General features: G+C 66.9%; 57 protein-coding genes and 1 pseudogene (1 of these 58 running past the window's edge). 22 read left to right on the top strand and 36 right to left on the bottom strand.

Features of this window, described 5'->3' with window-relative positions; genetic code table 11:
- From ACG97_RS10375 to ACG97_RS10345, 7 genes are all read right to left on the bottom strand, one after another.
- Positions 1-1,085 carry the 5' portion of a cystathionine beta-synthase gene (locus ACG97_RS10375; protein WP_238377311.1) on the bottom strand. Its footprint begins 358 nt before the window's first position, so only the first 1,085 of its 1,443 coding nucleotides appear in the window; its start codon is at positions 1,083-1,085; the stop codon falls past the left edge of the window.
- Between the two features lie 133 nt (positions 1,086-1,218).
- Entirely contained in the window at positions 1,219-2,010 is a 792-nt protein-coding gene (locus tag ACG97_RS10370) for a MetQ/NlpA family ABC transporter substrate-binding protein (RefSeq protein WP_047967278.1), read from the bottom strand.
- A gap of 115 nt (positions 2,011-2,125) precedes the next feature.
- The gene (locus ACG97_RS10365; RefSeq protein ID WP_047967277.1) at positions 2,126-2,803 is read right to left on the bottom strand and encodes a methionine ABC transporter permease; all 678 of its coding nucleotides are present in this window, start codon (positions 2,801-2,803) and stop codon (positions 2,126-2,128) included.
- Entirely contained in the window at positions 2,803-3,813 is a 1,011-nt protein-coding gene (locus ACG97_RS10360) for a methionine ABC transporter ATP-binding protein (RefSeq protein ID WP_047967276.1), read from the bottom strand. Before ACG97_RS10360 ends, ACG97_RS10365 begins: the two co-directional genes overlap by 1 nt.
- Positions 3,814-4,028: 215 nt before the next feature.
- A complete protein-coding gene (locus ACG97_RS10355) occupies positions 4,029-4,811 on the bottom strand; it encodes a MetQ/NlpA family ABC transporter substrate-binding protein (protein WP_047967275.1) in 783 nt (260 codons plus the stop codon).
- A gap of 32 nt (positions 4,812-4,843) precedes the next feature.
- A complete protein-coding gene (locus ACG97_RS10350; RefSeq protein WP_047967274.1) occupies positions 4,844-5,866 on the bottom strand; it encodes an isopenicillin N synthase family oxygenase in 1,023 nt (340 codons plus the stop codon).
- Between the two features lie 186 nt (positions 5,867-6,052).
- The gene (locus ACG97_RS10345; RefSeq protein WP_047967273.1) at positions 6,053-6,946 is read right to left on the bottom strand and encodes a homocysteine S-methyltransferase family protein; all 894 of its coding nucleotides are present in this window, start codon (positions 6,944-6,946) and stop codon (positions 6,053-6,055) included.
- Positions 6,947-7,096: 150 nt separating this feature from the next.
- Between ACG97_RS10345 and ACG97_RS10340 the strand changes: the two genes are divergently transcribed.
- The 9 genes and pseudogenes from ACG97_RS10340 (at position 7,097) to ACG97_RS10300 (ending at position 16,051) form a co-directional block, all read left to right on the top strand.
- The gene (locus ACG97_RS10340; protein WP_202902747.1) at positions 7,097-7,921 is read left to right on the top strand and encodes a transporter substrate-binding domain-containing protein; all 825 of its coding nucleotides are present in this window, start codon (positions 7,097-7,099) and stop codon (positions 7,919-7,921) included.
- A 57-nt stretch (positions 7,922-7,978) separates the two neighbouring features.
- Entirely contained in the window at positions 7,979-8,755 is a 777-nt protein-coding gene (locus tag ACG97_RS10335) for an amino acid ABC transporter permease (RefSeq protein WP_047967272.1), read from the top strand.
- Between the two features lie 39 nt (positions 8,756-8,794).
- Complete coding sequence (locus tag ACG97_RS10330) at positions 8,795-9,805, top strand: isopenicillin N synthase family oxygenase (RefSeq protein WP_047967271.1); 1,011 nt, start codon at positions 8,795-8,797, stop codon at positions 9,803-9,805.
- 232 nt (positions 9,806-10,037) lie between these two features.
- The gene (locus ACG97_RS10325; RefSeq protein ID WP_047967270.1) at positions 10,038-10,532 is read left to right on the top strand and encodes a rhodanese-like domain-containing protein; all 495 of its coding nucleotides are present in this window, start codon (positions 10,038-10,040) and stop codon (positions 10,530-10,532) included.
- 57 nt (positions 10,533-10,589) lie between these two features.
- Positions 10,590-11,522 carry a serine O-acetyltransferase EpsC gene (gene epsC / locus ACG97_RS10320; RefSeq protein ID WP_369793039.1) on the top strand — a complete coding sequence of 311 codons (933 nt, stop codon included), beginning with the start codon at positions 10,590-10,592 and terminating at the stop codon, positions 11,520-11,522.
- A 45-nt stretch (positions 11,523-11,567) separates the two neighbouring features.
- The gene (locus ACG97_RS10315; RefSeq protein ID WP_047967268.1) at positions 11,568-12,500 is read left to right on the top strand and encodes a family 2A encapsulin nanocompartment shell protein; all 933 of its coding nucleotides are present in this window, start codon (positions 11,568-11,570) and stop codon (positions 12,498-12,500) included.
- Complete coding sequence (locus ACG97_RS10310) at positions 12,475-14,277, top strand: family 2A encapsulin nanocompartment cargo protein cysteine desulfurase (protein WP_047967267.1); 1,803 nt, start codon at positions 12,475-12,477, stop codon at positions 14,275-14,277. Before ACG97_RS10315 ends, ACG97_RS10310 begins: the two co-directional genes overlap by 26 nt.
- A 244-nt stretch (positions 14,278-14,521) precedes the next feature.
- Positions 14,522-14,818, top strand: a pseudogene (locus ACG97_RS10305) (transposase); the annotation flags it as partial.
- Positions 14,819-14,998: 180 nt separating this feature from the next.
- Complete coding sequence (locus ACG97_RS10300) at positions 14,999-16,051, top strand: NADP(H)-dependent aldo-keto reductase (protein ID WP_047967266.1); 1,053 nt, start codon at positions 14,999-15,001, stop codon at positions 16,049-16,051.
- 74 nt (positions 16,052-16,125) lie between these two features.
- Here the strand turns inward: ACG97_RS10300 and ycaC are convergent, their stop codons facing one another.
- On the bottom strand, positions 16,126-16,752 hold the full coding sequence (ycaC, locus tag ACG97_RS10295) for an isochorismate family cysteine hydrolase YcaC (RefSeq protein ID WP_047967265.1): 627 nt from the start codon (positions 16,750-16,752) through the stop codon (positions 16,126-16,128).
- Positions 16,753-17,081: 329 nt separating this feature from the next.
- Between ycaC and ACG97_RS10290 the strand changes: the two genes are divergently transcribed.
- On the top strand, positions 17,082-18,221 hold the full coding sequence (locus ACG97_RS10290) for an HD domain-containing phosphohydrolase (protein WP_202902746.1): 1,140 nt from the start codon (positions 17,082-17,084) through the stop codon (positions 18,219-18,221).
- A 131-nt stretch (positions 18,222-18,352) separates the two neighbouring features.
- On the opposite strand, the gene ACG97_RS10285 is transcribed toward ACG97_RS10290, so the two are convergent.
- Together ACG97_RS10285 and ACG97_RS10280 are read right to left on the bottom strand one after the other, a co-directional pair.
- Entirely contained in the window at positions 18,353-18,988 is a 636-nt protein-coding gene (locus tag ACG97_RS10285) for a peroxiredoxin (protein WP_047967264.1), read from the bottom strand.
- A gap of 122 nt (positions 18,989-19,110) precedes the next feature.
- Positions 19,111-19,947 (bottom strand): EAL domain-containing protein, encoded by an 837-nt coding sequence (locus ACG97_RS10280; RefSeq protein ID WP_082133721.1) that lies wholly within the window; start codon positions 19,945-19,947, stop codon positions 19,111-19,113.
- Positions 19,948-20,309: 362 nt separating this feature from the next.
- On the opposite strand from ACG97_RS10280, the gene tauA reads away from it, so the two are divergent.
- The 5 genes from tauA (at position 20,310) to ACG97_RS10255 (ending at position 24,986) form a co-directional block, all read left to right on the top strand.
- Positions 20,310-21,293 carry a taurine ABC transporter substrate-binding protein gene (gene tauA / locus ACG97_RS10275; RefSeq protein WP_047967262.1) on the top strand — a complete coding sequence of 328 codons (984 nt, stop codon included), beginning with the start codon at positions 20,310-20,312 and terminating at the stop codon, positions 21,291-21,293.
- A gap of 12 nt (positions 21,294-21,305) precedes the next feature.
- A complete protein-coding gene (tauB, locus tag ACG97_RS10270) occupies positions 21,306-22,088 on the top strand; it encodes a taurine ABC transporter ATP-binding subunit (protein ID WP_047967261.1) in 783 nt (260 codons plus the stop codon).
- Positions 22,088-22,948 (top strand): taurine ABC transporter permease TauC, encoded by an 861-nt coding sequence (tauC, locus tag ACG97_RS10265; RefSeq protein ID WP_082133720.1) that lies wholly within the window; start codon positions 22,088-22,090, stop codon positions 22,946-22,948. The genes tauB and tauC overlap by 1 nt, the downstream gene beginning before the upstream one ends.
- Positions 22,949-22,961: 13 nt before the next feature.
- Positions 22,962-23,795 (top strand): taurine dioxygenase, encoded by an 834-nt coding sequence (gene tauD / locus ACG97_RS10260; protein ID WP_047967260.1) that lies wholly within the window; start codon positions 22,962-22,964, stop codon positions 23,793-23,795.
- A 192-nt stretch (positions 23,796-23,987) separates the two neighbouring features.
- Positions 23,988-24,986 carry a sulfate ABC transporter substrate-binding protein gene (locus ACG97_RS10255; RefSeq protein WP_047967259.1) on the top strand — a complete coding sequence of 333 codons (999 nt, stop codon included), beginning with the start codon at positions 23,988-23,990 and terminating at the stop codon, positions 24,984-24,986.
- Between the two features lie 230 nt (positions 24,987-25,216).
- Here the strand turns inward: ACG97_RS10255 and ACG97_RS10250 are convergent, their stop codons facing one another.
- Entirely contained in the window at positions 25,217-26,110 is an 894-nt protein-coding gene (locus ACG97_RS10250; RefSeq protein ID WP_047967258.1) for a LysR family transcriptional regulator, read from the bottom strand.
- Positions 26,111-26,207: 97 nt separating this feature from the next.
- Between ACG97_RS10250 and ACG97_RS10245 the strand changes: the two genes are divergently transcribed.
- Positions 26,208-27,410: an MFS transporter gene (locus ACG97_RS10245; RefSeq protein ID WP_047967257.1), complete on the top strand. Its 1,203-nt coding sequence runs from the start codon at positions 26,208-26,210 to the stop codon at positions 27,408-27,410.
- 106 nt (positions 27,411-27,516) lie between these two features.
- On the opposite strand, the gene ACG97_RS10240 is transcribed toward ACG97_RS10245, so the two are convergent.
- From ACG97_RS10240 to ACG97_RS10225, 4 genes are all read right to left on the bottom strand, one after another.
- On the bottom strand, positions 27,517-28,197 hold the full coding sequence (locus ACG97_RS10240; protein WP_047967256.1) for a Crp/Fnr family transcriptional regulator: 681 nt from the start codon (positions 28,195-28,197) through the stop codon (positions 27,517-27,519).
- A gap of 200 nt (positions 28,198-28,397) precedes the next feature.
- Entirely contained in the window at positions 28,398-29,945 is a 1,548-nt protein-coding gene (locus ACG97_RS10235; protein WP_047967255.1) for a nitrite reductase, read from the bottom strand.
- Entirely contained in the window at positions 29,942-31,153 is a 1,212-nt protein-coding gene (gene nirJ, locus ACG97_RS10230) for a heme d1 biosynthesis radical SAM protein NirJ (RefSeq protein ID WP_047967254.1), read from the bottom strand. The genes ACG97_RS10235 and nirJ overlap by 4 nt, the downstream gene beginning before the upstream one ends.
- 98 nt (positions 31,154-31,251) lie before the next feature.
- The gene (locus ACG97_RS10225; protein WP_047967253.1) at positions 31,252-31,470 is read right to left on the bottom strand and encodes a hypothetical protein; all 219 of its coding nucleotides are present in this window, start codon (positions 31,468-31,470) and stop codon (positions 31,252-31,254) included.
- 337 nt (positions 31,471-31,807) lie between these two features.
- On the opposite strand from ACG97_RS10225, the gene ACG97_RS10220 reads away from it, so the two are divergent.
- Complete coding sequence (locus ACG97_RS10220; protein WP_047967252.1) at positions 31,808-32,680, top strand: EamA family transporter; 873 nt, start codon at positions 31,808-31,810, stop codon at positions 32,678-32,680.
- Positions 32,681-32,897: 217 nt separating this feature from the next.
- On the opposite strand, the gene ACG97_RS10215 is transcribed toward ACG97_RS10220, so the two are convergent.
- From ACG97_RS10215 to ACG97_RS10185, 7 genes are all read right to left on the bottom strand, one after another.
- Positions 32,898-34,295 carry a GGDEF domain-containing protein gene (locus ACG97_RS10215; RefSeq protein ID WP_047967304.1) on the bottom strand — a complete coding sequence of 466 codons (1,398 nt, stop codon included), beginning with the start codon at positions 34,293-34,295 and terminating at the stop codon, positions 32,898-32,900.
- Positions 34,296-34,453: 158 nt separating this feature from the next.
- Entirely contained in the window at positions 34,454-35,494 is a 1,041-nt protein-coding gene (locus tag ACG97_RS10210) for an Lrp/AsnC family transcriptional regulator (protein WP_162199007.1), read from the bottom strand.
- Positions 35,495-35,507: 13 nt separating this feature from the next.
- Positions 35,508-36,491 carry an Lrp/AsnC family transcriptional regulator gene (locus ACG97_RS10205; protein ID WP_047967251.1) on the bottom strand — a complete coding sequence of 328 codons (984 nt, stop codon included), beginning with the start codon at positions 36,489-36,491 and terminating at the stop codon, positions 35,508-35,510.
- On the bottom strand, positions 36,491-37,669 hold the full coding sequence (locus tag ACG97_RS10200; protein ID WP_047967250.1) for a cytochrome D1 domain-containing protein: 1,179 nt from the start codon (positions 37,667-37,669) through the stop codon (positions 36,491-36,493). Before ACG97_RS10200 ends, ACG97_RS10205 begins: the two co-directional genes overlap by 1 nt.
- Positions 37,666-38,031 carry a cytochrome c gene (locus ACG97_RS10195; protein ID WP_082133719.1) on the bottom strand — a complete coding sequence of 122 codons (366 nt, stop codon included), beginning with the start codon at positions 38,029-38,031 and terminating at the stop codon, positions 37,666-37,668. The genes ACG97_RS10200 and ACG97_RS10195 overlap by 4 nt, the downstream gene beginning before the upstream one ends.
- Positions 38,032-38,139: 108 nt before the next feature.
- Complete coding sequence (locus tag ACG97_RS10190) at positions 38,140-38,448, bottom strand: c-type cytochrome (protein WP_047967249.1); 309 nt, start codon at positions 38,446-38,448, stop codon at positions 38,140-38,142.
- A 42-nt stretch (positions 38,449-38,490) separates the two neighbouring features.
- Entirely contained in the window at positions 38,491-40,185 is a 1,695-nt protein-coding gene (locus ACG97_RS10185) for a nitrite reductase (RefSeq protein WP_047967248.1), read from the bottom strand.
- A gap of 242 nt (positions 40,186-40,427) precedes the next feature.
- On the opposite strand from ACG97_RS10185, the gene ACG97_RS10180 reads away from it, so the two are divergent.
- On the top strand, positions 40,428-41,345 hold the full coding sequence (locus ACG97_RS10180) for a bestrophin family protein (protein WP_047967301.1): 918 nt from the start codon (positions 40,428-40,430) through the stop codon (positions 41,343-41,345).
- A 75-nt stretch (positions 41,346-41,420) separates the two neighbouring features.
- Here the strand turns inward: ACG97_RS10180 and ACG97_RS10175 are convergent, their stop codons facing one another.
- The 5 genes from ACG97_RS10175 to ACG97_RS10155 all read right to left on the bottom strand — a co-directional run bounded on the left by ACG97_RS10175 (position 41,421) and on the right by ACG97_RS10155 (position 45,778).
- Positions 41,421-43,247, bottom strand: a complete 1,827-nt coding sequence (locus ACG97_RS10175) for a nitric oxide reductase activation protein NorD (protein WP_047967247.1) — start codon at positions 43,245-43,247, stop codon at positions 41,421-41,423.
- A gap of 17 nt (positions 43,248-43,264) precedes the next feature.
- Complete coding sequence (locus ACG97_RS10170; protein ID WP_047967246.1) at positions 43,265-43,654, bottom strand: hypothetical protein; 390 nt, start codon at positions 43,652-43,654, stop codon at positions 43,265-43,267.
- Positions 43,644-44,453 (bottom strand): CbbQ/NirQ/NorQ/GpvN family protein, encoded by an 810-nt coding sequence (locus ACG97_RS10165; RefSeq protein WP_047967245.1) that lies wholly within the window; start codon positions 44,451-44,453, stop codon positions 43,644-43,646. The genes ACG97_RS10170 and ACG97_RS10165 overlap by 11 nt, the downstream gene beginning before the upstream one ends.
- 12 nt (positions 44,454-44,465) lie before the next feature.
- Positions 44,466-44,723, bottom strand: coding sequence for a hypothetical protein (locus ACG97_RS10160; RefSeq protein ID WP_047967244.1), 258 nt, complete (start codon positions 44,721-44,723; stop codon positions 44,466-44,468).
- 86 nt (positions 44,724-44,809) lie between these two features.
- Positions 44,810-45,778: a DMT family transporter gene (locus ACG97_RS10155; RefSeq protein ID WP_047967243.1), complete on the bottom strand. Its 969-nt coding sequence runs from the start codon at positions 45,776-45,778 to the stop codon at positions 44,810-44,812.
- Between the two features lie 261 nt (positions 45,779-46,039).
- Here ACG97_RS10155 and ACG97_RS16940 point away from each other — a divergent pair, with 261 nt between their 5' ends.
- Positions 46,040-46,423: a hypothetical protein gene (locus tag ACG97_RS16940; RefSeq protein ID WP_053068135.1), complete on the top strand. Its 384-nt coding sequence runs from the start codon at positions 46,040-46,042 to the stop codon at positions 46,421-46,423.
- Position 46,424: 1 nt separating this feature from the next.
- Here the strand turns inward: ACG97_RS16940 and ACG97_RS18165 are convergent, their stop codons facing one another.
- The 6 genes from ACG97_RS18165 to ACG97_RS10130 form a co-directional block, all read right to left on the bottom strand.
- The gene (locus tag ACG97_RS18165; RefSeq protein WP_255348032.1) at positions 46,425-46,547 is read right to left on the bottom strand and encodes a hypothetical protein; all 123 of its coding nucleotides are present in this window, start codon (positions 46,545-46,547) and stop codon (positions 46,425-46,427) included.
- Between the two features lie 84 nt (positions 46,548-46,631).
- Positions 46,632-46,787 (bottom strand): hypothetical protein, encoded by a 156-nt coding sequence (locus ACG97_RS17615; RefSeq protein WP_156168011.1) that lies wholly within the window; start codon positions 46,785-46,787, stop codon positions 46,632-46,634.
- Between the two features lie 207 nt (positions 46,788-46,994).
- A complete protein-coding gene (locus ACG97_RS10145; protein WP_082133718.1) occupies positions 46,995-47,861 on the bottom strand; it encodes an AraC family transcriptional regulator in 867 nt (288 codons plus the stop codon).
- Between the two features lie 87 nt (positions 47,862-47,948).
- Positions 47,949-48,533, bottom strand: coding sequence for a cytochrome c oxidase subunit 3 (locus ACG97_RS10140; RefSeq protein ID WP_047967242.1), 585 nt, complete (start codon positions 48,531-48,533; stop codon positions 47,949-47,951).
- A gap of 62 nt (positions 48,534-48,595) precedes the next feature.
- Positions 48,596-50,050, bottom strand: a complete 1,455-nt coding sequence (locus ACG97_RS10135) for a cbb3-type cytochrome c oxidase subunit I (RefSeq protein ID WP_156168010.1) — start codon at positions 50,048-50,050, stop codon at positions 48,596-48,598.
- 41 nt (positions 50,051-50,091) lie between these two features.
- On the bottom strand, positions 50,092-50,517 hold the full coding sequence (locus ACG97_RS10130) for a cytochrome c (protein ID WP_047967298.1): 426 nt from the start codon (positions 50,515-50,517) through the stop codon (positions 50,092-50,094).
- A gap of 162 nt (positions 50,518-50,679) precedes the next feature.
- Here ACG97_RS10130 and cobA point away from each other — a divergent pair, with 162 nt between their 5' ends.
- Entirely contained in the window at positions 50,680-51,474 is a 795-nt protein-coding gene (gene cobA / locus ACG97_RS10125) for a uroporphyrinogen-III C-methyltransferase (protein ID WP_047967240.1), read from the top strand.
- A gap of 162 nt (positions 51,475-51,636) precedes the next feature.
- On the opposite strand, the gene ACG97_RS10120 is transcribed toward cobA, so the two are convergent.
- The 3 genes from ACG97_RS10120 to ACG97_RS10110 are packed head-to-tail and all read right to left on the bottom strand — an operon-like array spanning position 51,637 to position 53,520.
- A complete protein-coding gene (locus ACG97_RS10120; protein ID WP_156168009.1) occupies positions 51,637-52,872 on the bottom strand; it encodes a hypothetical protein in 1,236 nt (411 codons plus the stop codon).
- An 8-nt stretch (positions 52,873-52,880) separates the two neighbouring features.
- A complete protein-coding gene (locus ACG97_RS10115; protein ID WP_047967238.1) occupies positions 52,881-53,096 on the bottom strand; it encodes a DUF2249 domain-containing protein in 216 nt (71 codons plus the stop codon).
- Positions 53,083-53,520 (bottom strand): hemerythrin domain-containing protein, encoded by a 438-nt coding sequence (locus ACG97_RS10110; RefSeq protein WP_047967237.1) that lies wholly within the window; start codon positions 53,518-53,520, stop codon positions 53,083-53,085. Before ACG97_RS10110 ends, ACG97_RS10115 begins: the two co-directional genes overlap by 14 nt.
- Positions 53,521-53,647: 127 nt before the next feature.
- Here ACG97_RS10110 and ACG97_RS10105 point away from each other — a divergent pair, with 127 nt between their 5' ends.
- Together ACG97_RS10105 and ACG97_RS10100 are read left to right on the top strand one after the other, a co-directional pair.
- Positions 53,648-54,157: a MarR family transcriptional regulator gene (locus ACG97_RS10105; protein ID WP_053068133.1), complete on the top strand. Its 510-nt coding sequence runs from the start codon at positions 53,648-53,650 to the stop codon at positions 54,155-54,157.
- Between the two features lie 122 nt (positions 54,158-54,279).
- Positions 54,280-55,037 (top strand): TolC family protein (locus tag ACG97_RS10100; RefSeq protein ID WP_047967236.1); only part of this gene is annotated, 758 nt, incomplete at its 3' end.

Below are 55,037 nucleotides of genomic sequence, written 5' to 3'. Positions count from 1 at the left end.
TCGTGGCGGCGCGCGATCAGGTCGGTAATGTTGCCCACCTGCGGCGGCTGGTGCAGGCCCTGGTCGAACAGCCAGAAGTCGTTGTACATCTTGGACAGGTACTTGTTGCCGCTGTCGCAGACGAAGGTCACCACCCGCTTCGGCGTGGTCTGCGCGCGGCAGTACTGCAGCGCGGCGGCCAGCAGCGTGCCGGTGGACGAGCCGCCGAGAATGCCCTCGTGGCGCAAGAGCTCGCGCGCGGTATCGAAGCTTTCCCGGTCGCTGATGCGGTAGCTGTGGCCAACCTTGCCGAAGTCGGCCAGCGGCGGGATGAAGTCCTCGCCGATGCCCTCCACCAGCCAGCTGCCGGCAGCGCCGTGATGGCCGTGTTCGATGTGGTCGGCCAGGATCGAGCCTTGCGGATCGGCGAGCACGAACTCGGTGTGCGGCGACACCCGGCCGAAAAAGCGCGTCAGCCCGCTGAGCGTGCCGCTGGAGCCGACACCGACCACCACCGCGTCCACCTTGCCGTCCAGCTGCGCCCAGATTTCCGGCCCGGTGCCGGTTTCGTGCGCCAGCGGGTTGGCCGCGTTGTTGAACTGGTCGATGTAGAAGGCGCCGGGGATGGTGGCGGCCAGCTTTGCTGCGCGGTCCTGGTAGTAGTCCGGATCGCCCTTGCCGACATCGGAGCGGGTCAGGATCACCTGCGCACCCAGCGCCTGCAGGTGCAGCACCTTTTCGCGGCTCATCTTGTCCGGCACCACCAGGATCAGGCGGTAGCCCTTCTGCGAGGCGACCAGCGCCAGGCCGAGGCCGGTATTGCCGGCGGTGGCTTCGATAATGGTGCCGCCGGGCGCCAGCTTGCCGTCGCGTTCGGCGGCTTCGATCATCGACAGCGCGACACGATCCTTGATCGAGCCGGCCGGGTTCTGGTTTTCCAGCTTCAGGTACAGTTCGCAGGGGCCGGTATCGAGATGGCGCACCCGCAGCAGCGGGGTGTTGCCGATCATCTCCAGCACGCCACGGCTGCGCGGTGGCAGGATGCTGCGCGGCGGCGGCGCCACGGACGGTGCGGCGGGAGCCAGCACCGGGGAAGAGACAGTCATGGTATTTCCTTGGGTTACATTCCGGCATTCAATGGTGCCGCCGCGCCTCATTGGCGGGCGCGGTCGGCATGGGACAACGGGAGTCGTGGCGCCGGCAAACCGCGGCGCCACGGGGTCAGGCCACCGGCCCGGCTCAGAACGCCGGTACCACCGCGCCCTGGTACTTGCTTTCAATGAAGCGCTTCGCTTCCGGGCTGTTCAGCGCGGCCGCCAGCTTCTTCACCGCGGCGCTGTCCTTGTTGTCCGGACGCGCCACCAGCAGGTTGGCGTACGGCGAGGTGGTCTCGGTGAACAGGCCGTCCTTCTTCGGATTGAGCTTGGCTTCCAGCGCGTAATTGGCGTTGATCAGCGCCAGGTCCACCTGGTTCAGCACCCGCGGCAGGGTGGCGGCTTCCAGTTCCTTGATCTTCAGATGCTTGGGGTTGGCCGCAATGTCCTTGGTGGTCGGGTAGATGTTGCTGCGGTTTTTCAGCTTGATCACGCCGCCCTGGTCCAGCAGCAGCAAGGCGCGGCCGGCGTTGGTCGGGTCATTGGGAATCGCCACCGTGGCGCCGTCCTTCAGCTCGGCCACCCGTTTCACCTTCAGCGAGTAGGCGGCAAACGGCTCGATGTGCACCGGCTTGCTGGCCACCACCAGATTGGTGCCGCGGTCCTTGTTGAACTTGTCCAGATACGGGATGTGCTGGAAGAAGTTGGCGTCCAGCTGCTTTTCCTGCACCTGGGTGTTGGGCAGCACGTAGTCGTTGAACACCTTCACGTCCAGATCCACGCCCTGTTTGGCGAGGGTCGGTTTCAGCGCCTCCAGCAGCTCGGCGTGCGGCACCGGCGAGGCGGCCACGGTCAGCTTCACGTTCTGCGCCTGGGCGGCAAAGGTGAAACCGGCAAGGCTGAAAGCAAGGGCAAGTTTGGTCAGGCGAGTCATCATGGTTTCCTTTTCGAGAGTAAGGCTTCCCCCTGCCCGGGCCGGACGGGCCAGGGCATGCAGGGGCACAGCATGGGAAAGGGTTGCGGCGCCAGGGCCGCGGAGAAATCAGAAAGCGTCAGTCAAAGCGACAACGGCGCACCAGGCGGTCACCGGCGGATTGCAGCAGCTGTACCAGCACCAGCAGCAGCGCCACGGTGACGACCATCACCTCGGTCTGGAAGCGCTGGTAGCCGTAGCGCACCGCGAGGTCGCCCAGCCCGCCGCCGCCAATGACGCCGGACATCGCGGTGTAGCCGACCAGCGCCACCGCGGTCACCGTCGCCGCGCCGATCAGGCCGGGCAGCGCCTCCGGCAGCAGCACCTTGAGCACGATCTGCGGCAGGCGCGCGCCCATCGCCTGGCTGGCCTCGATCACGCCGCGATCGACCTCGCGCAGCACGTTTTCCACCAGCCGGCCGAAGAACGGCACCGCGCCCACCACCAGCGGCACGATGGCACCGGCGACGCCGATGGAGGTGCCGACCAGCAGCAGCGTCAGCGGAATCAGCACGATCAGCAGGATCACGAACGGCAGCGAGCGCAGCACGTTCACCAGGAAGGACAGCACCGCGTACAGCCGCGGCCGCGCGCGCAGCTGGCCGGGGGCGGTGACGTACAGCAGCACGCCCAGCGGCAGCCCCAGCGCCACCGTCGCCAGCAGCGACACCCCCAGCATGGTCAGCGTATCCAGCGTGGCGGCGCCGATCTCCGGCCAGTCCACGCTCAGCAACAGGTTCCAGTCAAAATCCGTCATCACAGCACCTCGCAACGCACACCCTCGCGGGCAAAAATGTCCGGCAATGCCGAGACCGCGACATCGCTGGCCACCACCCCGGCCAGCAGCTGGCCAAACGGCGTGGCCTTGATTTCCGACAGCGTGCCGGCCAGCAGGTTGACGCGCAGGCCGGTCTCGCGGCCAACCTTGTCCAGCACCGGCTGCAGCGCCGGCTCGCCGACAAAGGTCAGCTTCAGCACCGGCGTGCTGATGCGCTCGCGCCACTGCCCCTGCAGCGCGCCCTGGCCGAAACCGGTCTCCGCCAGCAGGCTCTGCGTCACCGCGTGCTGCGGCTGCAGCAACACGTCGATCACCCGCCCCTGCTCCACCACGCGGCCGTGATCGAGCACTGCCACCTCGTCGCACAGCTGGCGGATCACGCGCATGTCGTGGGTGATCAGCACGATGGTCAGCCGCAGCTGGCGGTTGATGTCGGCCAGCAGCGCCAGTATCGAATCGGTGGTTTCCGGGTCCAGCGCCGAGGTCGCCTCGTCGCACAGCAGCACGTCGGGATGGTTAGCCAGCGCGCGAGCAATGCCGACACGCTGCTTCTGGCCGCCGGACAGCTGCGCCGGGCGCTTGTGCTGGTGATCCTGCAGCCCGACCAGCGCCAGCAGCTCGTCCACCCGGGCGTCCATCTGCGCGGCGTCCAGCTCGCCGGCCAGCTCCAGCGGGAAGCGGACGTTGGCCGCCACCGTGCGCGAACGCAACAGGTTGAAGTGCTGGAACACCATGCCGATGCGCTGGCGGCGCTGTTGCAGCTGGCGTTCGCTGTAGGCGGTCAGCGCGTCGTCGCCGATGCGCACCTCGCCGCTGTCGGGGCGCTCCAGCAGGTTGAGGCAGCGGATCAGCGTGCTCTTGCCGGCACCGGAACGGCCGATGATGCCGAAGATGCGGCCTGCGTCGATGCGCAGGCTGACCCGTTGCAGGGCGGCAACGCGGCGGCCGTGGTGGCTGTAGTGTTTGGTCAGGTCTCGTACTTGAATCATGGTGGCTTTCTCGCAGACCCGGCGTGGGTGTTTCAGTGTTCGGCCGCGCCTTTTGCGCTGGCAGGAGGCCAGTGTAGTGCGCCCGCTTAAAAACCAAAAACGATATAAATTGATTTTTTCATTACTTTTTGTGATATCAAAACCGCGACCGCCAAGGCAAAAAAACAGGCGCTGCCATGCGGCAGCGCCCGGGGTGATGCCCGCCGCGCTGCGGCTCAGAACACCGGCACCACCGCACCCTGGTATTTCTGCTCGATAAACTGGCGCACCTCCGGCGTGGTCAGCGCGGCAACCAGTTTCTTCAGTGCCGGGCTTTGCCGGTTGTCGGCGCGCGACACCAGGATGTTGGCGTACGGCGAGCGCTTGTCCTCGATGAACAGCGCGTCTTGTGTCGGCTTCAGCCCGGCCTGCAGCGCGTAGTTGGTATTGATCAGCGCCAGATCCAGCTGCGTCAGCAGCCGCGGCAGCGTCGCCGCCTCCAGCTCCTTCAGCTGCAGCTTTTTCGGGTTGGCAATCACGTCGCGGGCGGTGGCCAGGATATTGCCCGGGTCCTTCAGCGTGATCAGGCCCTGCTTCTGCAGCAGCAACAGGGCGCGCGCGGCATTGGACGGATCATTGGGGATGCCGACCACCGCGCCATCCGGCAGCTCGGCCAGCTTGCGGTACTTGCGCGAGTAGGCACCGAACGGCTCGACATGGATCGCCGCCACCGTCACCAGCGAGGTGCCCTTGCTCTTGTTGAAGCCGTCAAGGAAGGGCTGGTGCTGGAAGTAGTTGGCGTCGATTTCCTTGCTGGCGACGGCGAAGTTTTCCTGCAGGCCGTTGGTGAACACGCGGACTTTCAGCTCCACGCCGTCCTTGGCCAGCCGGGCCTTGACCTGGTCGAGAATCTCGGCGTGCGGCACCGCCTCGGCACCGATGGTGAGGACCTCGGCGTGGGCCGACACGGCAAACAGCAGCGCCACGGCGGTGGCGGACAACAGCGAACGGTGTTTCATGGTGTTTCCTTCGGGTAGTGGCACAGAGAGGTTCAGGCGCTGGCGGCCAGCACGTCGGCGTAGTGGCGGCGCGCCACCTCCGGGTGCGAGCGCAGGCGGCCCTTGAGCATGTTGAAACCGGTTTCGTAGAACAGCGGGTTGGCCGGATCGGTCGCCGGGCCGGGCGCCTCGCGCGCCAGCTCCGGTGTCAGCGGCAGCAGCGGCACCGTGGCATCCAGCCGCGGGCCGAGGAAAAACGCCACCGACAGCCGCTCGCGCCCCGCCGCCGGGCTGAGCACGCGGTGCACGGTGGCGCGCAGATAGCCGTTGGAAGCCAGCTCCAGCGCTTCGCCGATATTGACGATGAAGGTGCCGGCCACCGGCGGCGCATCGACCCAGCCGCTGGCGGTCTCCACCTGCAGCCCGGCTTCGCGGTCCTGCAGCAGCAGGGTCAGGAAACCGCTGTCCTTGTGCGCGCCGACTCCCTGATCACTCGGCACCTGCTCCTGGCCGGGGTAGCGGATGATTTTCAGGTGCTGGATCGGCGCGGCGAGAAAGGCGTCGTCAAAGCTGTCGGCCGGCTGCTGCAGCGCCTCGGCAAAGGCCCGCAGCAGGCGGATCGACACCGCGGTCAATTCCGCCTGCCACGCCAGCAAGGCCGGGCGCAGCGCCGGCAGCGCCGCCGGCCACTGGTTCGGCCCCTGCAAGCGCGCCCACACCGGCACCACCTTGGCCGCGGCCAGCGGCGGGCGTTCGGCACCGATGTCGAACTGCTCGCGCCAGTCCGGCTGCTGGCGGGTGATCTCGTGGCCGGCGGCGGTGTAACCGCGAAAATGCGGCGACTGCACCATGTCCACCGCGCGCTTGTCCGCCTGCGGCAGGGCAAAGAAATCACGCGCTGCGGCCAGCACCCGCGCCGCCTGCGCCTCGGCAATGCCGTGACCGTTCAGGTAGAAGAAACCGACATCGCGCGCCACGGCACGCAAGTCGCGCAGGAAGGCGGCGCGCTGGGCAGGACTACCGTCCAGATCGCTCAGCGTGAGCAAGGGCAGATTGAGTGACAGGGGTTGCGACATGGGAGGCTCCTGACGGGTAACGGGCAGTGCTGCTTGCCACAGCGCAGGCAAACGGCCTGCGAACCACCCCAATCTAGCCAAGTCCGCAAAAAACCAAAAACGATTAAAAATGGTTTTGTTATTACCCCATGGAATTTCAGCGCCACGATCACGCCGCCGCCCCGGCGGCCGTGGCGCCCCCGCCGCTTACGGCAAGGCCTGCGCCAGCGCGGCGATGTGTTGTGGGGTAATGCCGCAGCAACCGCCGACCACGCTGGCGCCACGCTCCACCCACAACGCCGCCCACTGCGCATAGTTGCGCGGGGTCAGGTCGGCACGGATGTCGTCGAGCGTGGCATTGGCCTTGGCATCTTTCGGCGTCGGCGGGAAGGCATTGGCATACACGCCGAGCTGCAGGCTGGCCTGCTCGCGGGCGATCACCACGTTGGCCGCATCCAGCGCCGCCGCCATTACCTCCGGCTGGCTGCAATTGAACAGCACCGCCGCCGCGCCCAGCCGGATGGCTTCGGCCACCGCCGCCGCCACTGTTTCCCCGGAACGCAGACGGGCAACGCCATCGCCGTCCTCGTCCTGCAGCGTGAATGACAGCCACAGCGGCTGCGGCTGGCCGGCCAGTGCCTGCTTCACCGCGCGCACCTCGGCCAGCGAGCTTTGTGTCTCGGCCAGCCAGAGGTCGACATGCGGCGCCAGCGCGGTAACCAGCACCCGCAGGATGGCCAGCGCCTGCGCCTCGTCGAACAGGTCCGGCCGGTAGGAGCCCAGTGCCGGCGGCAGCGAGCCGGCCACCCGCACCGGCTGCGCCGCCTTGGCCGCCGCCTTGCGTGCCAGTTCGCCGGATAGTGCGGCCAACCTTGCGCCGTCAGTGGCAAAGCGCTGCTCGCCGATATGGAACGGCACCACCGCGTAGCTGTTGCTGGTGATCACCTGCGCCCCTGCCTGCACGAACGCGTCGTGCGCCTGCTCGACGAAATGCGGCGCCTCCCACAGCGCCAGCGCCGACCATTCCGGCTGGCGGAAAGGCGCGCCGATGCGCTTCAGTTCGCGGCCCATGCCGCCGTCCAGAATCACGGTTTTGCTCATGTTGTTTCCTTTTTTGCTGCCTGCCCGGTCGGGCCGGCGGTTCGTTGATTCTGCAATTTATATAACCAAAATGTCGTATTTTGCAATTGATTAATTTCCAAACGATATATAAGATTTGCTTCACCCGAACAACGACAAAGAGATACCACCGTGAACAAACAAGGACTTATCAACACCGCCGCGGCTCTGCTGCCGCTGCTGCTGGCCGTACCCGCCCATGCTGGCACCACCCTGGACCGCGTCAGCAACAGCGGCGAGCTGCGTGGCGTGCTACTGGAAAGCTACCCGCCGTTTTCCTTCCTCAACAGCAAGAACCAGCTGGATGGTTTTGACGTGGACGTGGTGAAGGCGGTCGCGAAAAAGCTGAACGTGAAGCTGAAACTGGATACGCCGTCGTGGGAGGTGATCGCCGCCGGCAAGTGGGGCAAGCGCTGGGATATCTGCATCTGCTCGATGACGCCGACCAGGGAAGCCGCCCAGGTGCTGGATTTCCCGGTGATCTACTACAAATCGCCGGCGGTGCTGGTGGTCAACGCCAGCGACAAGCACACCAGCAGCATCAAGACGCTGGACGGCAAGAAGATCGGCGTGCAGCAAGGCGCCTCCTATGAGCGCTACCTGCAGAAGACGCTGAAGATCGAGGCGCCGGGAGCGGTCCAGCCTAGCTTCCCGTTCAGCAAGGTCAACATCGCCACCTACGACAATGAAGAAATCATCTTCCAGGACCTGGCACTGGGCACCGGCAAACGGCTGGATGCGCTGGTTTCCAACCTGAACACCGCCAATGAGCGCATCGCCAGGGGCGGCAAGTTCCGCGTCGCCGCCACCCTGTACGCCGAGCCAAACTGGGTCGCGGTCGACAAGGGCGATGCCCAGTGGCAGGCACGGGTGAAACAGGTGGTCACCGAGCTGAAGCAGGACGGCACGCTGGCCGCCATTTCCAGAAAATGGATCGGCAGCGACATCACCCAGTAACCCCTTGGTGCTGATCGCCACCGCGGTCAGCACCGGCCTTACCCGTCGTGCCTACTCATGAACATGGAAAACCGCTTCCGGCTGCAAGTCAGTCTGGTGATCTTGCTGCTGCTGGGCCTGCTGGCCTGGTTTGCCGCCGCCTTCGGGCTGGACTACCGCTTCGCGCTGGAAAAACTGCCGCTGCTGCTGGGCCTGCAACTGAATCCGGAGGGGCTGCTGCAAGGCGTACCGCTCACCGTGCTGCTGTGCCTGGTGTCCACCTTGCTGGCGCTGGTAATCGGCCTGGCGTCGGCCCTTGGACGGCTGTCGCGCAACCCCTTGCTGTACGGACTGGCGACCTTCTACAACTCGTTTTTCAAGGGAACGCCGCTGCTGGTGCAGATCCTGCTGATCTATCTGGGGCTGCCGCAGCTGGGCATCGTGCCGGACGCCATTCCGGCCGGGATTACCGCGCTGACGCTGTGCTACGGCGCCTATCTCAGCGAGGTGCTGCGCGCCGCCATCCTGTCCATTCCGCGCGGACAGTGGGAAGCGGGCAAGGCGCTGGGCATGTCATCGCGCGCCATCCTGCGCTTTGTCGTGCTGCCGCAGGCAATGCGGGTAGCGGTGCCGCCGGCGTTTTCCCTGTTCATTTCCATGTTGAAGGATTCGTCATTGGTGTCGGTGATGGGGCTGTGGGAAATCATGTTCCTGTCCCAGAGCTATGGCCGCTCGTCGTACCGCTACATGGAAATGCTGCTCTCGGCGGCACTGATCTACTGGCTGCTGTCGGTAGTGCTCGAAGTCTTCCAGCACAGACTGGAAACCAGGATGGCCGCTTCCAGCAGAAGCTGACCTCCGCCCCATAACAACCATGAATGCCAGGAGTTCCCCGTGAACAAAACTACCCTTCCGCAACTTGACCTGTCCGCCTTCCATGCCGGTGGCGACCAACGCGCCGCCTTCCTGCGCGAACTGAAAGCCGCCGCGCGCGAGGTCGGTTTCTTCTACCTCAAGAGCCACGGCGTGTCCGACAGCCTGCAACAGCAGGTGCTCGACATCTCGCGCCAGTTCTTTTCCCTGCCGGCGGCCGCCAAGCAGCGCGTGGCGATGGTCAACTCACCGCATTTTCGCGGCTATACCCGCGCCGGCGGCGAGCTGACGCGGGGACAGGCCGACTGGCGCGAGCAGTTCGATGTGATGCGCGAAACCCCGCTGCGCAAGCTGCACTACGGCGAGCAGCCGTGGCTGCGCCTGCACGGCCCCAACCAGTGGCCGGCCGAACTGCCGCAGATGCGGGACATCATCCTGCGCTGGCAGGACAGTCTGACCGAGGTCACCACCACCTTGCTGCGCGCCTTTGCCATCGCGCTGGAGCAAGCGGATGACGTGTTCGACCACACCATCGCCGATGGCCCGTTCCAGCACCTGAAACTGATCCGCTACCCGGGACGCGACCATACCGACAGCGAGCAAGGCGTCGGTGCGCACAAGGACGCCGGTTATCTGACGCTGGTGCTGCAGGGTGACCAGCCGGGGCTGGAAGTGCTGCTCGGCGACGAGTGGGTGCTGGCGACCCCGGTTGCAGGCACCTTCGTGGTGAATATCGGCGAGCTGCTGGAGCTGGCCTCCAACGGCTACCTCAAGGCGACGCTGCATCGCGTGGTCACGCCGCCGGCCGGCGCCGACCGGCTGTCCAGCGCCTTCTTCATGGCGGCGCAACTGGATGCCAACGTACCGCTGCTGACGCTGCCGGCACACCTGGCCGCCGAAGCCCGCGGCCCGGCCAGCGATCCGCACAATCCGCTGTTCTACCAGGTTGGCCGCAACGTGCTGAAGGGCCGCCTGCGCTCGCACGTGGATGTGGCCAATGCCCACTACGGCGAGCTGGAGCCAGCCTTGTAGTACCGCGCGATCAGCAAGCAGACGCCCCACCGGCAACACGGCCGTGCGGCGTGGATCGACACCTCGCCCCCCCCAAAGCCGCCACCTTGCTGGCGGCTTTTCCTATGCGGATTTCCGGCAAAGCATTGCACCCGGCCACCCGATATTCAAATCGGATTTTCTTGGTTAGTCACCGCGAACGGCAACCGTATAGTGGTTCCACCCCGGCAACACGGCTCACCAGGAAATTGTCATGCCAGAGAACCCAACACCCCTTACCCCCTCCGCCGCCAGCGCGCCGGATGCCGCGCTGCTGCTGGCCACCGCCCGCGAGCGGGCGCAGGCCGCCGGACTCGATTACGCCGGCTGCCTGTACCCGCAGGAAGCGTGGTCGCTGGTCGAGGCCGGCGTCGCGCGGCTGGTCGATGTGCGCACCGTGGAAGAGCGCAAGTTTGTCGGCCACGTGCCCGGCTCGCTGCACGTGGCGTGGCAAAGCGGTACCGCGCTGCTCAGGAACCCGCGCTTCCTGCGCGAGCTGGAAAACAAGGCCGGCGGCAAGGACAGCGTGATCGTGCTGCTGTGCCGCAGCGGCAAGCGCTCCGCCGCCGCCGCCGAGGCGGCCACCCGCGCCGGCTTCAGCCAGGTATTCAACGTGCTGGAAGGCTTCGAAGGTGATCTGGACGAACAGAACCGCCGTGGCGATGTCGGCGGCTGGCGTCACCACCGCCTGCCGTGGCAGCAAGACTAGCAAGACCCTTTTACTGGAGCGGCTTACATGAATGATCGTGCCAAAAGCTGGCTGAACCTGGCCAGTCATCAACAGAGCTGGGGCATCGAGAGCATCGTGCGCGAGCTGCGCAGCGCCCGCCAGGCCTGGCGCCAGGCCCACGGCCGCACCCGCGAGCTGGGCGGACGCGAGTTCCCGGCGCGCGATGCGCTGCGCGACATCGCCAACGCGCTGTGCGGCGTGCTGTTTCCGATGCGGCTGGGGCCGCCGGAGCTGAGCGAAAGCAGCGAAGACTTTTACGTCGGCCACACCCTGGCGCAGGCACTGGACGCGCTGGTCAGGCAGCTGCAGCTGGAGCTGAGCTACTCGGCGCGGCTGCAGGGACTGAGCGATAGCCGCAGCGAAACGCAGGCGGTGGCCATTGCCAAGGGCCTGGCCACCGCGCTGCCCGCGCTGCGCCGCGTGCTGGATGCCGACGTGCACGCCGCCTACCTCGGCGATCCGGCGGCACGCAGCGTGGACGAGGTGCTGCTGTGCTACCCCGGCATCACCGCCATCATCTACCACCGTCTGGCGCACTACCTGTACCGCGCCGGCGTGCCGCTGGTGGCGCGCATTCTGGCCGAAATCGCGCACTCGGAAACCGGCATCGACATCCACCCCGGCGCACAGATCGGCAAGGGCTTTTTCATCGACCACGGCACCGGTGTGGTGATCGGCGAAACCGCCGTCATCGGCGAGCGGGTGCGGCTGTACCAGGCGGTGACGCTCGGCGCCAAACGCTTTAACAGCGACGCCTACGGCAAGCTGGAAAAAGGCCAGCCGCGCCACCCGATCGTGGAAGACGACGTGGTGATCTACGCCGGCGCCACCCTGCTGGGGCGCATCACCATCGGCCAGGGCGCCACCATCGGCGGCAATGTCTGGCTCACCCGCGACGTGCTGCCCGGCAGCCACATTACCCAGGCCAACAACCAGAACATCACCGGCACGCAGCATCTCGCCCGCTAGCCGCCACCCTTTTTTACCGCAACCAACGCCACACAAGGAACCATCATGGCCGAACATCAGGATGCCCAACTGGCACTGGGCGACAACGCCGCCCGCCAGCTGGCGAACGCCACCAAGACCGTCCCGCAACTGTCCACCATCAGCCCGCGCTGGCTGGTACACCTGCTGCAGTGGACGCCGGTCGAGGCCGGCATCTTCCGCCTCAACCGCGTGAAAAACGCGGGCAATATGCGTGTCGCGTGCTCGCAGCGCGACGAAGCCGAGCTGCCGCAAACCTTCGTCGACTACGAAGACCAGCCGCGCGAGCTGTTCCTGAACGCAGTCACCACGGTGCTGGACGTGCACACCCGCGTCTCCGACCTGTACAGCAGCCCACACGACCAGATCAAGGAACAGCTGCGCCTGACCATCGAGACCATCAAGGAGCGCCAGGAATCCGAGCTGATCAACAACCCGGAATACGGCCTGCTGGCCAATGTGGACGACACGCAGCGCCTCAGCACCCTCACCGGCGCGCCGACGCCGGACGACTTTGACGAGCTGCTGACCAAGGTGTGGAAAGAGCCGGGTTTCTTCCTGGCCCACCCGCTGGCGATTGCCGCCTTCGGCCGCGAGTGCACCCGCCGTGGCGTGCCGCCGCCGACCGTCAGCCTGTTCGGCTCGCAGTTCATCACCTGGCGCGGCGTGCCGATCATCCCGTCGGACAAGCTGCCGATCGACGAAAACGGCAAGACCAAGATCCTGCTCTTGCGCGTCGGCGACAAGCGCCAGGGCGTGGTCGGCCTGTACCAGCCGGGCGTGGCCGGCGAACAGAGCCCGGGGCTGTCGGTGCGCTTCATGGGCATCAACCGCAACGCCATCGCCTCCTACCTGATTTCGCTGTATTGCTCGCTGGCGGTGCTGACCGAAGACGCACTGGCGGTGCTCGAAGACGTGGAGATTGGCAAGTACCATGACTATCCAGACACTTACAAGTAAGCCCGACGGCCTGCCGGATGCGGGCGAGCTGGCGCGGCTGGCCAACGCCTTCTTCAGCAGCCTGCCCGGCCAGACACCGGCGGACAGCGGCATACCGACCCCGCCGGCCAGCGCGGCCCAGCCGGCGATCCAGCCGCTGACGGCCACCATGCCGGCAGCCCCGGCCGGTGGCGGCCTGCGCGATCCGGCGGCCTACGCCGTGCCGGAAGGCTATGCGGCCAACGTGCCACAGCTGGCCGCAGCGCAGCCGTCGGCGCCGACGGCAGGCGGCGCACCGGCCTCGTCACCGTACTACTTCGTGAGCGAGGGCGGCCGCTACGGCGAGCTGGCCGGCACCACCCAGGCCGCGCCGCTGCCCGGCGTGGACGACCGCGTCACTGCACAGTCGTTCGGCCTGCCCGGCGAGGACGTGCTGCGCGCATTGCTGGCCGGCGACAGCCGCCAGCAGCCTGCCGCACCGGCGCCCGCTGCCGCCCCCGCCAGCAGCCAGTTCTATTTCCTGGAACCGGCAGTGAAGCTGGACAAGGCACCGGACTTCGACCGCCACGTCGCCAGCCGCCAGCACGGCTTTGACGTCAACGCCATCCGCCGCGACTTCCCGATTCTGGCGGAGCGCGTCAACGGCAAGCCGCTGATCTGGCTGGACAACGCCGCCACCACGCACAAGCCGCAGTCGGTGATCGACCGGCTGGCCTATTTCTACCAGCACGAGAACTCCAACATCCACCGCGCGGCGCACGAGCTGGCCGCCCGCGCCACCGACGCCTACGAAGCCGCCCGCAACAAGGTGGCGCGCTTCATCGGCGCGGCCACGCCCGAAGAGATCATCTTTGTGCGCGGCGCCACCGAGGCGATCAACCTGGTGGCCAACACCTGGGGGCGGCAGAACATCGGCGCCGGTGACGAGATCATCGTCTCCAACTTGGAGCACCACGCCAACATCGTGCCGTGGCAGCAGCTGGCGGCCAGCGTCGGCGCACGCATCCGCGTGATTCCGGTGGATGACAGCGGCCAGATCCTGCTCGACGAGTACCGTCAGCTCTTGAACAGCCGCACCAGGCTGGTGGCCATCACCCAGGTGTCCAACGCGCTGGGCACGGTCACCCCGGTGGCCGAGGTCATCGCACTGGCGCACGCCGCCGGGGCGCGGGTGCTGGTGGACGGCGCGCAGTCGGTATCGCACCTGCGCGTCAACGTGCAGGCGCTGGACGCGGACTTCTTCGTGTTCTCCGGGCACAAGGTGTTCGCGCCGACCGGCATCGGCGTGGTGTACGGCAAGGCGGCGCTGCTGGACGCGATGCCGCCGTGGCAGGGTGGCGGCAATATGATTGCCGACGTCACTTTCGAGAAGACGCTGTACCAGCCGGCGCCCAACAAGTTCGAGGCCGGTACCGGCAACATCGCCGACGCGGTGGGGCTGGGCGCCGCCATCGACTACGTGGAGCGCATCGGCCTGGACAACATCGCCCGCTACGAGCACGACCTGCTGGTCTACGCCACCCGCGGCCTGCAGAGCGTGCCGGGGCTACGCCTGATCGGCACCGCCGAGCACAAGGCCAGCGTGCTGTCCTTCGTGCTGCCCGGCTACCGCACCGAGGAAATCGGCCGCGCGCTGAACCAGCAAGGCATCGCGGTGCGCTCCGGCCACCACTGCGCGCAGCCGATCCTGCGCCGTTTCGGGCTGGAGGCGACGGTGCGGCCATCGCTGGCGTTCTACAACACCTGCGAGGAGATCGACACGCTGGTGGCGGTGGTGCAGCAACTGGCCAAGCGCTGAGTTTGACCGGGTAGCACCCCAGGTTGGCCGCAACGGGATTGCGGCCAACCTTTTTTATTTAATGACCGGCACCGCCAATTAATCCTGGCAATCAAATATCAATACCTGCTAATGAACAATCCGGCATTCATTCGAAATTAATATGATTTAAATAAAAAACCGGCGGCAATTAATATGGTGTTTCCAAATACAGGAGTCACCCCCATGGGCTTTGTTGCACAAATCGGCGCTTGTGTACGTCTGACTCGATAAAGACATGAACTGGCTGGCACCCGCCACTGGCAAGCGTGGACATCAGCCAACCTTCGCCGATGCCGCCATTCAGTTCTGTCTCACCATCAAATGCCTCTTTGGTATGGCACTGCTGCAAGCGACAGGCATGCTCGAAAGCCTGCTTCGCCTGGTTGGGCTCGACTGGGCCGTTCCCGACTTCAGCACGTTTTCCCGCCGGCAGAAAGACCTGCAGGTTCGCATCCCGGTACAGAAGAAGCCGGGTTGTCTGCACCTTCTGGTGGACAGCACCGGCATCGGAAAAAGTGGCGTGGCTACCATCGGCGTAGCCTGGTCGAAACGAAGATGCACGGCTTCAAATGACTGGCAGGCCGGGTCAAGTCGCGGGACTTTGACCGGCAGGCAGCGCCGCGCCTGATCCTGGCGCTGGCCCCGGCCGTGCCACTGTGGCACCGTAACGTCACCACCCAACCACAAGGCAACCCTAACCATGGAATTCCGACCACTCGGCCGCAGCGGCATCCACGTCAGCCTGATCTCGCTGGGCACCATGACCTGGGGCGAACAGAACAGCGAAGCCGACGCCCACAGCCAGCTGGATCTGGCGCTGGAACGCGGCATCAACCTGATCGACACCGCCGAGATGTACCCGGTGCCCCCCAAGGCCGACACCCAAGGGCTTACCGAAAGCCATATCGGCAGCTGGCTGGCCAAGGGCGGCCGGCGCGAGCGCATCGTGCTGGCCACCAAGGCGGCGGGGCCGAGCAGCGACCCGAAACGCCCCGGCCATATCCGCGACGGCAAGGTGCACTTCGACCGCGCCAACCTGACCCAGGCGCTGCACGACAGCCTGCGCCGGCTGCAGACCGATCATGTCGACCTGTACCAGCTGCACTGGCCGGACCGCAGCACCAACTACTTCGGCCAGCTGGGCTACCCGTGGCAGGACGATGCGCCGGGCAGCGTCGCCATCGAGGAAACCCTGCGTGTGCTGCAGGATTTCGTCGCCGCCGGCAAGGTGCGCGCCATCGGCGTCTCCAACGAAACGCCGTGGGGTCTGGCGCAGTTCCTGGCGCTGGCCGAGCGTCATGATCTGCCGCGCGTGGCCAGCATCCAGAACCCGTACAGCCTGCTCAACCGCAGCTATGAAGTGGGACTGGCCGAGTTCAGCCACCGCGAACAGGTGGGGCTGCTGGCCTACTCGCCGCTGGCCTTCGGCGTGCTGTCCGGCAAATACCTGGACGGCGCCCAGCCGCAGGGCGCGCGGCTGACGCTGTTCGACCGCTTCACCCGCTACACCAACCCGCAGGCGGAAGCGGCCACCGCGCGCTACGTGGCGCTGGCGCGTGAGCGCGGGCTGTCGCCGGCACAGCTGGCGCTGGCCTACGTCAACAGCCGGCCGTTCGTGACCAGCAACATCATCGGCGCCACCACGCTGGCGCAGCTGGAGGAAAACATTGCCAGCGCCGAACTGACGCTGGATGCGGCAACGTTGGCCGCCATCGACGCCATCCACCAGGCGATTCCCAACCCGGCGCCCTGAGCCATCCGGCGCGCGGGGCGGCGACCGCGCTACGCACGACAAGGGTCACCGCAAGGTGGCCCTTGTCGTATGGCCTACTTGCCGGCGCTCAGCGTGGTGTAGCTGGTGATCAGGTTGCGGTAGTCCGGGATGTGGTTCGAGAACAGCGTGCCCAGGCCCTCGATGTCGTTGCGCCAGTCACGATGCAGCTCGCAGGCCACGCCGAACCAGGTCATCAGCTGGGCGCCCGCCTGCGACATGCGCGCCCAGGCGGCCTGGCGGGTGAGGTCGTTGAAGGTGCCGGAGGCATCGGTGACCACGAACACCTCGTAGCCTGCTTCGAGCGCCGACAGCGCCGGGAAGGCGACGCACACTTCGGTCACCACCCCGGCCAAGATCAGCTGCCGCTTGCCGGTGGCCTTGACCGCCTGCACAAAGTCGGCGTTGTCCCAGGCATTGATCTGGCCGGGACGGGCAATGTACGGCGCATCCGGAAACTGCGCCTTCAGCTCCGGCACCAGCGGGCCGTTGGGGCCGCTTTCGAAACTGGTGGTCAGGATGGTCGGCAGCTTGAAGTACCGGGCCAGATCGCCCAGTGCCAGCACGTTGTTCTTGAACTTGTCGGGGTCGATATCGCGCACCAGCGACAGCAGGCCGGCCTGGTGATCCACCAGCAGCACGGCAGCGTTGTCCTTGTCCAGGCGTTGGTAGGGAGTGGTCATCGCATTCTCCTTCGGGCATCGAAATCGCCGGACGCGGCCGGCGCGGTGGGGAAACACGCGGCGCAGCAGCCGGCCTCCTGTGGCCGGCGGATGCGGGGAATGTCTGTGTTCAGGATAGTCGGCTCTGTCGCGGCCGCCAGCGGGTCTGCGCTGCCGGCGGCACCATTGCCAGCGTGCCGTGCCGCTACCGGCGGCCGTCTGCCCACACGCGTCGGATCGCAGATAAAACCACGCTGGAATGGATTAGGGATGGCTTGCAGCCGTGATGCGTATTAAGGTAGCGCTGACCCCCGCCCTGTTGTGACGTTAACCCTTGAAAGCCAGTCTTGATGACCGTAACCCCGCAGTTCCTGATGATGGCCCTGAATCTTCACGACGACACGCTCAGCCAGCGTCTCCACGAGTTGCACGACCGCCTGCTGGAAACGGTGCCGGTGGTCGATCGCATCGCCTGTGCGCTGTATGACGAGAACGACGACGTACTCAAGACCTTCATCAACAGCACCCGCGCGGGCAAGGCCATCACCAGTTACGAATACAAGCTGTCCGACAGCCACGCGCTGAGCGCCCTGGCCGCCAGCGGCGAATTCCGCGTGCTCGACAACATCGAGCACGCGCTGCTGTCCGATACCGTGCACAGCACCTGGCTGCGCGAGCAGGGTTACCGCTCGTCGTTCACGGTGCCCTTCTACGACGGCGGCAGCCTCGCCGGTTTCGTGTTCTTCGATTCGATGCAGGCGGCGGCCTTCAAGCCGCAGGTGCAGCGCGATCTGGTGCTGTATACCAGCCTGATCAGCATGGCGATTGCGAGCGAGCTGTCCGCCGTGCGCTCGGTACTGGAGGCGACGCGGGTGGCCCGCGAGCTGGCCGAGGTGCGCGATTTTGAAACCGGCTCCCACCTGGAGCGCATGGCACGCTACTCGCGCGTGATTGCCCGGGCCGTCGCGCCGCGCTACGGCCGCAATGACGAGTTCGTGGAGTGCGTGTACCTGTTTTCGTCGCTGCACGATATCGGCAAGATCGGCATCCCCGACAAGGTGCTGCTCAAGCCGGGCCGGCTCGATCCGGCCGAGCGCGCCATCATGGAAACCCATGTCGACAAGGGGATACAGATCATCGACCGCATCGTGGGCACCGGTACGCACCAGCGCCTGCCGGACTCCACCATCCTGCGCAACATCGTGCACTGCCATCACGAATACCTCGATGGCTCCGGCTATCCGCGGCAGCTGCGACAGGACGCCATCCCGCTGGAGGCCCGCATCGTGACCGTGGCCGACATCTTCGATGCGCTGACGGCGATCCGGCCGTACAAGCCGGTCTGGTCGCCGAACAATGCGCTGGCCGAGCTGGAGCGCATGGTTCAGGCCGGCAAGCTGGATGCCGACTGCGTGCAGGCACTCCACGACCACCGGGACCAGATCATGGCGATCCACGAGCGCTACGCCGATATCGACGCCGTGTCCTGAGCCGTGGCGCAGCGGGCGCTGTCACCACGGCCAGCGGGCAAAAAAAACGGCCGGGCTGACAAGCCCGGCCAACAAAAGCCCAAGAGGAGAAAACGCAGAGACAACAAGTAAAGCCACCACAAAAAAACGGATCAGCCCGGCTGCGGCGTCAGGCGCAGATAGGGTCGCAGCGCGCGATAACCGTTGGGGAATTTCTGCCGGATCAGGTCTTCATCCTGCAGCGACGGCACGATCACCACCTCGTCGCCCTGCTGCCAGTTGGCCGGCGTCGCCACGCTGTGGTATTCGGTCAGCTGCAGCGAATCGATCACCCGCAGCAGCTCGTTGAAATTGCGGCCGGTACTGGCCGGATAGGTCAGCGTCAGGCGGATCTTCTTCGCCGGATCGATCACGAACACCGAACGCACGGTATGGGTGCTGCTGGCGTTGGGGTGGATCAGGTCGTACAGCTCGGACACCTTGCGGTCGGCATCGGCAAGGATCGGGAAATTCACCGTGGTGCCTTGCGTGTCGTTGATGTCCTCGATCCACGCCAGATGCGACGCCACCGGATCGACCGACAGCGCGATCACCTTCACGTTGCGCCGGGCAAACTCGTCCTTCAGCTTGGCGGTCAGTCCCAGCTCGGTGGTGCACACCGGGGTAAAGTCGGCCGGATGCGAAAACAGCACGCCCCAGCTGTTACCCAGCCAGTCATGAAAACGGATGTTGCCGTCGCTGGACGCCTGTTCAAAGTCGGGGGCGATGTCGCCAAGACGCAGTGTCATAGAAGCTCCTGATGCAAGAGTGGCTGCGTGTCATCACGCGATGAGGCCACTATAGGCAGCCGGCCGGCGCCAGGGAACCAAGCAAAAGTGCATTGCTTATCCGGCGCGCGCTGCATTGCATATCAGGCCGGCGCCAGCCGCTGCGACACCAGCTGCCCGGCGTAATAGCGCGCCTGCATCTGCTGCGCCATGGCCAGCATGTTGTCGCACACGATTTCCTCCACCCCCAGCGCGAAGCCCTGCGCCACCAGCTGCGGCATCAGCGCCAGCAGCTGGTCGCGCACCTGCGGATACATCACGGCGCGGCGCATGAAGCGCGGCGACAGGCAGACAAAATCCGGCTCCAGCCGCCACAGCCGCGACAAGTCGTGCTCGCTGTCGCCAAAGCCGCCCAGCCCCACCAGATGGCCTTGCTCGCGGTAGCGGCGCACCAGCGCCACCCCCAGCTCGGAGGTGGGCTGGTTGATGAACAGCAGGAACATCACCTGCCGGCTGGCCAGCCCCAGCTGCGCCAGCAGTGCCGTGGTGAAGTCGATGATGCGGTCGCTGAAGGCGTGGCAGATGCGCGGATCGAGATCGATGCGCAGCGGCAGTGCGACATCGTTGCGCCCCAGGTGATTGAGCAGGTGCAGCACGCGGATCAGCTTCAGCAGCGACACGGTCTTGCTTTCGCCGTAGTTCAGCGCGAACAGCCAGTTGGCCGGCAGGTTCTGGCCGAAGCGGCCGTGAATGCGCAGCCGCGCCGCGTAGTGCGCCCGCTGCGGGGCCGCGTCGTAGAAGCTGGCCACCGGGAAGAACTCGCTGGTCAGCCACCAGCCGTCAAAGCAGGCAAACACCTCGCGCTCGTTCCAGTGCAATTGCGCGGGATACGGCAAGGCGGCCAGCAGTTGCTGACAACCGCTTAATTGTTGCGGGTTAAATCCCGCCGGAAAACCCTTCGACTGCTTGAAGCGTTTCATGGCCAATATTCATCAGTAATAGCAGAGCGCACTTTACCTGCCAATTCGCTGCCACTTTATAGATAAAACCGATATCGCCATCTGCTTTATTCACAACGCCACCCGCCATTTAATTACCGAATTAGCGCCGCTAACAAAACCTCGCAGAGCACCTAAACCAAGGCGCGCCGACGCAGACAGTACAATGAGTACGGCAAGGAGGCGCAACGCAGGATCAGGGGTTTTGTTAGTGGCGCTTATTCATTTAACCGATAAATACCGCATCCGGTGCTGAATATAAGGTGCAGCTTTTGTTATTTCCCCGTCCGCCGGTTTCTCTTTTTAATGGTGTCATTGCAAACGATACACCACTGGAGATTGCCATGACCCGCCCCGCCCTCGTTTCCCTGTTTGTGTCGCTGGCCTTTGTTGCCGGCACCGCCGTTGCCGATGACGGTGTCACCATCGCGTTCCAGACCGGCGTCGACCCGTCCAAGGTGGCGCAGGCCGACGGCGACTACGAAAAAGCCACCGGCAAGAAGATCAACTGGCGCAAGTTCGAGAGCGGCGCCGAGGTGATCGCCGCGGTGGCCTCCGGCGACGTGCCGATCGGCAATATCGGCTCCAGCCCGCTGGCCGCCGCCGCCAGCCGCGGCCTGCCGATCCAGACCTTCCTCGTCACCGGCGTGATCGGCGAATCCGAGGCGCTGGTGGTGCGCAACGGCAGCGGCATCAGCAAGCCGGCCGATCTGGTCGGCAAGAAGATCGCGGTGCCGTACGTGTCCACCACCCACTACAGCCTGCTGGCGGCACTGAAGCACTGGAAGGTGGATGCCGGCAAGGTCACCATCCTCAACCTGCGCCCCAGCGAAATCGCCGCCGCCTGGCAGCGTGGCGACATCGACGGCGCCTATGTGTGGGAGCCGGCACTGGGTAAGGTGCGCGCCAGCGGCAAGGTGCTGACCAGCTCGGCCGAAGTCGGCAAATGGGGCGCGCCGACCTACGACCTGTGGATCGTGCGCCAGGACTTCGCCGCCAGGAATCCGGATTTCCTCAAGCAGTTCGTGAGCGTCACCGGCAAGGTGTTCGAGCGCTACAACAAGGACCCGAAAGGTTTCGCCAGCAATGCGGCCAACGTGGCGAAGATCGCCCGCCTCACCGGCAGCAAGCCGGAGGAAGTCAGCGCGCTGCTGCCGAGCAATATCTACCCGTCGCTGGCCGAGCAGAGCAAGCTGCTGCAACAGCCGCTGGTGAAGGCGGTCGGCGATACCGCCGCCTTCCTCAAGTCGCAGGGCAAGGTCGACAGCCTGCAGCCGAGCTACACGCCCTACGTCACCAACCAGTTCATCAACGCCGCGCTGCGCTAGACGGAGCCGACCATGAGCCTGCTACAAGTCGACAAGCTTGGCGTCACCTACCCCGGCCAGTCGCAGCCGGCACTGCATCAGGTGTCGCTGAGCCTCGCGCGTGACGAACTGCTGGTGGCGCTGGGGCCGTCCGGTTGCGGCAAGAGCACGCTGCTGGGGGTGCTGGCCGGTTTCATCGCGCCCAGCCAGGGCCGGGTGCTGTTTGCCGGCCAGCCGGTGACGGCACCGGGAGTGGAGCGCGCGGTGGTGTTCCAGCATGACGCGCTGCTGCCGTGGCTGAACGTGCACGACAACGTCGCCTTCGGTCTCAAGCTGCAGGGGGCGGACGCGGCGGCGCGCGAGCGCATCGTCGCCGACACCCTGCGCCTGGTCGGGCTGGCCGATGTCGCCGGCAAGCGCACCTGGCAGCTGTCCGGCGGCATGCGCCAGCGCGTCGGCATCGCCCGCGCGCTGGCCAGCCGCTCGCAGGTGCTGCTGCTGGACGAGCCGTTCGGCGCGCTGGACGCGTTCACCCGCGAGCAGATGCAGCAGTTGCTGCTGCGCGTGTGGCAGCAGTCGCAGCGCGGCGTGTTCCTGATCACCCACGACATTGAGGAGGCGCTGTTCCTCGCCACCGAGCTGATGCTGATGTCGCCGGGGCCGGGGCGCATCGTGCAGCGCTTGCGGCCAACCTTTAACCAGCGCTACCGCGCCGGCGAGGACGTGCGCGCCATCAAGTCCGATCCGGCATTCATCGCACTGCGCGAATCGCTGCTGCACAGCCTGTTCCGGCAAGGTCACGAGGAGGCCGCCTGATGCCCACCACCCCACCCGCCCTGATCGCGGTGCCCGACACCCTCGACTTCGGCAATCCGCCTGGCCCGCCCGCCCCGACCGGCCGCCGCTGGCAGCCGCAAGCGGCGCACTGGGCCGCGCTCAGCATCGCCAGCCTGCTGCTGCTGTGGTGGGCGCTCACCGCCAGCGGGCTGATTGCGCCGCTGTTCCTGCCGCCGCCGCAAGCGGTGCTGGCCAAGTTCGGCGAGCTGCTGGCCGGCGGCTACATGGACGCCACCCTGCCGCAGCACCTGCTGGCCAGCCTGCAACGCATGCTGCTGGCGCTGCTGGCGGCGGTCGTCGTCGGCATCCCGCTGGGCATCGTCATCGGCGTGTTTCCGCTGGCGCGACACCTGCTCGATCCGGTGATCGAGTTCTACCGCCCGCTGCCGCCGCTGGCCTACCTGCCGCTGATCGTGATCTGGTTCGGCATCGGCGAATTGTCCAAGGTGCTGCTGATCTTTCTCGCCATCCTGGCGCCGGTGCTGATCGCCACCGCCCACGGCGTCGCCAGCGTCAGCCAGCTGCGGCGACAGGCGGCGCTGTCGCTGGGCGCCAGCCGCTGGCAGCTGCTGCGCCACGTGATCCTGCCCGGCGCGCTACCGGAGATCATCACCGGCGTGCGCATCGGCCTCGGCGCCGGCTGGTCGACCCTGGTGGCGGCAGAGCTGATCGCCGCCACCCGCGGGCTGGGTTTCATGATCCAGTCCGCCGCGCAGTTCCTGGTCACCGACGTGGTGGTGCTCGGCATCATCGTCATCGCGCTGGTCGCCTTCGCGCTGGAGCTGGGCCTGCGCCGGCTGCAGCAGCGCCTTACCCCGTGGCACGGCCAACACCATTGAAAGGATTACCGTCATGAGTCTGCACTTCACCCGCCTCAGCCCGGCACTGGGCGCCATCGTCAGCGGCATCGACCTGGCACAGCCGCTGGACAGCGCACGGCAACAGGCGCTCAGCGCCGCGCTGCTGCAACACCAGGTGCTGTTTTTCCGGAATCAGGATCTCAGCCCGCAGCAGCAGCGCGATTTCGCCGCCTGGTTCGGCGACCTGCACATCCATCCGCTGTACCCGAAAATCGCGGACACGCCGCAGATCATGGTGCTGGACACCGCGCTGAACGACCTGCGCGACAACGCCATCTGGCACACCGACGTCACCTTCATCGACACCCCGCCGCTGGGCTCGGTGCTGGTGGCACGGCAGCTGCCGGAATACGGCGGCGACACGCTGTGGGCCAGCGGCACCGCCGCCTACGCCGCGCTGTCGCCGCGTCTGCAGCAACTGCTGGACGGGCTGACCGCGACGCACGACTTCACCAAGTCGTTCCCGCTGGAGCGCTTCGGCCACACGCCGGAGGCGCTGGCCAATTACGAGGCCACCCGCCGCAGCACGCCGCCGGTGAACCATCCGGTGATCCGCACCCACCCGGTGAGTGGCGACAAGGCGCTGTTCGTCAGCGACGGTTTCACCACCCGCATCAACGAGCTGCCGCCGGCGGAGAGCGACGCGCTGCTGGCGTTTCTGTTTGCCCACTTTGCCAAGCCCGAATTCAGCGTGCGCTGGCGCTGGCAGCCGGGTGACATCGCGTTCTGGGACAACCGCGTCACCCAGCACTACGCGGTGGACGACTACCGCCCGGCGCACCGCATCATGCACCGCGCCACCATCCTCGGCGACAAGCCGTTCTGAACGGCCACGCAGCACAACACAGGCCGGCCTGCGGGCGCGGCCTGTGTTGCGTTGTCGCCGCCACAACGTTGGCCGCAGCGGGCCCGCCCCGGCGTCGGCCGCCAGCGCTGATTAGCTTGTGAATTTTGCTTGGTTCACCGCCGCCGGCCGCCCCCGGACAATGACAGTCACATTCAACACCGGGGTGCACCCATGAAACTGAAACCACTTGCCGGCGCGCTGCTGTTTGCCAGCCTGCTGAGCCAAACGGCCATGGCCGATGTCAGCCTGCTCAACGTGTCCTACGACCCGACGCGCGAGCTGTACCAGGAGTTCAACGCCGCCTTCGCCAAGCACTGGCAGGCGCAAACCGGTGAAACCGTCAGCGTCAAGCAGTCGCACGGCGGCTCCGGCAAGCAGGCGCGCTCGGTGATCGACGGGCTGGAGGCGGACGTGGTGACGCTGGCGCTGTCCAACGACATTGACGAACTGCACCAGAATGGCGCGCTGGTGCCGGCCAACTGGCAAAGCCGCCTGCCACACAACAGCACGCCGTACACCTCCACCATCGTGCTGCTGGTGCGCAAGGGCAACCCGAAAGCCATCCGCGACTGGAACGACCTGGCCCGCCCCGGGGTAGAGGTCATCGCCCCCAATCCGAAAACCGGTGGCGGCGCACGCTGGAATTACCTGGCGGCGTGGGGCTACGCGCTGCAACAGCCCGGCGGCAACGATGCCAGTGCCCGCGCGCTGGTGCAGAAGATCTACCGCAACGTGAAGGTGCTGGATTCCGGCGCCCGCGGCTCGCTGGTCACCTTCTCGCAGCGCGGCATCGGCGACGTGCTGATCTCGTGGGAAAACGAGGCCTTCCTCGCCAGCAAGGAGCTGGGGCCGGACAAGTTCGACATCGTGGTGCCGTCGGTGTCGATCCTGGCCGAGCCGCCGGTGAGCGTGGTGGACAAGGTGGTCGACAAGCGCGGCACGCGCAAGATGGCGGAGGCCTACCTGCGCTACCTGTACAGCCCGCTGGGGCAGGAGCTGGCGGCGCAGAACTACTACCGCCCGCGCGACGCCAAGGTGGCCGCCAAGTACGCCGCCCAGTTCAGCAAGGTGAGGCTGTTCACCATCGACCGGGTGTTCGGCGGCTGGGCCCGCGCGCAGAAAACCCACTTTGACGATGGCGCGATCTTCGACCAGATCATCAGCCGTTGAGGCCGCCGCCGCGCCGGAGCAGGCACCGTTCCCGGCCCGGCGCGTGCCCCATTACACCGGCAACACCGCGGCCCAGCGCTGCTGCCTGGCTTGCCGCCACGCAGCAGCGTGACCGGGCCTCCCGACGCAGCGAAGCTGCCGTGTCTCGCACCAAGGTTGGCCGCAGCCCGGCGGGCCGCGCGCGGCAGCTGCCATGTCGGACGGTAACACCACCGCCGGCGCTGACCGTCCTAGCTGCGCTGCAGCGGCAGCTGCCGGGCCAGATAGTCGACCAGGCACGCCACCCGCGGTGCCAGCTGCCCCTGCTTGTAGAACACCGCCCAGACCTGCTGCCGCCACGGCAGCACCTCGGCCGCCAGCACCGACTGCAGCCGGCCTGCACGCAGATCGTCGCCGACCAGAAAATCGGCGAGACAGGCAATGCCGGCGCCGGCCAGCGCCAGATGGCGCAGCGTCTCGCCGCTGCTGGCGCTCAGCGCCGGTTCGACCGGCCAGCCGTGCTGCCCCGCCTGTGCCAGCGGCCACACATTCAGCGCCGCCGGACTGCTGAAACCGAGCAGGCGGTGCTGCGCCAGCGCCGCGGCCTGTGTCGGCTGGCCGCAGCGCTGCAGGTAGTCCGGCGCCGCCACCAGCCGCAACGGGCTGCTGCCGAGCAGGCGCGCGTTGAGGGTGGAATCCGCCAGCGCACCGACGCGGATGGCGACATCGGCCCCCTCCTCGATCAGGTCGACAATCGCTTCTGCTCCGGTCAGCTCCAGCCGGATCTGCGGGTAGGCGGCCAGGAAGCCGGGCACCAGCGGCGCCAGCAGATGGTTCAGCACCGGGCTGGCGGCATTGACGCGCACCACGCCCGCCGGTACGGCAGCACTGGCCTGCAGCCGCGCCTCGGTGTCGCCCAGGCGCGCCAGGATGTCGCGGGCGCGCTCCAGCAGCCAGCGCCCTTCTTCGGTCAGCTCCAGCCGGCGCGTGGTGCGTGTGATCAGGCGCACCCCCAGCTGCGCCTCCAGCCGCGACAGGGTGCGGCTGATGCCGGACGGCGTCTGCTGCAGCCGGGCCGCGGCGGCGGAAAAAGAGCCGCCATCTATGATGGCGACAAAGGCAATCAGCGCATCGGTGGCAATCATTATTGACTCCCAGTCAAAAGTATTTGCCAGTAGAGACGGTTTTTCCGCAGCTGGCAAGCGGTGACAATCGCCGCACACCCACCAACCGGAGCACATCATGCCTCTTGCCCTGTGGGCGCTGACGCTCAGCGCCTTTGCCATCGGCACCACCGAATTTGTCATTGTCGGGCTGATCCCGACCATTGCCGCCAACCTGCAGGTATCGCTGCCTTCCGCCGGCCTGCTGGTCAGCCTGTACGCGCTGGGGGTGGCCATCGGCGCACCGGTACTCACCGCGCTGAGCAGCCGCTTGCCGCGCAAGCCACTGCTACTGGGACTGATGGCGCTGTTTACCATCGGCAACCTGGTGGCGTGGCAGGCGCCGGGCTACCAGGCACTGATGGCCGCCCGCGTGCTGACCGGTCTGGCGCACGGCGTGTTCTTCTCCATCGGCGCCACCATCGCCACCAGCCTGGTGGCCAAGGACAAGGCGGCCAGCGCGATTGCACTGATGTTCTCCGGCCTGACCGTGGCACTGGTCAGCGGCGTGCCGCTGGGTACCTGGATCGGCCAGCACTTTGGCTGGCAGAGCACCTTTCTGGCGGTGTCGCTGCTGGGGGTGATCGCCTTTGTCGGCAGCCTGCTGCTGATCCCGCGCAACATCACCACCCCGGCGGCCGGCGGCCTGCTCGCCCAGCTGGCGGTGCTGGGCCGGCCACGGCTGCTGCTGGTGTACGCGATGACGGCGCTGGGCTATGGCGGTTCCTTCATCGCCTTTACCTACCTCGCACCGATCCTGCAGCAGGTCAGCGGCTACGCGCCGTCCAGTGTCGGACTGGTCATGCTGGTGTACGGTGTGTCGGTGGCATTCGGCAATATCTGGGGCGGGCGGCTGGCCGACCGGCACGGGCCGGTGCGCGCGCTGCAGGTCATCTTCCTGCTGCTGGCGCTGGTGCTGCTGGTGCTGACCTTTACCGCCAGCTCGCCATGGCTGGTGCTGCTGACGGTGCTGGCCTGGGGTGCGGTGGCGTTCGGCAATGTCGCCGGCCTGCAGGTGTACGTGGTGCAGCAGGCGGAGCGCGAAACACCGCATGCGGTGGACGTGGCCTCCGGGCTCAACATCGCCGCCTTCAATGTCGGCATCGCCGGCGGCGCCTGGGGCGGCGGCCTGATCGTGAGCAAGCTGGGCTTGCTGGCCACGCCGTGGATCGGCGCGCTGGTGGTGCTGGGCGCGGTGGGGCTGACCAGCTGGTCCGGGCACCTGGATCGCCGCGCCGGCATCGGGCCACGGCCGCTGGCGTCGCCTCTTCACGGACACTGAAATCCGGCGACGGCACGGCAAGGTTGGCCGCAATGCCAACACCGCCCCGGCCGCTACGGCGGGGGCGGTGTGCCCAGTGCAAATTCAGTACGACGGTGCGCCCGGCTCAGGCAAAGCCGAAGTCGCGCAGCGCCTCCAGGTCCTTCAGCACGATATCGCGACCGCGCACCTCGATCAGGCCCTCGTCCGCCAGCTGGTGCAGCACGCGGGAGAAGGTTTCCGGCGTCAGGTTCAGCCGGGACGCGATCAGGTTCTTGTTGACCGGCAGGTGCACCACCGAGCCGCTGCTGGCGTCGTCTTCCACCTGCAGCAGGTAGCCGACCACGCGTTGCACCGCGCTCTCCACCGAGTAGCGTTCCACGTCGCGCACCAGGCTGTGCAGGCGCAACGACAGTCCGGCCAGCATGCGCTGGGCAAAGGCCGGATCCTGCGCGATGGCGCCGAAGATCACCTCGGCGCTGACATGCAGCAGCAGGCCGTCCTCGACAAACTGCGCCATCACCGGGCACGGCCGGCGCAGGAACATCACCGCCTCGGCAAAGCTCTGGCTCGGGTGCAGGATTTCCATCACCTTCTCGGTGCCGTTCTGCGCGGTCAGCGCCAGCTTGACCTTGCCGTACACCACCAGATACATGCCGTCACAGGGATCGCCCTTCTGGAAGATCACCTGCCCCTTCTGGCCGCGCACCTCGCGGGTGCCGGGCACCAGCGCCTCGCGCTGCGCCTCGGACAGCTGCTGGAACAGTGGCTGATGCTGCAAAAAGGTCCGAATATCAATCTGGTTCATTGCTGTTTTCCTGCGGATGTCGCACCCGCCCGTAAGGGATGGCGCAAGGCTACGCGCAGCCAGCGCGCGCCACCATGCGCCAAAAGGCGGTGGCACCCTAGCCGAAAGAGCTAGTCGTGCCCCGCCGCCTGCGGCCAACCCTGGCCGGCATGGTCAGCCGTTCGTGGCCGGTGTGGTCGCTGAATCAGGCCTGGCCGGCGCTAATGGCTGGTGCCTTCCGAACGCGTCACCTTGTTGTACACGTTGTACTTGCCGATCGGCTTCATCATCGGCAGCGCGGCCACCTCCCGGAACGTCGCCGCATCGACCACCACCAGCTCGCCCGGCGTTTCCATGATGCTGACCAGCGCGTAGCGGCCGTCGCGGGTGAATTCGACGTGGGCATTGGTCTTGCCCGGCCGCAGCGTCAGCTGGCGCACTACCTGCAGCGTGCGCTTGTCGATGATGGACAGCGTGTCGCGGCGTGGCGACATCATCGCGTCCACCCAGGCGTAGGGTGTGTTTTCGTGGCTGCGCAGGAAAAAACCCGGCCCCGGCGTGGCGATGTTGGCCGCCACCTGCCAGCGGTCCATGTCGATCACCGTCACACGGCCGCCCTTCAGGTTCGGCGTCGCCATGTAGTGATGGCCGTCCTGCTCGAAGGTGATGCCGGAGCCGAGGTGCGGCATGCCATCCAGCGGCAGCGTCGCCACCTTGCTGCGCGCGTCGAGGTTGATCACCTGCGCCTGGCCGTCGCGCGAGGCCGCCATCACGTGGCGATAGCCGCTATCGAAAAAGAAGTCGTCCAGCACCATGGACAGCGGCGTCACCCGCGGATTGAGAAAACCGGACACGGCCAGCCCCTCGCCCATCTGGTAGTCGTGCACCAGGCCGGGATAAATCTTGTCGGCCTGCGGGTTGTAGGAGATCTCCCACAGCTCGGCGGCGTCCTTCAGCGCCACCACGAAGCTGTGCCGCGGCGCGGCGTCGTACACCGCCGACACCCGCGACGCCCTGCCGGCGCGATCCTGCACCGCGATGGTCTTCACCGGCTTCAGGCCGTTGGCGTCGAGCAGCACCAGTGTCTCCGGCAGGGTGTTGCCGGCCAGCACCCAGCGCCCGTCGCCGGACACCGCCACGTTGCGAGTGTTCAGCCCGACGCGGATCTCGGCCACCGGCTGCAGCGTGTACAGGTCGTACTGCGTCACCCAGCCGTCGCGGCTGGCAAAGTAGACAAAGCGGCCGTCGGGCGAGAACTTCGGCCCGCCGTGCAGCGCGAAACGGCTCTTGAAACGGGTGAGCGGCGTGAAGCGGTCGCCGTCCAGTACCGTGACATGGTGATCGCCGGCCTCCACCACCACGAACAGGTTGTGCGGATCGACGTTGGCCGCAAAGCGCGGCCGCGGCGGCAGCTTGGCCGGATCGAGGTATTGAATGCGCGACGCGGCGGTATCCGCCTCGCGCCAGCGCGGTGGCGTCGCCGGCGGGGTGGCCAGCCAGGCGGCCAGCTCGCCGATGTCGGCGTCGGACAGGCGGCCGGCAAAACCGGCCATCTGCGTGGCGGCGCGGCCGTCGCGGATCACCGCCAGCACCTCGGCCGGCTTGATCCGTTCCAGGCTCTGCGGCAGCAGGGCCGGCGCCATCGCGCCCATGCGTTGCGCGCCGTGGCAGCTGAGGCAGTGCTGCTGGTAGAGATCGGCGGGATTGGCGGCGGTGGCCGCCAGCGGCAGGCTGGCGATGGCGGCCAGTAACAGGCTGGCGAGTTTCATCGGCTGCCCTCCGCCTGCGGCACGATGCGCTGCCACGGCGTCAGCTGCGGCAGCGGATAGGCGCCGTCCGCCACGCCGATCTCGGCGTCGCTGAGGTAGCAGGCCGGATCGGAGGCCCAGAAGTCGTCGCTCAACTCCCACGCCCGCACCCGGGTATTGCCGTTGCAGATCGCCAGATGGGCGCAGGCGGCGCAGCGGCCGTGCACCGGTCGCGGTCGCTGCTTGAGGCCGGCCATCAGCGGGTGCGACACGTCCGGCCAGATCTCGGAAAACGGCCGCTCGCGCACATTGCCCAGCGTCACCTTCCACCACATAGTGTCCGGGTGCACATTGCCGAGGTTGTCGATATTGGCGACGTTGACACCGCTGGCGTTGCCGCCCCACTGCGTCAGGCGCTGGCGCAAGGCGTCCAGCTGCTCGGGATAGTGCCGCGCCGCCCACTGCAGCAGGTAGACGCCGTCGGCGTCATTATTGCCGGTGACGAATTCCTTCGCCGTGCCGGCCCGCAGGTGGGCGAGACAGGACTCGATCAGCAGCTCCATCGCCCAGCGCGTGCGCGCGTGGCGGGCGTCGCTGTCGCGGTGCTTATTGCCGCGTCCGGCGTAGTTGAGGTGCGAGAAGTAGAACTTGTCGATGCCTTCGTCGCTCACCAGCTGCAGCAGCGCCGGCAGGTCGTGGGCATTGTCCTCGGTCATGGTATAGCGCACGCCGACCTTCATGCCGGCGTCGCGCGCCAGGCGGATGCCGTTCAGCGCCAGTGCGAAGCCGCCATCGAGGCGGCGGAACTTGTCGTGGGTGGCGCCGATGCCGTCGAGGCTGACGCCGACATAGTCGAAACCGACCTCGGCGATGCGGCCAACGTTGGCCGCATCAATCAGCGTGCCGTTGCTGGACAGGCCGACGTAGAAGCCCATTTCCTTGGCGCGGCGGCCGATGTCGTAGATGTCCGGGCGCAGCAGCGGCTCGCCGCCGGACAGGATCAGTACCGGCACGCCGAAGGCCTTCAGGTCATCCATCACCGTGAACACCTCGGCGGTGCTCAGTTCACCGGCGAAGTCCTTGTCGGCGGAGATGGAGTAGCAGTGCTGGCAGGTCAGGTTACAGCGGCGGATCAGGTTCCAGATCAGCACCGGGCCGCTTGGCTGACGCGGAGGTGCGACGGGAGCGGGTTGCAGCAGGCTTTGCAGGTAGTGGGTGAGACGCAGCATGACAGCCTCCGGCAATGACGATGGCGTCATCGTCGGACTTGTCCCGCCCGCGCTCCTTGACCGCAGTCAAGGCTTGCCGGTCCGGCCGGCAATGCCGCTCAGTGCCGGTGCCAATGCCAGTCCGGACTATGCTGGCTCAGCCACTGTTTCAGGTAGTGGCCGCCGCGCGCGATGCCGATCACGATGCCGGCGCCGGCCAGCGCCGCCAGCAGCAACAGCGGCAACCACGGCTGCGACATGAACAGCACCAGCACGAAGATGGCGGTGAATAAATAGGCGCCGTTATACCAGCCGCGCTGCTTGCGTAAGGATGTCATGATGCGTCCCTCCGCGACCCGCCCCTGCCGCATGGCGGCGGACAGGCCGTTACCGTTTCGCGCCCTGCGGCGCGTGGAACGTGTTCACGATCTCGCGCGCTCACGCGAGACAAGGCGAAAACGGCTGAGGAAGCGGCGTTGATCCGGACATCAGCCAGCATGCCGAAGGCGTTTTCAACGCCGTATCGCCCCCCACTGAGATCAAGTCGCAGCAGATCGTGACCAGGTTCTTACTTCATTGTAGTGCCTGCCGCGCCACGCGCTGGCGCCCGCCGTTCCCAAGCGGCGCGCCATCGCCTATCATCGCCACCCCGTCCCGACATTGCAAAGCCACACCATGCGTCACCTGATCATCGTTACCGTCCTGTGGGCGTTTTCCTTCAGCCTGATCGGCGAATACCTGGCCGGCAAGGTCGACAGCGACTTCGCCGTGCTGCTGCGCGTGCTGATCGCCGCCGCGGTGTTCCTGCCGTTTACCGTCTGGCGCGGACTGCCGGCGCGGCTGGTGGCCGGTTTCTGGCTGGCCGGCGCGCTACAGTTCGGCGTCACCTACCTGTGCCTGTACCGCAGCTTCAGCGTGCTGACCGTGCCGGAGGTGCTGCTGTTCACAGTGCTGACGCCGATCTACGTCACCCTGCTCGACGACGCGCTGGCGCGCCGCTTCAACCGCTGGGCGCTGCTGGCGGCCGCGGTGGCGGTTGGCGGCGGCATCATCATCCGCTTCCAGCCGCTGGAGGGCGAGTACCTGACCGGCTTCCTGCTGCTGCAGTTGGCCAATGCCACCTTTGCCGCCGGCCAGGTGCTGTGCCGCCGCCTGTTGCAGCAATATCCGGTATCGCAGCCGCTGCATCGCTTCTTTGGCCATTTCTTCCTCGGCGCGTTGTTGCTGGCGCTGCCGTCCTACCTGATCTTCGGCAACCCGGAACGTCTGCCGCACACCGCGATGCAGTGGGGGGTGCTGGTGTACATGGGGCTGTTTGCCACCGCGCTGGGCATGTACTGGTGGGTGAAGGGCAGCACCCGCGTCAGCGCCGGCACGCTGGCGATCATGAACGAGCTGCACGTGCCGGCCGGCCTGCTGGTCAACGTGCTGATCTGGAACCGCGACGCCGACCTGCCGCGCCTGGCACTGGGCGGCACGGTGATCCTGGCCTCGCTGTGGGTCAACCGCTGGGGCCGTCAGCGGCTGCCGGCACCCGCCGCCAGCTGAGCGGGTTGCATGAAAACGTTGGCCGCAAGCACCAAGTGCTTGCGGCCAACGTTTTGTCTGGCGCAGCGGTTTACGCTAGCCGGACTCGTGATCCGGACGCTAACGCCGCGCGCTCAGCGCGTTCAGTGCGGGCGTGTCGCCGGCGGACTGCGCCGCACCCTTCATACAGGCGCGGCCAGCGCAGGCTTCAAGCCGCGGCGCGGCATCGCCGTAACGCTCACGCCAGCTGCTGCTCGCGGCCGCCGGCGTCAGGCCAGGCGCTGTCCTGCGGCAGCAGGCGCTGGTCGCCGCCCTTCTTCACCTGGTACATCGCGTCGTCGGCGTGGCGCAGCAGCGCCTGCGCGGTATCGCCGTGCTCCGGATACAGCGCGATGCCGATGCTGGGCAGGATGCGCAGACTGTGGCCGTCGATGGTCAGCGGCTGGTCCAGTGCCCCGCGCAGCTTGTCGGCGGCCGGCTGCGCGTGCTCCGGCTGCTGCAGGCTTTCCAGCAGCACCACGAACTCGTCGCCACCGATGCGCGCCACGGTGTCGGCCTCGCGCACGCACTGCTGCAGCCGCCTGGCCACCGCGTGCAGCAGCTGGTCGCCCACCGCGTGGCCGTGGGTATCGTTGACCTGCTTGAACTTGTCGAGATCGAGATACAGCAGCGCCAGCCGCCCCTGCTCGCGCCGCGCCCGCGCCAGTGCGGTGTGCAGGCGGTCGAACAGCAGGCCGCGGTTGGGCAGCCCGGTCAGCTCGTCGTACTGCGCCATGTACTGCAGCCGCGCGTGCAGCTGGTGACGCTCGATGGCGGTGGCGATCTGGTTGGAGACGAACTGCAGCAGCTCCTTGTCCTTTTCGCCGTAGCGCACGCCACCGCAGTAGCTTTTCAGCACCAGCGCGCCGATGGTGCCCTTGGAGGAATTGAGCGGCACCCCCAGCCAGCACAGCGACTTGCGGCCAACGATCTGGCGCAGGTGCGCCGGGAAGTCGGCCAGCGTTTCCGGGGTCAGCAACAGCGGCTGGCCGCTGCGGATCACCTCGGCGCAGAGCGTGCCGGCGGCCGGCTTGCGCACCACCGGTGACGGTTCCTGCACATCGACGTGGTAGGGAAAGCTCAGCTGATCGCGCTCTGCGTCATACAGCGCCACCGCAAAATTCTGCGCCGGCAGCAGCTCGCCGATGATGTGGTGTATGCGCCGGAACAGTGCCAGCATGTCCTCCGCCGCGTGCGCCGCCTCGGAAATGGCGTACAGCGCCGCCTGCAGCGCGGCCGCCTGTTTCAGCTCGGTCACGTCGCGCGCCACCGCCACGCGCACCTGTTCGCGCTCCGACCAGCGCGCCGACCACATGATGTGCACCACCTGCCCGTCCTTGCGCACGTAGCGGTTCTCGAAGTGGGGCTTGGGCTGGCCGGCCATGATCTGGCTGGCCGTCTGCAGCGTGCGCGGCCGGTCTTCCGGCAACACCAGATCGATCATCGGCTTGCCGATCAGCTCCTCGGGGGCGTAGCCGAAAATGCGTTCGCAGGCGGCGCTGACGAATACGAAACGGCCCTCGGCGTCGACCACGCAGATGGCGTCGAGCATCAGGTCGATGAAATTGCCCAGCGGCGCGCAGGTGTTGGTTTCCATATCGGCAAGCATACCGGCAATTGATATTGGCGGGCAGTGCCTGCAAACCATTCATGCATCTGTACTGCCGCTGACTGCAGTGTTGGCGATAGCCGTGACAATTGCCAGTGCCACCGGCAAAAAAAATGCCCGGCAGCACAGCGACACGCAGCGCGGACTCAGATGCGCAGCCCGCTCTTTTTCAGCATGCGGGTGGAGAACAGCACCTCGTGACCGCGACAGGCGGCGCCCAGCAACTGGCGGATGGCGGCCACCTGCTGCATCACCTCGTCGCGGCTGCTGCCGTGGCACATCGCGAACAGGCTGTACGGCCACTGCGGCAGCCGGCGCAGGCGCCGGTAGCAGTGACTGACATACGGCAGGCCGCCGACCCGCTCGCCCAGCGCGTCGATCTGCGCATCGTCGACATCGAACACTGCCATGCCGTTGGCGGCGTAGCCGATGGCGTAGTGATTGGGCACCGCGCCGATGCGGCGGATGACGCCGTTTTGCAGCATGCGCCCCAGCCGCAGGCAGACTTCGTCTTCCGTCATCGCCAGCGTATCGCCCAGCTCCCGGTACGGCTGCGGCAGCAGCGGCAGCCCGCCCTGGCTGGCGCGGATGAGCTGCCGGTCGCGCTCGTCCAGCTCTACCTCGTGATTGCCCTGTGTGCTGTCCGGCAGCGTGCCGACCGGTGCCTGGCCGCCGACGGTAAACCGCATGCCGACGTAGTACTCGCGCAGCTTGGGAAAGTCGTACACGCGCAGGCCGGTGGCGGTCTCGATGTCGATGATGGCGTCGGCAATGCCGCCGGGGGTGGCGGTGGCCAGCACGAACCACATGTTGAAGTGGTGTTCGCGGCGGTAGTTGTGCGCCACCGCCGGCAGCGCGCCCACCTGCGCCGCCACCGCGTCGAAGCGCGCCTCCGGCACCGCCAGCGCCGCCAGCACGAAGGCGCCGCCCATGCGCTCGATCTGGTACATCGGACCGAAACGGGTCAGCACCCGGCCGGCCAGCAGCCGTTGCAGCCGCTTCAACAGCACCGCCTCGCCCAGGCCGATGCTGTCGGCGACGGCGGCATACGGGCGCGGCAGCAGCGGGAAACCGCCCTGCAGCGTATCGATGATCAGGCTGTCCAGCGCGTCCAGCGTCGCATCCGGCACGTCGGCCGCGTGCGGGGTGTCGGCGGCGGGCGCGGCTAGGGGCAGTGGTGCGTTCATGGCAGGACTCCGGTCAGTAACGGGCGCCGCGCTGGGTGTAGCGGCGGGTGGAAATCAGCACCGCCTGCGGCAGCGCGGCCAGGCCGTGGCTTGCGGCCAACCTTTGCGCGGCGGCGTGGGCGCTGGCGGCATCGCGGGCGTGGATCATGCAGAACAGGTTGTACGGCCAGTGCGCGCCCTGCGGCGGCCGCGCGTAGCACAGCGTCACCGCCGGGTCGGTGGCCAGCGCCGTACCGATGGCGTCGCGCGCCGCCGGCGGCACCTGCCACACGCACATCGCGTTGGCGCGGAAGCCCAGCTCGTGGTGGCGCAGCACCATGCCGAAGCGGCGGATGACGCCGCTGGCGACCCAGTGTTGCAGCCGCTGCAGCACCTCGTCCTCGAGGAGGCCGCAGGCCTCGGCCAGCAGTGCGAACGGACGCGGCTGCAGCGCGATGCCCTCGTTCAGCGCCGCGATCAGGCGACGGTCGCCGTCGTCCAGCAGCGGCGCGGCCGGGCTCAGGGTTGGCCGCCGCGCCGGACCGCTCGCCCCCAGCGCGAAACCGAGATCGATGTGGTATTCGTGCTGCAACGGCAGGTCCAGCGGCGGGTAGCCGGTGCAGCTGGCGATCTGCGCCAGCGCGGCGTCGATGCCGGCGCGATCCGGCGCGGTGAGAACGAACCACAGGTTGTAGTGGTGCTCGCGCGCGTAGTTGTGGTTGACCTGCGGCAGCGCGCTGATCTGCGCGGCGATGGCGTCGCGCTGCACCGGCGGCACCGCCAGCGCCGCCAGCGTGCTGACGCCGACGGTATTGGGGGCGAACACCGCGCCGAGGCGGCCAAGCAGGCCGTCGGCGCGCGCCTGTGCCAGCGCCGCCAGCAAGGCGTGCTCGCTCATGCCCGCCTGCTCTGCCAGCAGGCGGAATGGCTGCGGCTGCAACGGAAAGTCGCGCTGGTAGCGGTCCAGCAACGCCAGCAGCGGCGCGGGGAGCGCGCCAGGTTCTCGCGGCGCGCCCATCACATGCCCATCCGGCCGGCGCGCCAGCTGAAGAAGATGCCGGAAGGGTTGGCCGCCGGCAGTTCGCGCCGCGTCTGGAAGGTGGCGGTGTCGATCACCACCAGCTTGTCGTCGTCGCGACTGGACAGCCACACCGCGTCGCCACGGGCGGTGAATTCCATGTGCAGGATGGCGCGGCCCGGTTTCAGCGTCCGGATCACCTGCATCGTCGGCACGTCGATCACCTGCACCGTGTCGTTGTGCGGAAAGGCAAAGTTCACCCACACCCGGCGCCCGGACGGCTCCGCCATCACGAATACCGGCTGGCCGTATACCGGTACCCGTGCCGCCTCCTGCCAGCTGCGGTTGTCCGCCACCAGTACCTCGTGAAGGCCGATCGCCGGCAGGAAGGCGTAGTCGCCGGCGATGCTCCAGCCGCGCAGGTGCGGCATCTTGTACACCGGCTGCTTGTCCCGGCCCTGGCCATAGCCGGGCAGGATGCGGCGCACCCCGGCCTGCGGCTGCCAGTTGTCCAGCAGGGCCAGGCCGTCGTCGCCGTACAGGCCGGCGATGTAGTAGCGGCCGTCACTGCTGGCGAGGCCGTCGTAGGGGTTGCGGCCAACGTTGCGGTATTTGGTGACTTGCGGCGCGCGCGGCGTGGCCGCATCCAGCACCCAGATCTCGCCGGCCTCGAACAGGCTGAAGGCGAAGCGGTTGCCCGGCAGGTCGGCCAGGCCGACCACCTTGGACGGCTGGCCCTGGTCGTCCAGCGCCGGGATGTCGGCCAGCAGCGCCAGCGTGTCGGCATCAAACAGCTTGACCCCGCCTGGGCTGTAGTTCTGCGCCGCCACGATGCGGCCATCGCTGGAGATGGCGCCGCCGATGCTGTTGCCGGCCTGCAGCACCCGCGCCACCAGCTTGCCGGCGAGGATGTCGACCTTGCTGATGCCGCCGTCGCGGCCGAACACGTACACGTAGCGCGCGTCGCGGCTGTACACCAGCGAGGCGTGCGACAGGTCGCCCAGCCCGCCAACGCGCGCCAGCATGGTGTTGCTGCTGTTGCTGACCACCTGCACGCTGCCGGCGGCGCGCTCGATCACCACGCCGAGATCGCCACTGCCGCGTAGCGCCGGCGTGGCGCAACCGGCCAGCAGCAGCATGGCAGCCGCCGCTGCGGCCAACCTTGTCATCGCCTTCATGGTGTCACCCCCTGCTGCAATTGCCGGATCAGCCACTGTGCCTCGGCCTCGCTCATGAACGGCCGCCACGGCGGCATCGCGCTGCCGGGACGGCCATCGAGCAGCGTCGCCACCAGGCTGTCGCCCGGTTTGCCGGCCAGCGCGGCGGCGGTCAGCGGGCTGCCGAGGCCGCCGTTGAGGGTCAGCCCGTGACAGGCGCCACAGTCCTCGCGCAGCAGGTGGCGCAGCTCGGCGACGCGTTGCGGTGCGGGGGCGACGATGCCGTTGTCGGCATAGACGGCTTCGGAGATGAACAAGGCGGCGCAACAGCCCAGCAGCAGGCACTTGGCTGTCAGCGTACGGCAACAGGCAGGCAGTTTCATGGCGGGATTCCAGTCAGGCTTTCACGGCAGCAGGCGGCGCCTGCTGCGATCAAAGTCCGCGCCGCGGCGGCCGGCCCGGGGCGGGCCGGCGTGCGGCAAGAAGCGGGCTTACTGCGCCAGCACCCACTTCACCAGCAGCTTGATGTCGGCATCCGGCACCTGCGGGTTGGGCGACATCGGGATCGGGCCGAAGCTGCCGGCGCCGCCCTTCTTCACCTTCTCTTCCAGCTTGGCCTGCATGTTCTGGCCCTTGTACTTGCTGCCGATGTCCTTGAACGCCGGGCCGACCACTTTCTTGTCCATGCCGTGACAGGCGAAACAGTTGTACTTCTTCGCCAGCTCCGGCGAGGCGTTGGCGCTGGTGGCCAGCAGCAGGCCGCCACTGAGCAGCAGCGCGGTAAGCAGGGATGTTTTCATGATGATCTCCGTGGCGGGCCGGGTCGCGGCCCGCGCTGAGGGTTAGTAAACGTCGTGCTGGGTGTTGTAGACGTTGAACTTGCCGGTCGGGGTAATCAGGCGCTTGTCCTTGATCACCGCCTTGCAGCTGCGGGTCTTGTCATCGACCACCACGATGGCCGATTCCTTGTTCTTGGCGCTCCACACCGAGAACCACACCTCGTCGCCGCCCTTGTTGTACTCCGGCTGCACCACGCGCTTGGCACCGTCGTCCGCGAGCTTGGCGCAGGCGGCCACGTCGATCACCTGCGGCCCCTTGGCCAGGTTGTTGATGTCGTAGACCGCCACGCTCTGGCTGACCTTGGCATCCGGGTTCAGCGGGGTATCCACCCACAGGTTCTTCGATTTCGGATGGGTCTTGATGAACAGCGAACCGCCACCCTGGCCCTTGAACACGCTGACCGCCTTCCACGCGTACTGCGGATGTTTCACCGGATCGGTACCGATCAGCGTCACGTCCTCGCTGCCCAGGTGCGAGGTACTCCACACCGGACCGTATTTCGGATGCACGAAGTTGGCGCCGCGGCCCGGGTGCGGGATCTTGCCGACATCGACCAGTGCCGCCAGCTTGTCTTCCTTGGTGTCGACCACCGCGATCTTGTTGGAGGCGTTGGCGGCGACCAGGAAGTAGCGACCGCTGCTGTCGAAGCCGCCGTCGTGCAGGAACTTGGCGGAGTCGATAGTGGTGGTTTTCAGGTTATTGAGGTCGGAGTAATCGACCATCATGATCTTGCCGGTTTCCTTGGCGTTGATCACGAATTCCGGCTTGTAGTGGCTACCGACGATGGAGGCCACGCGCGGCTCGGGGTGGTACTCGTTGTCGACGGTCATGCCGCGGGTGGACACCACCTTGCGCGGCTTCAGCGTGTCGCCGTCCATGATCACGAACTGCGGCGGCCAGTAGGTGCCGGCGACGGCGATCTTGTCCTCGAAGCCCTTGAACTTGGAAGTCTCCACCGAGCGCGCCTCGAGGCCGACCTTGACCTCGGCGACGTTGTCCGGCTTCGGCAGCCACAGGTCGATCAGGTTGAGGCGGGCGTCACGGCCGATCACGTACAGGTAGCGGCCGGACTTGGACAGCCGCGAGATGTGCACCGCGTAGCCGGTCTTGATGATGTTGATGATCTGCTTGCTGTCGCCGTCGATCAGCGCCACTTCGCCGCTGTCACGCAGGGTGACGGAGAAGATGTTCTCCAGGTTGTAGCTGTTCATCTTCCTGGTCGGGCGTTTCTCCACCGGCAGGTAGATCTTGCGCGACTTCTCGATGTCGGCCAGCGAGAATTCCGGCGGTGTCGGCGGCTCCTGCTGGATGTAACGCGCCATCAGGTCCACGTCCTGCTCGCTCATCTCGCCGGAGGTCTGCCAGTTCGGCATCCCGGCCGGGCTGCCGTAGGCGATGAACACCTTCAGGTAGTCGGTGCCCTTGCCCAGCGTGATGTCCGGCGTCAGCGGCTTGCCGGTGGCACCCTTGCGCAACACGCCGTGACAGCCGGCGCAACGCTCGAAGTAGATCTGCTTGGCGCGCTCGAATTCGACCTTGGTGATCGGCGGCGCCTTGGGGTTGATGTTCTGGTGCATCTCCTGCTGAGACTGGGCCGCCGGACTACCGGCGGCGTCCGCCAGCGCCAGCGATGCAGCGAACGGCAAGGTTGCCAGTAATACGCCCTGTGCAAGTGCACTTATCCTGAAGCTTTTCATGATGCTCTCCACCACGCTATGAGGGAATTCATGCGCGCATCATCCGCCTGCGGTGACATTGGCATCATTGATTCGTATCAACGGATCGGAATCCACCCTGCGCCGCAGTGAACTTGCCGCAACAGGTGTTGCCCGCCGCCATTGCCGCAGCGCACAAAAAATCGCGGCGCCACACCTTGTGGCCACGGGCCGGCAGCGCCTATGATGTCGGGCTGGCCTATTCCTCGCCCCCGCTTGCCATCATGATCATCCACTCCCGTCACAACTGGTTCGAGCTGCTGTTCGTCTGGCGCGGCTCGGTACTGCCACGCATCCTGCCCCGGCTGTGCCTGGTGTTCCTCATCTCGCTGCTGTCCGCCTTCGCCACCAACTGGTGGATCAGCCAGCACGCGCAATCGTCGCTGAACATCTACATCTTCACGCTGATGGGGGTGTCGCTGGCGATCTTCCTCAGCTTCCGCAATTCGGTCAGCTACGAACGCTTCTGGGAAGCGCGCAAGCTGTGGGGCACGCTGCTGATCGTGGCGCGCACCCTGGCCGGCAAGCTGCTGGCGATCGCCGATGCGCGGCCGGAGTCGCGGCAGATGCTGCACGGCATCTGCGCCCTGGCCTATGCGCTGAAAGGCCAGCTGCGCCAGGACGACGTCGCCGCCCACCTGCAGCGGCTGCTGCCGGCGGCGGAATGGCAGGCGATCGCCGACGCGCCCGGCAAGCCGGGGCTGATCCTGCTCTACCTGCACCGCCTCAATGCCAGCCTGCGCCACAGCGGCAGCATCGACCAGTGGCAGTGGCAGAGCGTCGACCGCAACCTGGACGCGCTGTCCGACGTGGTCGGCGGCTGCGAGCGCATCCGCAATACGCCGATCCCGTTCACCTACCGCGTGCTGCTCAACCGCACCGTCACCATCTACTGCATGCTGCTGCCGATCGGGCTGACCACCAGCATCGGCTGGCTGACGCCGTTGATCGCGGTGTTCATCGCCTACACCTATATGGCGCTGGACGTGCTGGGCGAGGAGCTGGAAGAGCCGTTCGGCAAGGAAGGCAACGACCTGCCGCTGACCGCGCTGTGTTACGGCATCGAGTCCGCGGTGTGCGACATGCTGCGCCAGCCGGTGCCGGTGCCGGCACCGCAGCCGGACGGTGTCTACCTGTACTGAGCCGCACGCCGGCACCTCGACAAAAAAGGTTGGCCGCAACGTTGCGGCCAACCTTTTTCCGTTTGTGGCGGTGTGTCAGGCGGTCAGGCTGGCGTACAGGCTGGTCAAGACCTGCGGCAGGCGCCGCGCGTCGTGCACCACGCTGTAGCCGCGGCGGCCGAACAGGTGCGGCAGGTACTCGCCGGCCTCCTTGTCCACGGTGACGCAGAACGGGATCAGCCCCGCCCGCTTCGCCTCCAGCACCGCCTGGCGCGTGTCTTCCACGCCATAGCGGCCTTCGTAGTGGTCGAGGTCGTTGGGCTTGCCGTCGGACACGATCAGCAGCAGGCGGCGCTGCGCCGGCTGTTCCAGCAGGATGCGGGTGGACTGGCGAATCGCCGCGCCCATGCGCGTGTAGTAGCCGGGACGCAGCGCCAGGATGCGGCCGCGGGTGGTGTCGTCGTAGCGCTCGGCAAAATCCTTCAGCAGCAGGTAGCGCACCTCGTCGCGACGGATCGAGGAAAAGCCGTACAGGCCGAAGGCGTCGCCGCAGGCGGACAGCGCCTCGGCGAACAGCAGCAGGCTGTCGCGGATCACGCCGATCACCTGCCCGGCTTCGCCGAGCCAGCTTTCGGTTGACAGCGACAGGTCGGCCAGCAGCAGGCAGGCCATGTTGCGCCCGCCCGGCGGCCACGCCTGGTACAGCGCCGGCTCGGCCACCGCCACACCGCTGCGTTTCTCGGCGAGGAAGCGGATCAGGCGATCAAGGTCGATGTCCGGGCCGCTGGCCTCGCCGCTCTTGCGGGTGCGCTCCGGCGACAGCGCCTGGAACTGGCGGCGAAGGCGCCGCGCCAGCGGTTGCAGCTTGTCCGGCAGCGGCGCCGGGGTGGCGTCGCGCGGCAGCATCGGCTTCAGGCAGCAGTGCTCGGCCACCAGCCGTTGCCGCTTGTAATCCCATTCCGGCAGCAGGATGCCGCTGCCCAGCGGGGTGTCGTCGTAGGCGGCGGCCGGCAGGTCAAGGTCGAACTTCAGCCGGCTGGCGCGGCGGCGGTTGTCGCGGCTGATGGTCAGCGTGTTCATGTCCTCGGCGGCGGCGCCGGCGTCGTCCATGTCATCGTCGTCGGTGTGACGGTTGACGCGCACGTACTCGTCCCAGGTGAAGATGCTCTCGGCGCGGAACACCAGCAGCATGCCGTTCTTGCGCTCGTCGGCGGTGTCGCGCCGCGCACGGTAGCGACGCTTTTTCTTCGTTTCCTTGCTGTCGCTGTCCTCCATCTCCGGCGTCTGCTTGTCGTCGGCGCCGGCGGTCGGCGCGGTCGGTGGCGTCGGGTGCAACCACAGCAGCACCGGCTGCGGCGGGGTGCGGCACGGCGGCAGCACAATGGCAGCTTCCGGTTGCAGCAGTGCCTGGCGGATCGCCACCTCCTGCGCCGCGGCGGCGGCATCGCGCGGCGTGTCACGCAGCGGCAGCAGCGCCGTCACCAGCCGCTGGTACAGCGCGGCGAGGCCGGGCATCGCGGCGAGGCAGGCGGCCGTGGCGCGACGGTTGCGCGTCAGCCAGTCGCCGTCGTCGCCGTGCTGCGGCTGTGCCGCCAGCGCCATCAGCCAGAAATACAGTTCGCGGTTGTGCGCCGCATCGGGAAACAGGTCGATCCTCTCCGGCAGGTACAGCGACTGGCCGTCGCGCCACGCCAGCTCGACCTGCTCGCCGGTGCCGGCGATGCGTTCCAGCAGCCGGCGCCGTGCGCCGTGGGCGGTACCGACGGCGGTGCGCAGGGTCAGCGCCGGGTCGCCGCCCATGGCGCGGAAGAACAGCGGCGCCTGTTTCTCGATCTGGGCCAGCGCCACCGCCGCCTGCGGATAGCCACGGTAGGCGGTACGGCGGATCAGCTTGTCCCACCAGCCGCCAACAAGGTCTTCCATAGCATGTGTCTTTCAAGTCAGGGTTGCCGCCACAGGCCGGGCAGCGGGTAACGGCAGGGCAAGCCTGCCATGGCGCGCGACAGCGCATAGGCACCCAGCAATACCAGTGCGGCATGGATCACAGTGAAATACAGGATCAGCAGCACCCAGGTGGCCGGCTGTTGCAGATCGCCCAGCAACACCAGCAGCAGGCTGACCAGCACGATCAATCCCCCGCTCCACAATGCCGCGCCGAAGGCCTGGTCCAGATGCCGGCGCAGCGCGGTGCTGGCGGCCACGGCCCAGCGGCGGCGCCACCACCACAGCACGACAAAGGCGAGGCCAGGCAGCAGCAACAGGTTAGCGAGGTACAGTGCGTGCGCGCTGATCGCCCGCTTGCGCTCTGCCTCCGCCAGCTCAGTGGCCAAACTGGGTATCCACCACCGCCATCAGCGCCGCCAGGGTATCGGCTTCGTCCGACAGCGGCTCCACCAGCGCGGTACGGCAGGCCAGGCGCACACCCATGCCGCTGGCGATCAGCTTGGCGCAGTACACCAGCAGGCGGGTGCTGACCGCTTCGTCGAGATCGTAGCCGGTGAGGCGACGGATCTGGCCGGCCAGCGTCACCAGCTGTGCGGCCAACCTTTCGTCCACCCCGCCCTCGTGCTGCACCACCGCGCGTTCCACTTCCGGCAGCGGGAAATCGAAGCTCAGCGCCACAAAGCGCTGGCGGGTGGACGGTTTCAGCGTCTTCAGCACGTGCTGGTAGCCGGGGTTGTACGACACCACCAGCATGAAGCCGGGCGGTGCCTGCAATTCTTCGCCGGTGCGCTCGATCGGCAGGATGCGGCGGTCGTCGGTGAGCGGGTGCAGCACCACGGTGGTGTCCTTGCGCGCCTCCACCACTTCGTCGAGATAGCAGATGCCGCCTTCGCGCACCGCGCGGGTGAGCGGGCCGTCGCACCAGCGGGTATCGCCGCCGGCGATCAGGTGGCGGCCGACCAGGTCGGCGGCGGACAGGTCGTCGTGGCAGGACACGGTGAACAGCGGCAGGCCCAGCTTGGCCGCCATGTGCGCGACGAAGCGGGTCTTGCCGCAGCCGGTGGGGCCCTTGATCAGCACCGGCAACTGCTGGCGCCAGGCGGTCTCAAAAACGGTGCATTCATCGGCTACCGGCTGGTAGAACGGAAGCTGGCTTGCCAGCTTGGCATGGACGGGTGCATTCATGGGGGTGGGTTCCTAGGCGAAGCTGATCAGCAGCCCCCCGCACACCAGCAGCAGCCAGCCGTGGACGATGCCGCGCAGCCACAGCGGCGCATGGCGCAGCGCCATCAGCGACTCGACGATGGCGACGCCCTTGAGCCAGGCACCGCCCAGCGCCAGCGTCGCCAGCAGCGTGCTGCCGTGCCATTCGCTCAGCAGCGCCAGCAGCAGGGTCAGCGACGACAGCCACAGCCAGACCGGCCACACCGGTGGGGAGATGCGGGAGGAGTTCATGGCTGCATCATGCCGCAACGTCGCTGCGGCCAACCTTGATGACAAATAAGGAAACCCCGCCCCTGCGCGGCGGCGGGCAATACGCCTCAGCCGGCGTGGGCGGCGGTGGCCACCGCTTGCGGCCTGACGCGCAGCGCCGACAGCACGCCGGCGACCAGCAGGGCGATGCCGAGCAGGGTCAGCGGTGCCGGCCACTCGCCGCGCAGCAGGAAGGCATAGCCCAGCGCCGCCAGCGTCTCGAACACGATCAGCTGCCCGGCCAGCGCCGTCGGCAGCCGCTGGCTGGCCTCGTTCCAGCACAGCGTGCCCAGCCACGAGGCGAACAGGCCGATCACCGCCATCAGGCCGAGAAAGAACAGCGGCCGCGGCCCGAACGGCATCGAAAACGGGCTGTCGGCGACGGCCATGCCGCCCCACAGCAGTGCGTAGCCGAGCAGCGCCAGCGGCAGCGTCGCCACGCCTTGCGCGGTGGCCCAGCTACGCGGACTGCGGCCGGGATGATGGCGCAGCCAGTCGGCGTTGCGCAGCGGATACCAGGTCCAGCACGCCACCGCCACCGTCGCCAGCAGCGCGCCGCTGAGGTAGCGGCCGAGATCACCGCCCTCCTCGCGCTGCAGCGCCACCAGCTCGACACTGTTGACGCAGCCGATGCCGACGCCGATCAGCAGCAGCGACGGCCACAGCTGCCGCCACGGCAGGCGGCCGTCGCGGCGCTGGTCGCGCAGGTTGGCGCTCACCGCGATCACCACCGGCAGCGTGCCGATGATCATGGTCGGCAACGGCGCGCCGGCGCGCTGGATGGCGCTGGCCAGACACAGGTAGTACAGCAGGTTGCCGATGGCGGCCAGTTTCAGCGCCTCCAGCCAGTCGTCACGCGTCAGCTCGCGCAGCCGTACCCGGTCCAGCCACGCCAGCGGCAGTGCGATCAGGCCGAAGGCGAGGTAGCGCCCCACCGACTGCAGCGCCGCCGGATATTCCGGCAACAGCAAGGGGCCGACGAAGACCAGCCCCCACATCAGCCCCGCCGCCAGTGCATACAACACGCCCGTTCCCATCGCCCTGCCCTCCGCCAAATAAACGCACGGTAGCCCGCGGCGCCGGCGGTGTCTTGTACCAGATTGCGGCCAACCCTGGCGCCACAAAACCGGCGCGCGGCGTTGGCCGCGGCTCAAGCGCGCGCACACTCACGCGAGGCCAGGCAAAGCGGCGGCGGCGGAGGCGTTAATGCAGAAAGGCAATATTTGAGAAACAGTGTGATGGTATCGGCAATAACACTTTTGTCATTAAGTGGGCGGTGTGAGAGCATAGCACCCGCTATGATGAATTTTCTGCTACTTGCCTTTCTTGGTGCTGCACTGTTCGCCCCGCCGATACTACTGTCGAGATACGAAGGCAGGATGGCTTGGCGGAGCAGATACCTGCTCTCAGCCCTGCCCGTCGCCTACACTTGGGCGGGGTGGAAGCTAGGGATTGTCGCCTACGACTTCTTCGGATGCCAAGGCGGGATGAAGAACATCCACGCGTGCCTAACTGGCGGGACTGATTTGACGCCGCTGGTCGGGTACGGCTTCTTCCTGATGATTCCTTGCATATTCGTCGCCACGCCGCTGTCGCTCTGGCTCTTGCTCAACACAGGGGCCAAGCAGATAGGAGCATGGCATCAAAGAAACTTCCCGACAAACGACCCCAAGGAAAGCTAAATCAGCCGATGCCTGCGGCCAGAAACCGTCTGGCAGAAAGTTCCTTGCCCTCGCGGTCGGTGATGCGGTGCCACACCAGATAGTTCGGGATGTTCTTGGTCGCCACGCCGCGGAACCTGTCCATCCAGTTGTCCAGACGACTGCAATAGGTGTTCGCGTTATTGATGTGAACCATCCCTTGCGACTTGTGCTTGGCATTCTGGGGAACCTATATCAAGCTCACATTGAGGCTCTTGACCACATTGCGGTATGTCTTCGCGGAATCGGAAATCAGCACGGCATCGGGGACGATCTTGCTTGCCAGCACAGGGGCAATGTCCGCAGCCTTGCGAGGCTGGATTCGGGTGGAGAGAGTTCCTTTCATCTTTCAGTTCCCTTGGCGTCATGTGAAAACCCCATTCTTGCCTTTCAAGACATGCCCCTCATATAAATCATAAGAAATCAATGAGTTGACTTGAACATCCCACTATTTCTTAAATAGTGCCTCCAGAAATGAACCGGCAGGCCGAAGTGTTGCCCGTGCTGCAGCGCCCGATGGCGATCAAGCCGCCGCCGCGCCTGGCATCGCGTCCTAGACGCGCACCTGTTTCTGGTAGCGCGCCGGGGTCACGCCGTAGCGGCGCACGAAGGCGCGCGTCAGGTGCGCCTGGTCGGCCAGCCCGGTGGCAGCGGCCACCTGCGCCGGCGCGACGCCGGCGGCCAGCAGCTGCTTGGCCTCGAACAGGCGCAGCGCCATCAGCATCTGCTGCGGTGTGACGTGGTATTGCGCCTGGAAACGGCGCAGGAAATGGAAGGGACTGAGGCCGGCCACCGCCGCCAGCTGCGGCAGCGTCAGTTTTTCGGCGAGGTTGGCGCGCAGGTAGTCCAGCACCGGCGCGAAACGGTGCGCCGCCTCGGCAGGCGCAGGCTGCGGCACCCGCGCATGGCGGCGGAACTCGGCCAGCAGCCGGAACAGCAGGCTGTCGAAGGCCAGCGGCTCGTGCGCCTGCCACAGCGCGGCCAGCAGCTGGCTGACGCGCTGCGCGCTGGCGACATCGTGGCGCACCGCCTCGTCGAACCACCAGCCGTCCTCGCCGCTGACCCGCGCCAGCACCGCCGGATCGAGATACAGCATGCGGTAGCGCCAGCCGTGCGCGGTCTCGGCGCGGCCGGTGTGCAGCTCGTCCGGGTTCATCAGCACGATGGAACCGGGCGGCGCCAGATGCTCGCCACCGCCGTAACGAAAGCGCTCCACCCCGGCCTCGATCGCGCCCAGCCCGAACGCCTGGTGGGTATGCGGCTCGAAGGCGTGGCGCACGATATGGGCGCGGTATAGCTCCACCCCCGGCGCCGGCAGGCAGAATTCGGCACGGTCGGTAGTGTGCTCGAACACCTCCGGCACCCCGGCCAGTTGTAGCGGCGGGGTATCGGTAGTGGCGGAAGCGGCGGCAACAGTCATGGCGGGCGGCGGGTCGGCGGTGACAAACGGCAAGCACCGAGTATGCACCCCGCGCCGTGATCGCGGAAGGACGTGCGCCGCTGGGCGTCAGTGCGCCACGTACACCAGTGCGAACAGCACCACCCACACCAGATCAACCATGTGCCAGTAGGCGGCGGCGGTTTCCACGCCGTCGTGGTTGGCCGCATCGTAGGCGCCGCGGCGGGCGTTGACATACACCGCAGCCACGATCACCAGGCCGAGGATCACGTGCAGGAAGTGGAAGAAGGTCAGCGACAGGTAGAACATCCAGAAATCGCTGCTGGACAGGGTGATGCCGGCGGAGAACTTGCCGGCGAACTCCCAGCCCTTGAGCAGCACAAAACCGCCGCCCAGCAGCAGCGTGGCCAGCAGGTAGCGGCGTCCGGTGGCGACAAGGTTGGCCGCAAAGGCGCGCACCGCCGCCGCCACCGTGGCGCTGCCGGCGATTAGCAATAGGGTGTTAAGCAGCGCCGGCCACAGCAGCAGCTGCGCCTGGCCGGCGGCAAACAGCACCGCATCGCGCTGCCGTGCCACGCCGTAGACGGCAAAGAAAATGCCGAATACCGCCAGCTCGGCGAGGATGAAAAACCACATCGCCAGGTCGCCGGGGACGCGCGGCGGGGCGGCAAGGCCGGGGGCGGCTGTATTCATGACAGGCTCCGTCGTGAAAAAGGCGCCCACAAGGGGCGCCCGTGTTGCCGGATGCGGCGGGATCAGGCGCTGGCGCGCTCGTTGCCGCGGACAAAGAAGCTGACGATGTACAGCAGCAGGCCGATGAAGAACACCACGCCGGCCAGTTCACGCAGCCAGTAGAAGAAGGCGATCTTGTCCTGGGTGGCCATGAACGACAGCGGCGTATCACCCATGCGCTGCATCCATACCTGCAGGATACCGGCGGCGGTCAGGAACAGGGTGATGAACACCATCGCCACCGTCATCAGCCAGAACGACCACATCTCCACCACTTGCGCGGCATTGCTGTTGGCCTCGCGGCCACGCATCAGCGGCATGGTGTAGGAAATCATGGTCATCACCACCATGGCGTAGGCGCCGTAGAACGCCATGTGGCCGTGGCTGGCGGTGATCTGCGTGCCGTGGGTCAGGTAGTTGACCGGAGCCAGGGTGTGCAGGAACCCCCACACGCCGGCGCCGAGGAAGGCCATCACGCCGGTGCCCAGTGCCCACAGTACCGCGGCCTTGTTCGGATGCTCGCGACGGCGCTTGTTGACCACGTTGAAGGCGAACAGCGTCATCATGAAGAACGGAATCGGTTCCAGCGCGGAGAACACCGAACCCCACACCTGCCAGTACGCCGGCGCGCCGATCCAGAAGTAGTGGTGACCGGTGCCGATGATGCCGGAGATCAGCGTCATGGCGATGATCACGTACAGCCACTTCTCGATGATTTCGCGGTCAATACCGGTCACTTTCACCAGCACGAAGGCCAGCATCGCGCCCATGATCAGTTCCCATACCCCTTCCACCCACAGGTGCACCACCCACCACCAGAAGTACTTGTCCAGCACCAGGTTGTCCGGGTTGTAGAACGAGAACAGGAAGAAAATCGCCAGCCCCCACAGCCCCAGCATCATCACCATGCTGATGCTGGTCTTGCGGCCCTTGAGCACGGTCATGCTCAGGTTGAACAGGAAGGACAGCGCCACCAGCACGATGCCGATCTTGGTAATGGTCGGCTGTTCCAGGAACTCGCGCCCCATGGTCGGCAACAAGTCGTTGCCGGTGATCTTGGCCAGCGTGGCGTACGGCACCGCCAGATAGCCGACGATGGTCAGCGCCCCCGCCACCAGGAACACCCAGAAGGTGATGATGGCCAGTTTCGGGCTGTGCAGCTCGCGTTCCGATTCTTCCGGAATCAGGAAGTAGCCGGCGCCCATGAAGCCGAACAGCAGCCACACGATCAGCAGGTTGGTGTGCACCATGCGTGCCACGTTGAACGGGATTTCCGGGAACAGGAAATCGCCGATCACGTACTGCAGGCCCATGATCAGGCCGAACAGGATCTGGCCGACAAACAGGCCGATCGCGGCGACAAAGTACGGCTTGGCTACCGCTTGCGAGCGGTACTTGAGCTGGACATTGGTGAGCGGGTCATTGGCCGCCGCCGAGACGCTGGCAGCGCGCGCGGTGGCCATTGCGGAGGAAGTCATCTGGTTCTCCTTGGATGATGAATTACCGGGATCGACAGGCATCAGCCTTCGATATTCGGCGGCCAGTTATTGGTATTGATTTCCGAGCTGTACTTCAGGAAGGCCACCAGGTCGTCGAGTTCGGCATCGTTGAGATGGAAGTTCGGCATCTGGCGACGTCCCGGCGCGCCGGTCGGCTGCGCCTTGATCCAGGCCTTGATGAATTCCGGGCCGCGACGCTGGTAGACGTTACCCAGCTCCGGCGCGAAATAGGCGCCCTCGCCCAGCAGCGTGTGACAGCCGATGCAGTTGTTGACCTCCCACAGCTTCTTGCCACGGGCGACCTGTTCGGTCAGGTTGGCGCGGTTGTCGCGCTTGGGCAGCGCCTGCACCGTATCCAGTGTCAGCGCCACGAACAGCAGGAAGAAAAACACCGCGCCACCGTAAAAGATGTTGCGCGCGGTCGATTTGGTAAAACTGGCGCTCATCGCGTCCTCCTTTTCTTGCGTCACCGGGAACCCGGCGTGTCAGGGCGAACTGTACGTTTCCACCCATCCCGATAGCATTGATGCGAATCAACGATTCCCGGCCGCCGCCGTTCCTACACTGGCGTCATCCCCTTAGCGGCCGCCGGCCAGACTGGAACAGCAATGAACGCCCCTGCCTCCTTCCCCCATCCCTACCCGCTGCGCCACGGCCAGGTCAGCCTGGTCGGTGCCGGCCCCGGCGACCCGGACCTGCTGACGCTGAAGGCGCTGCGCCGCCTCAGCGAGGCCGACGTGGTGCTGTACGACCTGCTGGTTTCCGACGCGGTGCTGGCACTGGTCAACCGCCGCGCCGAGCAGATCTGCGTCGGCAAGCGCGCCAGCCGCCACACCCTGCCGCAACAGGACATCAACCAGCTGATCGTGGACAAGGCGCGGCAAGGACTGCGCGTGGTGCGGCTGAAAGGCGGCGACCCCTTCCTGTTCGGGCGCGGCGGCGAGGAGCTGGAAACGTTGGCCGCAGCCGGCATCACCTGCGAGGTGATCCCCGGCATCAGCGCGGCGATGGGCGCGGCAGCGGCGGCCGGCATTCCGCTGACGCACCGCGACTACGCGCAGGGCGTCAGCTTCGTCACCGGTCATCGCCGCGAGGGACAGAGCGCGCTGGCGTGGACCAGCCACACCGGCGCCGAGGAGACGCTGGTGGTGTACATGGGGCTGGGCGAGGCGGCCAACATCGCCGACCAGCTGCAGGCCGCCGGCCGCGCCTCCACCACGCCAGTGGCCATCATCGAGAACGCCACCACCGCGCAGCAGCGGGTGCTGTGCTGCGAGCTGGCCAGCCTCGGCGCCTGTGTGCAGCAGCACGCGGTCAAGCCGCCGGCATTGCTGGTCATCGGCGAGGTGGTCCGGCTGCAGGCCAGACTGCAGGCGACGCTGGCTCAGGCACTGGCCGGCTGAGAACCTGTTCACGAACTCGCGTACCCACGCGAACCAAGACGAAACGGCTGGGCCTGCTTGTTTATCCTGGGATAAACGAGCAGGCCCAGCCGTTTTCAACGCCGTATCACACCATCGAGATCAAGTCGCGGCAGATCGTGAACAGGAGATTGCGAACAGGCTCTAGGACGGCAAGGCGCGGCGGGTGGCGCGGTACAGCCGCGCCGCCGCGGCGAAATGCCACAGCAGCAGCGACAGCAGGCCGAGCAGTGCCAGCGCCAGCGGCCAGCCCAGCTGCGGTTGCCACACCCACAGCGCCGCCAGCGGCTGCAGCAGCAACAGCGCGCGCCAGCTGTGCCGCGCGGCGGATTCCGGCACGAAGGCGTGCAGCGCCGGCACGCGATGGCGCGGCGGCGCCGCATTCTTCAGGTGCAGCCACAGCAGGAAGGGCACGATGCGGTACAGCATGCCGACCACCAGTGTCAGCGCAAAGCCGCCGAGCAGACACCACGCCAGCGCGCGCGCCAGCCACGGCGCGCTGCCCTGCCACGCCAGCAGCGGCAGCAGTACCGCCAGCAAGGCCAGCAGCGCAAACGCCAGCCACCAGTACGGCAGCAGCCACTCCTGCGGCCGCCGGCTGGCGCGCAGCAGCCGCAGGCTGAGCGCGGCAAACAGTGCCAGCGGCAGCCACGCCAGCCACCACCACGACCACTGCGGCTGCCACAGCAAACCGCCCGCGCCGGCCAGCAAGGCCAGCAGCCACAGCGTGGCGCCATGGCGCTGCCACCAGCCGGGATAGGCCGGCGTCAGCAGGAACATCGGCGCGATCACCTGCGCCACCGCCATCACCAGCAGCAACACCCAGCCCTGCGCCGCCAGCCGGTGCAGCGGCAGCAGGCTCAGCAACGGCAACGGCCGACCCCAACCCAGCACCGCCAGCATCGACAAGCCCAGCAGCAGGGTCAGCAGCAACAAGCCCAGCGCCAGGCGCAGCCCGCGGCTGCTGCCGTCCGCCGCCGGGCTGCGCCACAGCCCGTACAACAGGCCCGACAGCGCGGCGACCAGCAGCGCAAACAGCACGCTGGCCAGCTGCAGCCACGGTGGCGCCAGCGCCTGGTAAAAACCCCAGCACAGGCTGGCGGTAGCCAGCTGCCACAGGCTCCACACCCCCAGCCGCCACCACGTTGGCCGCAAGCAGGGTACGCCGGACACCACCGCCACCATCTGCAGCAAGGCACCCAGCATGGCGTTGCCGAGCACGCCCAGCGCCAGCAGGTGCAGCGGCAGCAGCAGGCTCAGCGACGGATAGTCGTTGTCGGTCCGCAGCAGGCTGACCGCCAGCGGCAGCAGCCAGCACGCCGCCGCCAAAAAATAACGCACCGGCAGCGAAAGCGGCGGTGCGCGGTCAAAACTGGGCATGGCCTGCATCAGGGCAGCACCAGCTTCAGCACCACCCCGCTCATGTCCGGCAGCATTTCACTGTCAAAGCTGACCTTGCGCTGCTGCAGCAGCGGGATCAGCGGCCCGGGGAAGTGTGGCAGCACATAGGTCAGCTGCTGGCCGCTGCTGCCGTTGTCGACGTCGTCGAGGATGATTTCCATCGGTTCCGGCGGCACCAGGCCGCGCAAATCACGGGGTGACATGGCGTAGCTCCTGCAACAGGGTAGCGGCATCCGGAATCCGGCTGTCGCACATCGGGTAGAGGATATTCTCCTCCTTCATATTGTGCTGCTGCATCAGCACCAGCAAGGTGTCACAGGTGGCGGCCACGCCGCGGGCGTCGCGCTGCAGCAGATCACGATTGAGGTCTTCCATCAGCTCGCGCATCTGCTCGTGCTCGAAACGCATCACCGCGGTCGGCCCGCCGCGCATGCCGGTGGCCGCTTCCAGCGCCTGGAACAGCCGGTTTTCCTCATCGGCAAAGTGCTGCGCCATTTCCTCACAAAAGCTGGCGCACAGCGCATCGGCGCCGGCCCAGTCCTGCTGGCGCACCGCCTGCTCCAGCGCGGCAAATGAGTCGTCGCAGTGGCGGTGCACCGCGCTCAGGTGGGTAGTCAGGTTCATCATCAGGCTCCGGTGGGGTGTTGCCAACAGTATTGCCGCGGCGCAGCAGCGCGCTGAATGATGCCGATCAAGAAACCTGCACCCTGCCCGCCGCCTTGAAATAAATAGTAACGCACGTTATCATTACCCAATGAAAGCACCTGCCTGCGGCCACAGCTTTGCGGCCACCGAACACGCCATCGACACCATCGCCCGCCGCCTGCCCGGCAGCCCGCGCGAGGAAGTGACCCTCACCCGTCTGCTGCTGCACATCCAGCCGCTGCTGCTGGGCTACTTCAACCAGTCGCTGGCGGTGCACGACATGAACGAAACCACCTGGATGGCGCTGATGGTGCTGTACGCGCGGCCGGAAGAACGGCTGATGCCGTCCGAGCTGTCCGATGCGCTGGCGTTTTCGCGCACCAATGCCACCCGGGTGGTGGACGACCTGGTGAACCGAGGCCTGATCCGGCGCCAGCCCTGCAGCGTCGACCGCCGCCGCACCTATCTGGAGCTGACCGACAGCGGCCTCGCCTTCATCGAGCAGGTGATGCCGGAGCAGCGGCAGCAGGTGCGCGAGCTGTGGGCAGTGTTCAGCGGCGAGGAGCGTACGCAGCTGGAAGCGCTGCTGCGCAAGCTGATGCAGCAGCTCGGCGGCTGAGCGCCAGCCCCCACTATCCGAATCAGCAAGGTTGGCCGCAAGCCTCACGGCATTGCCGCCAGCCACCCCACCCGCCACCGGCGGTTTTTTTCGACACAAGTAGTCACGCAGGTGACAATCAAATGAGAAACTACAACACCACGTTACTGCCCGTCAGCGCCTTGCTGGCACTGCTGGCCGTGTCCGGCTGCGCCACCCCGGCGGTGGCCCCGCTGCAGAGCCAGCCACTGACCCCGGCCGCGCTGGCGGTCAGCGAAGCCGCCACCCCCTTTGCCGCCGACTGGTGGCGCGCGCTGAACGACGCCAGCCTTGAGCAGCTGCTGGCGCAGGCGCTGCGCAGCAATCCGGGGCTGGACGCCGCCGACGCCCGCCTGCGTGCCGCGCGCGCCGTCATTGCCAGCGTCGCCAGCAATGACGGCCTGAAGGTCAACGGCAACCTCGGCGCCAGCCGCACGCGCACCTCGGAGTTCGACGCGCTGCCCCCGTCGATGCTCGGCCAGTGGACCACGCTGCAGACCGTATCCGCCGATTTCAGCTACCGCTTCGACTTCTGGGGCAAGACCCGCGCCCAGCTCGCCGCCGCCCGTGGCCAGGCCCGCGCCGCCGAGCTGGAAGCCAGCGACGCGCGCCAGAGCGTGGCCTACGCGCTGGTCGGCAGCTATCTGGAATGGCGCGGCGCGCAGGCGGCCCTGACGCTGCTGCAGCAAGACCGGCAGCAGGCCGCCAGCCTGCTGCAAAACGCCGAACAGCGCGTCAAGCACGGCCTGGCGCAGCCGGATGAGGTGCTGCAGGCACGCGCCCAGCTGGCCGACAGCGACGAGCGCCTGCTGCGCGGCGAGCAGCGCATCAGCGCCGCCGCCCACGCCCTCGCCGCGCTCAG

The organism is Vogesella sp. EB (assembly GCF_001037925.1).
Lineage (GTDB): Bacteria > Pseudomonadota > Gammaproteobacteria > Burkholderiales > Chromobacteriaceae > Vogesella > Vogesella indigofera.
The sequence above is the reverse complement of the archived record's forward strand: the minus strand, read 5'-3'. Positions and strand labels throughout refer to the sequence as shown.

Bases quoted from the DNA above. Each gene is read 5' to 3' on its own strand.
- ACG97_RS10370 (WP_047967278.1), bottom strand. From the start codon at position 2,010: ATGATGACTCGCCTGACCAAACTTGCCCTTGCTTTCAGCCTTGCCGGT.
- ACG97_RS10365 (WP_047967277.1), bottom strand. From the start codon at position 2,803: ATGACGGATTTTGACTGGAACCTGTTGCTGAGCGTGGACTGGCCGGAG.
- ACG97_RS10360 (WP_047967276.1), bottom strand. From the start codon at position 3,813: ATGATTCAAGTACGAGACCTGACCAAACACTACAGCCACCACGGCCGC.
- ACG97_RS10355 (WP_047967275.1), bottom strand. From the start codon at position 4,811: ATGAAACACCGTTCGCTGTTGTCCGCCACCGCCGTGGCGCTGCTGTTT.
- ACG97_RS10350 (WP_047967274.1), bottom strand. From the start codon at position 5,866: ATGTCGCAACCCCTGTCACTCAATCTGCCCTTGCTCACGCTGAGCGAT.
- ACG97_RS10345 (WP_047967273.1), bottom strand. From the start codon at position 6,946: ATGAGCAAAACCGTGATTCTGGACGGCGGCATGGGCCGCGAACTGAAG.
- ACG97_RS10335 (WP_047967272.1), top strand. From the start codon at position 7,979: ATGAACATGGAAAACCGCTTCCGGCTGCAAGTCAGTCTGGTGATCTTG.
- ACG97_RS10325 (WP_047967270.1), top strand. From the start codon at position 10,038: ATGCCAGAGAACCCAACACCCCTTACCCCCTCCGCCGCCAGCGCGCCG.
- ACG97_RS10315 (WP_047967268.1), top strand. From the start codon at position 11,568: ATGGCCGAACATCAGGATGCCCAACTGGCACTGGGCGACAACGCCGCC.
- ACG97_RS10310 (WP_047967267.1), top strand. From the start codon at position 12,475: ATGACTATCCAGACACTTACAAGTAAGCCCGACGGCCTGCCGGATGCG.
- ACG97_RS10300 (WP_047967266.1), top strand. From the start codon at position 14,999: ATGGAATTCCGACCACTCGGCCGCAGCGGCATCCACGTCAGCCTGATC.
- ycaC (WP_047967265.1), bottom strand. From the start codon at position 16,752: ATGACCACTCCCTACCAACGCCTGGACAAGGACAACGCTGCCGTGCTG.
- ACG97_RS10290 (WP_202902746.1), top strand. From the start codon at position 17,082: ATGACCGTAACCCCGCAGTTCCTGATGATGGCCCTGAATCTTCACGAC.
- ACG97_RS10285 (WP_047967264.1), bottom strand. From the start codon at position 18,988: ATGACACTGCGTCTTGGCGACATCGCCCCCGACTTTGAACAGGCGTCC.
- ACG97_RS10280 (WP_082133721.1), bottom strand. From the start codon at position 19,947: ATGAAACGCTTCAAGCAGTCGAAGGGTTTTCCGGCGGGATTTAACCCG.
- tauA (WP_047967262.1), top strand. From the start codon at position 20,310: ATGACCCGCCCCGCCCTCGTTTCCCTGTTTGTGTCGCTGGCCTTTGTT.
- tauB (WP_047967261.1), top strand. From the start codon at position 21,306: ATGAGCCTGCTACAAGTCGACAAGCTTGGCGTCACCTACCCCGGCCAG.
- tauC (WP_082133720.1), top strand. From the start codon at position 22,088: ATGCCCACCACCCCACCCGCCCTGATCGCGGTGCCCGACACCCTCGAC.
- tauD (WP_047967260.1), top strand. From the start codon at position 22,962: ATGAGTCTGCACTTCACCCGCCTCAGCCCGGCACTGGGCGCCATCGTC.
- ACG97_RS10255 (WP_047967259.1), top strand. From the start codon at position 23,988: ATGAAACTGAAACCACTTGCCGGCGCGCTGCTGTTTGCCAGCCTGCTG.
- ACG97_RS10250 (WP_047967258.1), bottom strand. From the start codon at position 26,110: ATGATTGCCACCGATGCGCTGATTGCCTTTGTCGCCATCATAGATGGC.
- ACG97_RS10245 (WP_047967257.1), top strand. From the start codon at position 26,208: ATGCCTCTTGCCCTGTGGGCGCTGACGCTCAGCGCCTTTGCCATCGGC.
- ACG97_RS10240 (WP_047967256.1), bottom strand. From the start codon at position 28,197: ATGAACCAGATTGATATTCGGACCTTTTTGCAGCATCAGCCACTGTTC.
- ACG97_RS10235 (WP_047967255.1), bottom strand. From the start codon at position 29,945: ATGAAACTCGCCAGCCTGTTACTGGCCGCCATCGCCAGCCTGCCGCTG.
- nirJ (WP_047967254.1), bottom strand. From the start codon at position 31,153: ATGCTGCGTCTCACCCACTACCTGCAAAGCCTGCTGCAACCCGCTCCC.
- ACG97_RS10225 (WP_047967253.1), bottom strand. From the start codon at position 31,470: ATGACATCCTTACGCAAGCAGCGCGGCTGGTATAACGGCGCCTATTTA.
- ACG97_RS10220 (WP_047967252.1), top strand. From the start codon at position 31,808: ATGCGTCACCTGATCATCGTTACCGTCCTGTGGGCGTTTTCCTTCAGC.
- ACG97_RS10215 (WP_047967304.1), bottom strand. From the start codon at position 34,295: ATGGAAACCAACACCTGCGCGCCGCTGGGCAATTTCATCGACCTGATG.
- ACG97_RS10210 (WP_162199007.1), bottom strand. From the start codon at position 35,494: ATGAACGCACCACTGCCCCTAGCCGCGCCCGCCGCCGACACCCCGCAC.
- ACG97_RS10205 (WP_047967251.1), bottom strand. From the start codon at position 36,491: ATGGGCGCGCCGCGAGAACCTGGCGCGCTCCCCGCGCCGCTGCTGGCG.
- ACG97_RS10200 (WP_047967250.1), bottom strand. From the start codon at position 37,669: ATGAAGGCGATGACAAGGTTGGCCGCAGCGGCGGCTGCCATGCTGCTG.
- ACG97_RS10195 (WP_082133719.1), bottom strand. From the start codon at position 38,031: ATGAAACTGCCTGCCTGTTGCCGTACGCTGACAGCCAAGTGCCTGCTG.
- ACG97_RS10190 (WP_047967249.1), bottom strand. From the start codon at position 38,448: ATGAAAACATCCCTGCTTACCGCGCTGCTGCTCAGTGGCGGCCTGCTG.
- ACG97_RS10185 (WP_047967248.1), bottom strand. From the start codon at position 40,185: ATGAAAAGCTTCAGGATAAGTGCACTTGCACAGGGCGTATTACTGGCA.
- ACG97_RS10180 (WP_047967301.1), top strand. From the start codon at position 40,428: ATGATCATCCACTCCCGTCACAACTGGTTCGAGCTGCTGTTCGTCTGG.
- ACG97_RS10175 (WP_047967247.1), bottom strand. From the start codon at position 43,247: ATGGAAGACCTTGTTGGCGGCTGGTGGGACAAGCTGATCCGCCGTACC.
- ACG97_RS10165 (WP_047967245.1), bottom strand. From the start codon at position 44,453: ATGAATGCACCCGTCCATGCCAAGCTGGCAAGCCAGCTTCCGTTCTAC.
- ACG97_RS10160 (WP_047967244.1), bottom strand. From the start codon at position 44,723: ATGAACTCCTCCCGCATCTCCCCACCGGTGTGGCCGGTCTGGCTGTGG.
- ACG97_RS10155 (WP_047967243.1), bottom strand. From the start codon at position 45,778: ATGGGAACGGGCGTGTTGTATGCACTGGCGGCGGGGCTGATGTGGGGG.
- ACG97_RS16940 (WP_053068135.1), top strand. From the start codon at position 46,040: ATGATGAATTTTCTGCTACTTGCCTTTCTTGGTGCTGCACTGTTCGCC.
- ACG97_RS18165 (WP_255348032.1), bottom strand. From the start codon at position 46,547: ATGGACAGGTTCCGCGGCGTGGCGACCAAGAACATCCCGAACTATCTG.
- ACG97_RS17615 (WP_156168011.1), bottom strand. From the start codon at position 46,787: ATGAAAGGAACTCTCTCCACCCGAATCCAGCCTCGCAAGGCTGCGGAC.
- ACG97_RS10145 (WP_082133718.1), bottom strand. From the start codon at position 47,861: ATGACTGTTGCCGCCGCTTCCGCCACTACCGATACCCCGCCGCTACAA.
- ACG97_RS10140 (WP_047967242.1), bottom strand. From the start codon at position 48,533: ATGAATACAGCCGCCCCCGGCCTTGCCGCCCCGCCGCGCGTCCCCGGC.
- ACG97_RS10135 (WP_156168010.1), bottom strand. From the start codon at position 50,050: ATGACTTCCTCCGCAATGGCCACCGCGCGCGCTGCCAGCGTCTCGGCG.
- ACG97_RS10130 (WP_047967298.1), bottom strand. From the start codon at position 50,517: ATGAGCGCCAGTTTTACCAAATCGACCGCGCGCAACATCTTTTACGGT.
- cobA (WP_047967240.1), top strand. From the start codon at position 50,680: ATGAACGCCCCTGCCTCCTTCCCCCATCCCTACCCGCTGCGCCACGGC.
- ACG97_RS10120 (WP_156168009.1), bottom strand. From the start codon at position 52,872: ATGCCCAGTTTTGACCGCGCACCGCCGCTTTCGCTGCCGGTGCGTTAT.
- ACG97_RS10115 (WP_047967238.1), bottom strand. From the start codon at position 53,096: ATGTCACCCCGTGATTTGCGCGGCCTGGTGCCGCCGGAACCGATGGAA.
- ACG97_RS10110 (WP_047967237.1), bottom strand. From the start codon at position 53,520: ATGATGAACCTGACTACCCACCTGAGCGCGGTGCACCGCCACTGCGAC.
- ACG97_RS10105 (WP_053068133.1), top strand. From the start codon at position 53,648: ATGAAAGCACCTGCCTGCGGCCACAGCTTTGCGGCCACCGAACACGCC.